Below are 57671 nucleotides of genomic sequence, written 5' to 3' on the forward strand. Positions count from 1 at the left end.
AGTTGGTTTTGGATCCTACACCGCGCATCTCAAACTTGTTCCCTGTAAATGCAAATGGGGAAGTACGGTTACGATCTGTATTGTCCAGAAGGATTTCCGGAATCTTACCAACGACATTCAGTTTAAGCTCCGTTTTTTCCTCTGGCGAGAGCTTTCCCTGTGAAACCCCTTCCAATTCGTCCAGAACACTACTTAATTGCTTCCCGATAAAAATTGAAAAAATAGCTGGTGGAGCCTCATTGGCTCCCAATCGATGGTCATTACTGGCGGAAGCAATCGAGGACCTTAGTACCTCCTCATAGGTATCCACCGCCTTTATGGTATTTACAAAGAAGGTCAAGAACTGTAGGTTTTTCATTGGTGTGGAACCCGGACTCAATAAATTAACACCTGTATCCGTGGCCAAGGACCAATTATTGTGCTTTCCGGAACCGTTTACTCCCGCGAAGGGCTTTTCATGGAACAAAACTTTTAAATGATGTCTGTCCGCAATTTTATCCATAACATCCATCAACAACAAATTATGGTCCACTGCCAAATTGGCTTCCTCAAAAACCGGGGCCAGTTCAAATTGGTTGGGGGCTACTTCGTTGTGTCTAGTCTTCACGGGAATTCCTAGTTTGGTACACTCTTTCTCCAAATCGCTCATGAAACTGAGGACCCTACGGGGAATCACACCAAAATAATGGTCGTCCAACTGTTGTCCCTTGGCGGCCGCAACTCCCAATAATGTTCTTCCGGTAATAATAATATCGGGGCGGGAATACGCCAATGCCTTATCTATCAAAAAGTACTCCTGCTCCCAACCCAAAGTGGCATTTACTTTGGTGACGTTCTTATCAAAATACTTGGCCACGTTGGTGGCGGCCTCATCTACCGCGCTCAACGCCCTTAACAAAGGCGCCTTATTATCCAAGGCCTCCCCAGTATAGGAAACGAAAACGGTTGGAATACACAAGGTTGTTCCGTAAATAAATGCTGGTGAAGTTGGGTCCCAAGCGGTATACCCTCTGGCTTCAAAAGTATTCCTGATACCACCGCTAGGAAAACTGGAAGCATCTGGTTCCTGTTGTACCAGTTGTCCCCCACCGAACTTCTCCAAAGCCCTCCCGTCCAAGGTCAGATCGAAAAAGGCATCGTGCTTTTCCGCAGTACTTCCCGTCAACGGCTGAAACCAATGCGTATAATGAGTGGCTCCCATTGTGATTGCCCAACCTTTGATAGCCTCCGCGACTTGGTCCGCAATTTTACGGTCAATTTTGGATCCTGTAAGAACAGCGCCTTTCAAACTGTCATAAGCATCCTTTGTCAAATATTGCAGCATTTTGGACTCATTGAATACATTGAGCCCAAAAATATCGGAACGTCTTCCTTTTTCCTCTACTGAAATAGCTTCTCTTTTCAGGCTTTGGACAATGGCTTCAAATCTAGGTATGGACATAGCGTAACAAATTATTAATTCGGCAAAATTACGGTGATAAAATATTTATTTGACAAAATACCCAATTAAAATTGGGGGTATGATATAATTTATTGAATTCTTAGAGATTTACCCCCCAAAATATACTGAGATACCTGAAAAAAACATATTTTTGGTCGTCTTTTTAATATGTAATATAACTACCAAAATTATGAGCAAGATTAAATTAGAATACATTTGGTTAGATGGATACTACCCAACCCAAAACATGAGAAGCAAGACCAAAGTGGTTAACAAATTTGGCGGAAAATTGGAAGACTGTCCCATGTGGTCCTTTGATGGTAGTTCCACGAGACAGGCAGAAGGAGGATCTTCAGATTGTTTGTTGAAACCTGTAGCTTTGTTTCCAGACCCTGCAAGAAAAGACGGGTGGTTGGTAATGACGGAGGTATTAAATGCTGATGGCACACCACATGAATCCAACGGTAGGGCCACGATTGATGATGATGACAATGATTTTTGGTTTGGTTTTGAACAGGAATATTTTATAATGGATACCCATACACAATTGCCTTTAGGATTTCCTATTGGGGGTTACCCAGCGCCTCAGGGCCTATATTATTGCTCCGTTGGAGGAAAGAACACACATGGAAGGGATATTGTAGAGGAGCACGCCGATTTATGTATCGCTGCCGGAATTAATTTTGAAGGAATTAACCAAGAGGTAGCATGTGGACAGTGGGAATTTCAGTTGTTCGCCAAAGGTGCAAAAAAGGCGGGTGATGAACTTTGGGTGGCTCGTTATTTATTAGATCGTCTTACAGAATCCTATGGATACTACATTGAGTATCACCCAAAACCATTAGGTAAGGACATGGATTGGAACGGTTCTGGTATGCACGCAAACTTCTCCAACACAACTTTAAGAACTGCCGGTTCAAAAGAAGTTTACGAAAAAATATGTGAAGCCTTTAGACCTGTTGTCAAAGAGCATATTGAAGTGTACGGCGAGTTTAATGATCAGCGTTTGACCGGTAAGCACGAAACCGCTTCCATCAACGATTTCAGTTATGGTATTTCTGACCGTGGCGCTTCTATCCGTATTCCTATTGCAACCGTGGAAAGCGGTTGGAAAGGATGGTTGGAAGATAGAAGACCAGCTTCAAACGGTGATCCATATAAAATTGCCGGAAGAATCGTTAAAACCGTAAAGTCTGCCAAAGTATAATTTGACCTAAATTAATTGTTGAAATAAAAAGGCCTTGGAAAAATCCAAGGCCTTTTTTAATTTTTGAGGTTTGGAAGCGGGGTGTTCATCCAGTAGTCACTAAAATTATCAGGCTTGGAGATTGGCTGCCCAGTAAAAATCGGTTTTCTTTTATCCATAAATAGATTATCCTTGGAAATCCCCGTAGGCTCTAAGAGAAGTTCTTGCACAAAAAATTCCCTGAACTGGCTCCTATTTTCGTATTCAATCTCATTTACAACATTTCCATTCACATCCTTTATCCCCTTTACCTCAAATTGTAAATCTTCAACATTAATTTTTTCCTTTTTTATTAATTCAATCATCTCATTTATTAAATCCCTATTCCCCTTTCTTTCAATATTTGGTTTCAAGGAAACCTCATTATCAACAATTAGGATTGATTCAAATTTTAGTTTTTTGCCTTGAAATCGAATATTATAACGGGATGACATACCTCCTGAATTTACGTCCAAATTATTATTGAACACCAAGACAAATTGTTTTTTATTGGGGTTAAAAATTCCCTCCAAAAATTGAAACCTGGGAGGTTTTAACAGTTTGAATGAATTGTTCATTGAATGATAGTTTAAGTACATCTTACCATTAATTTGTTCGTATTCAATTCTAGTTTCGAATATTAGCCTGTTTCCTCCATCTTTTTCTTTCAATTTTTCAAAAACCAAATAGTCAAACCCCAATATGGCAAAATCATCTTGGGTAATGTACAAGTCTCCTTTTACTACCACCTTTGTATTACTGTATGCTACAGAAATGTGATAGACATATGATTCATCCAAAATGACATCTTCTTCTCTAGAAAAAGTATGATTTCTTGTAAAATCACTTTGCAAATTATTCACAAAATCAAATGAGTTTATTTTATAATTCCTAATAGGGTCGTGAATTCTTAAAATATTCAATTCATTACCTCCATAACTATTCAAAACAGCCTTAGAGATTGTTTTTGTATATCCTTTGTAATCGTATGGCTTTAAAGCTATAGAGTCTATTGGAAAGTCTTTGTTTTGGCGATAGTCAATAATGCTAACTTTAGAAGCCTCATAGTCAATGGTATTGAGGCCTTGGTCAAATATTTGGAGCAGTGCCTCGTTTAAATTGGTATAATCTCCATCCTTAATTTGATAATCCCTATAATAACCAATATAAGTATATGGGTTTTGGGGTAGGTTCAATGGCAGGTTCTCGATTGCCTTATAGACAATCTCCCTCGCCGTTAATTTATAATATCTTTCCTTGGTTCTTCTTTTCTTGCTAACTGTCACCTCCTCTAGCTCCAAGATTGCCGGTTTCATATTTAATACCAGAACGGTTTCGGTATTAAAAACTACTAGGGGCACCTCCAAAGATTCGTATCCCATAGAAGAAATCTCCAGTACCTCACCTTCCAGTTTATATTTTTGGGGAATCTGAAATCCACCATCCGTATTTGTGATAACCCCAAGAGCCTTATCTTTGATACGAACAGTAGCGAATACGACTGGCTGACCTGATTCCAAGTCCAAAACCCTTCCCCTTAGAAAATCATTTTCCTGCGCCCAACAAACATTGGCTACTAGAAGCAAGAAAAGCTGGGCAATACCTTTAGAAGCTCTTTTCATAATTAATGGTATTACAACTTAGCGTAATGTAAAATACACAAAAGTCACGTAAATTCCCACAAGAATTAGACCGTCTCGCCAGCCTAAACGCAGTCCTTTGGGGAAAAATACCAAGGGAAGTATCAAAAAGGAGACTCCCAACATCCAAAAAATATCGTTGCTCAGCAGACCGGTATCAACCACATGAATTGGGGACACTATTGCCGTTATACCCAGTACCGCCAAAAGATTGAAAATATTTGAGCCAATTAGGTTACCCAACGAAATCGCCTTTTCCTTTTTTATTACCGCGATTACGGAAGCCGCCAACTCGGGTACGCTTGTTCCCACTGAAACAACCGTAATACCTATGACCCTGTCACTCACCCCAAAGGAGGAAGCCAAACCAACGGCCCCATTTATTAGCAGCTCAGATCCTCCCCAAAGCGCAACGCCTCCCAATCCCAGAAAAAGCACTGTCTTATAAAGCGGCAATGGTACATCATCTTCGGGCATTTCATCCACAACGGCCGTTTTTTGGAAACGTAGGAGGTATACCAGAAAAAAGAACAGAAAAGAGACCATAATTATTCCTTCTACCCTGCTCAAGTTGCCATCAAAATAGATAAAGCCAAAAAACAATACCGAAGCTAGCATCATTACAGGCCAGTCCGTAGTGTAAAAACTTTTTCGCACGTCAATACTTCCCAAAATAACCGTGATTCCCAGTACCAAACCTAGATTGGCAATATTTGATCCCACTACGTTCCCCAAGGCCAAATCAGGAAAGCCATCCAAGGCAGCCTTTATACTTACAATAAGTTCCGGTGCCGAAGTAGCAAAGGATACCACCGTCATACCTATTACAATTTTTGGTATGGCCAACCTCAACGAAATGGCTACGGCCGACTTCAACAACCAATTCCCTCCGGCGATCAACAATACAAGTCCTATTAAAACAAAAAGTACATTTTGCATATAATGCGTTTACCCACAAATATAAATGAAGCCCCAAGATTTCAAAGCAATAGTTATCAATACCCAATCGCAGATAAAATGGAGGTAATAAAATTACCGTTGGGTGAATTTACCATGAATGGTCGCTTGCGAATGAAAATTACTACGAGCATCGGGCATTTGAAATAAATATGACAAACCGAACTTTTAATGATTCCGATGCGGTTTAACAAACCTTCCCAAAAAAGAGAAGTTTCCTCTCAAGTAAACCATTATTCATTCGGTAAAAAAAATGAAATCAAAGAAAATCGAAGAAATTTTGATGAAATGCCCCTACAACTTTTGGAAACCTCTCATTTTATCGCTACAAAAATTAAAGAATATAGCTAAATAAGCGTATTTAAATTACATTTTATTACACTATTGTAGAAATATTTCCAAATATTAAAACATATATAATTATTTCACTTACATACTTGTATTCAAATGTATCGATTTAACTAAAATTTTTTGGATGGAACCGAAACTCCATTATATATTATTCGAATAATCGATTATAAACAACATTTGTATAACCTAAAACTATTAAGATGATCACTATTATAAAGCTCATATTGTATTTCATTATTAGCATTATTGCACACAACCTTTAAACTTGAAAAACCATGTTAACATATATAGGAATTTTAATTATTGTAATTGGACTTTTAAGCCTTTTGACCAAACCGATTATGGGAACGACCAAGTTCACATCTTGGGCGACACCAAAACGTAGTCTACAGATTGTATTGTTGGGATTGGCGCTTAGCATCCTGACCGGTGCCTTCTTTTATGCCGAACCCGGAACGGCCTATGCCGTGCAATATCCTTGGGGAGGCCAAAAGGCTGTCTTTAGACAGGGCATCCATACCAAAATGTGGGGCCGATTGATACCTATTCAGTTTGAACTTCCCATCAAATATGTAATCCCAAATTCAAATGGGGAACTAGGGGAGCAAAGCGAATATGCCAATGTAGATGATGCCAAATATTGGGCCTTTAGCGATGCCGTTAAAGCCAGAATCGCAACTTCGGTGGTAATTGGTATCAATACCGATGATGAAAATCAGTTTTTATCGGTAGCCGATAGGAACAAAACCGAGCAGAATATGATCCGGTCGCGCATCATTCCTAATATTGACCAGTCCATAAAGAATACCTGCAAGCTCATGGATGCCCAGGATTATATCTCTGGACAGGCATCAGACTTTGACCGATACTTCAAGGACCAACTGGAAAACGGCATGTACGTCCTGGAAGAGTATTCCGAAAACCAAAATAGGGAAATCATTGGGGACAGTAGTACCGTACGCACCGTAATGAACAAGGAATCCAAACAAAAGCGTTTTAGGATTCAGCTAAGGAACGGCGAACCGGTACGTGAAAAGGGAAATTCCCTAAAGGCCTATGGACTTAGCGTTATACAGGCCGTAGTTACGGAAATCGACTGGGAGGAAACTTTTGATAACCGCTTACAGCTACAGAAGGAAGAGGTGGCACAGACCCAACTGGAAAAGCAACAAGCGGAGCGCGAATTCTATCGTGCCCAAAAGGAGAAAGCCCGGGGCGAGGCCGATAAGGCCGTTGAAAGGGCCCGGTTGGAAAAGGAACAGATTCAAAAAACCATTGCAGCGGAAACCGAAGCCAAAGTGGCCGAATTCAACCTAACCAAGGAAAAAAAGCAGTACGAGGTGGAAAAATTCAAGGCCTTGAGCAAAAAGGTTGCGGCGGATGCGGAATCCTACAAAAACGCCAAATTGGTTTCTGCGGGCCTTACCCCCCAGGAACGTGCGGAATGGGAATATAAAACATCCGTTCACGTAGCACGTGAACTTAAAGACCTAAGTCTCCCCGAGATTTTTATTGAAGGGAGTACAAGCAAGACCAATGACGGTAATTTATTGCAGTCCCTCATTGGGGCCGACTTGGCCAAAAAAATGATGGATAGCAAAAAGGAATAACATCCACCAACTTTCAAAGATTGCGGCCTAAAACCGCAATCTTTTTTTATGTATGTTTGTTAAAACCATCATTTTGAAACAAAGCTTCTTTACATTGTTGGCCAAATTGAATAAAGCCCTACTTCCCTCTTATTCAAAAAAACAACTGGATTTGTCCAAAGCCAACAAGTTCCAACTTGCCATCATTGGATGGAGGTACTTTGTGACAACCCGCGCTTTGGATTAATAAGTAATCAAGGATTTCACTTCTAATGGTTTAATTTTTTCCCTTCCGTTGAGAAAAGAGAGTTCAACCAAAAAATTACATTGCACGATGATAGCTCCCAATTTTTCTACCAATTTGGTAGTTGCCAAAGCGGTCCCACCTGTCGCTAAAACATCATCGTGTATTAAAACCCTATCTCCTTTGGATATACCGTCTACATGGATCTCCAAGGTATCTTTAGCGTACTCCAAGTCGTAAGTTTCTCTTAAAGTTTTATAAGGTAATTTTCCGGGTTTCCTAACAGGTACAAATCCGGCTTCCAATCGGTCTGCTAGCATAGGTCCAAAAATGAAACCCCTACTTTCCATACCAACAACTTTATCTATACTCCCCTTTTTAAGGTTTTCAATGAGGGCATCGGCAGCACTTGTTAAGGCCTTATAATCCTGTAATAAAGGAGTTATATCTTTAAACAAGATTCCCTGTTTAGGGAAATCCGGCACATCCCTAATGTAGCTTTTAAAATCCATGTATTATAAAGAGTCTTAATTTTGTGGTAAATGTAAAAAGAAATATATTTGCACCCCGCTTCAGGGAAAAGTGAAATATGGCCTCGTGGCGCAACTGAATAGCGCATCTGATTACGGCTCAGAAGGTTACAGGTTTGAATCCTGTCGAGGTCACGAATAAATCGAAAGCAAGCTAAAACAAATAGCTTGCTTTTTTGTTTTAGTGAGGTTTTGATTTTCAAAGCGGAGCTTTGTCTGGAAAACCGAAGGTAATCCTGTCGAGGTCACTAAACGGGATTTTTCACAAATTGAGTGGAAATTCCCGTTTTTTATTTCCTCCAAATTACCTGAAAACGAAAAGATTGCGTTAAAAATTTCATTGACCCGAAAAGTTTAAACTAGCTCCTTTTTGAAGTCGTGCATTAGATTGAGTTAATGTCTGTTTTGTAAGATTTCTTGGTTTTCAAATCACCTAATTTCCACAAAGACGGCAGGTTACAAAGATAACGAAGAGCCAGTATTACTCATTCTTTAGGGTTTGAGCATATTTGTCGACGTTCTCCAATTTCATTTCCACTTCCCTTTGTTTGGCCTTATATTCTTAGATCAATAACGGGTTTTCGTCTATTACCACTTGAATTTCATCAATTAAGGTGTCACAGGTCATGGGGTTGAAATTCTCATCACCTATTTTAAAACTACCCTGTAGATTTAACATTTTATATGGGTCTTTTTAATTGCCTCTCGTTAAATTGAACAGTTTTAGTCAAAGAAAACGGGCGAACACATGTTCAATTTAAAAAAGGATCTGCCTTCAATATGGCCAAAGCATTCAAAACCTCAGATTGTATTTGCTATAAAACGGTTGGAGTAGGGTATTCCTATCCAAGAAATGTTCGGTAAAATGGGTATCGGTGAGGAAACATTTTTTGATTGGAAGAAAAAACAAGATAGACCTGGTATCTTGGAACTGCCTAAGTTAAATAATACAAAGTCGGAATAAATCTGAACAAGTTAGAACCAGACATCTCTAAGCAAAAAAACCTTTCGACAATACATTTATAGATAGCCCCAAGGTTTCATACGGTGACGAACGAATACCAAATGGAACCTTTAACGTGTAGACGATTAGGAAAATCGAAATATGGAGCGCTTTCCACAACAGCCCCATACTACACATTTCATTGGAAAAAAATTTATGGAATAATCGAAATCAGTCTAAATCCCTAATTAAGACCTGCCTCATTAATGACAGGTCGTAAGGACTTGGCTGAGAGAATAACCATATTAATCGATATATTCACTTAAAATTGAAAACCAAAAAAATAACCCTAAACTGAATCGTTGTTTTAATCTGATTACTTGCGGCCTATATTTATCTTATACCTCAATTTGAAACGCGTTTCAACTTCGACCGAAATATTGAAAAAACATTTTATGACCTTACCGATCTATATAATCTGATATCGCTTTTAATTCGCTGTCCAATGCCACATCCTTCGTTCTGTAGAGAATAATTTCGTTCTTTGAAGAAGTCTTAAGTTCCACATTCTCCAATTTTAAAATCTCAACATCATCAAATATAAAGGCAGGCCTATAGTCCTTATCATCCAAAACCAAATTGATGTCCTTAAAAGAAATTCCTTTGACATGACGTACATAAAAAGCCCAAGAGGGCAACTCCCCAAACATATGGAATTCTGGGTAGTCCTTTTCCTTTTCCGGCACTTGATATAATCTACTCAGGGGTACATAGGCCATACCTTTTGAAGCTCTTCCAGGATAGGTGATTTCAATCCGTTCCAAGCGCACATTTTCAACCTTGTTACTGGTAAGGCCTGTTATGGAAGATGGAAAGGTATTATGAAAAAAGTCTACTTCAGGTCCGCGCATATCATAGTCAATATCCGGTCTGCCAAATGGCACCTGAACTTTCATGTCTGTAATCAAAATGTTTTTAACAGTGCCGGGACGTTCCCCGTCCCTATGTCCCAAACGAATGAATATGGCATTGCCCGTATTCCGGGCTTCTATATTTCGTACGGTTATGTTTTCAATATCACCCCCATCCACAGCCTCCAAGGCAATGGCAGAACGAAAGGTATCATAGATTTTTATATTTTCAATGGTTACGTTCTTAAAGCCACCATACGAAGCTGTACCAAATTTTATGGCACTGGCACTAGAGCGAATAGTACAGTCCGAAATATGGATATTGTCATTGAAATAACCGGGATAGTACGATTTCAAACAAATGCCGTCATCAGCCGAGTTTACATCACAACCAGTGATGCTCACATTCTTGGAATCGGTTATATCTATTCCGTCATTGTTCCAATAGGCCCTGTTCAAGATTTTGAGATTGTTTAGTGCCAAATCATCGCACAATTCAAACGTTAGCCCCCAACAGGCACCGTTCATAATTTCCAAATCTGCTACAAGCACTTCGTTACAACTTGAAAAATTGAACAATTTGGGCCTTACGGTTTCATTGGGCCGCATTCTACGATAATTGTATTTAGGGTCAATTTGTATTTTAGCATGGTGCAAACTATCTATATTGAGGGCCAAGGCTCTACCTTGACCGTCAATTGTTCCTTTCCCCGTTACAGAAATATTGTTCGCTTTAAAAGCCAGAATCAAGGCCAATAAAGAGTTGTCATCAGCCTTTGGGGACAAAGGTTTTCCCGGCGTATCCAATACCTTGTAATCATTAGGGTCTGTACTGCCCAAAAGCACCGCACCTTCTTCCAAATAAAGGTGTACTTTACTTTTTAATTCAAGGCTTCCGGTAAGGTAGGTTCCTTTTGGAACAATAACCTTTCCCCCATTTTTGCCCATATGGGCCGCATCAATAGCACGCTGTATGGCCATGGTATTTAAAGTATTTCCATTGCCCTTGGCCCCATAGTCCTTGATATTATGGATATCCCTGCTCTTGAAATTCTGTGTATAGCCTAGTTGATAAAAACATAGAACATAAAGAAAAATCATTCTTATAACCTGTTGGGGTATGTTTAGATTTTTTATTTGGGACAATCCCCTTTTTAATTCCTTTCCGGTTTCTAAGGTTGTTTTCATAAAGCACTATTTTTTTAATGGCACTTGATCAAATAACATCATGGCCTCTGTGGTCTCCATTTTATATCCCTGTAAATAAAGGTCCTTCCTTGGAAAAATTCGCGATATCCCTTTTTGGGGATAACGTCCCTATTGAACCTTTCCTTGACCTAACTGGCCAATATTCACCCAAAGATGCTTAAAAACGGGGTAACTTAAGGTACCATTAATGCAAACCTTTGCAATACTTTGGAAGCGTAGCGGTATCATTTATGTTACTTTTATGAAATAGGAGGAGGAAATCAACCTATCAGAATATACGGTGAACTTTTTTAAGAATAATATTGGTTCCATACTGTTTGTGCTAGGTGCACTAGGTTCGTCTTGCACGATAAACAGGGAACTGATTAATAAAGAAACACAAATAGCCGTTATTGCCGATGCACATCTACAAAACGTCTATGGCGAACTGGAGGATAATGAGTACAGTGGGGTGGCAAATCCTAAAAATGGCAAATACACCTTTATTAGGACCATGCAGTCTCAATTACAATCTACTAGGATTTTCAATGAGAATTATTTCGCTTTTCTGGCCGCGTTGGACGACATCGTAGCTCGAAATATTAAATACGTCTTACTTCCGGGTGATTTTTCCGATGATGGCCAGCCCTTGCATATAAGGGGATTTAAAAAAATTTTGGACAAATATACCCAGGAATATGGCCTTACCTTTTTACTGATTACAGGGAATCATGATGTTGTCTATCCTTATGACCATGAAGACGGAAAAAGAGACTTTCTGGGTCAGGGTGGAAAACCACAAACCATTGCCTCTACCGCTGGTTTTATGGAAAACGGTGCGCCTGGGGAACTGCCCATAGTCATCTCCAAAGACCTCCAAAATTTGGGCTATGGGAAAATAACTCGTCTTTTAAAGGATCATGGCTTTTTTCCAAAAAAGGAATACCACTACTGGGCCACCCCATTTTCTAAGTATTCTTATGAAGATTACACCTTCAATGCCGCAAAAGCAGAGGCCACACTTGAACAAAGAAGCTATAGAATCCCCCACAACAGCACAGCCTTGCCTGATGTTAGTTATGTAGTGGAGCCCGTAGAAGGTATTTGGCTACTTGCGCTGGATGCCAATACCTACCTCCAAAAAGAAATGCCTAATACCGATAGTGTTGATCAAATCGAATATAAAAATAACGGCCAAGGTCTGGACAATCTCCTTACACACAAAAAATATCTTGTGGAATGGATTGAAAAGTTGACTATCTCAGCCAAAAAATATAATAAAACCTTAATTGCCTTTAGCCATTACCCTATGTCCGACTTTAATAATGGTGCTACCCAACATATTAACAACCTATTGGTTGGCAGTAAGATGCAAATTAAAAGAATTCCTAACCCTAAACTGGCCACCACTCTTGCAGATGCAGGGCTGCGACTACATTTGGGAGGGCACATGCACCTAAATGATACAGGTATTAGTACCTCCAAAAAAGGCAATATCCTCGTTAACATACAAACCCCATCCTTGGCTGCTTATATGCCCGCTTACAAAATACTTACAATGGTTAACCCGGATAAAATACAGGTAAAAACAGTGGTGATTGATTCCGTACCCCGATACAATGAATTTTTTGATCTTTATAAGAAAGAATACCAACGATTGATGACCACGGGGGACAGTACCATCTGGAACAAGGACGTTTTAGAATCCACAAGCTATAAAGACCTAATGAACTGGCACTTGAAGGAACTTGTAAGGTTGCGTTTCCTACCTTCGGAATGGCATTCCGACTTTGCCAAATTTATTATGGACCTTTCCGGCAAGGAATTGTTGTTTCTTTCTCAATCAAAAAGTCAAAACGCACTGGATGAACAATTGAATAACCTTAGAGATGGCAAGCTAAGTTTTGAGTCGCTTTATTTAGATGAATCTATAAGCCATAAGATAGGACCAGAAGTACTTGAGCTTTACAACGCCTGGTCTGGAGGGGATTTGATTTTTGACCTATATCGCCTCAGGAGTGCAGATCAGCTTGCCTTTAAAGATATAGGTGAAGCAAGGTTGAAGCAATATGATTTTCTCATTCAATCCTTTCTATCCAACAACAGTGGCCAAAAGAACAATGACCTTTTAAAAAAGAGGATATTGGACCTTATGAGAGTTTTACAAAATTTCATGACAGGTGAACCATCTGTTGATTTTGAGCTACATATGAAAACCGGAAAAATAAAGCCCTTGAATGAAAAAGGCATACCACTACATTAAAGCTACGAAGAAGAATACACTAAAGGGCTACCTCTTCTTACTTCACTCTTGACACCTATGGCATAACTATTTTTTATCTAGACAAAACTCCATACGAAGTTATTATTTAATTACCATGCACCTAGATTGGAGTAGCTCTTATTGTTAATCAGTGGCCTCTCCACTATTTGGAAAAAAACCATTTCAAGATGTATTTGGGAGCAAGAGAGGTTGTGTTTGGCCCCAAACAAAAAAAGTAATATGCTAATTATGGGCCATGAAAAGTAAAAAAAATGATACTATAGCTGTAATTGGGCAAAGACCGGACAGTGGTCGGATAAGTACAAATTGTTTAGCATTTCCGCAAAAACCGCATAGCGGTGGATTTCGGCTATATTTTTAACAAAAATATAGTCAATAACTTCCCTATCTTCAAAAGGTCTATCGTCAAAACCACAGCTCGTCCAATCCGGTCCATAAGCAAGTGTAGCCAGTGTCCTTGTGTTGCGCAAAGTATTTTTCCCATCTTCTTTAAGTAACGTCTGAATACCCTGGGAGTTTGGAGTCAGGTTAAAATCGCCAGTTAAGATTAGAGGAAGGTCGCCACCCAACTCCATAGCCTTTTGTTTCAACAGCTTTGCGCTCTCTATCCTGGCAAGATTACCCCTATGGTCAAAATGGGTATTCATGAATATAAATTTCTTTCGGGTCTTCTTATCCAAAAAAATGGCCCAAGTAGCAATTCGTTCCAAATCGGCATCCCACCCCTTACTTACTTTATTGGGTGTCTCACTTAGCCAGAAGGTACCACTTTGCAAGGTCTTAAGCCTATTTTTTCGATAGAAGATGGGAGCGTATTCGCCCTTAGTGGCCCCGTCTTCACGACCCACGCCAATAGTTTCATATTCTGAAAGGTTTTGTTTAAGGAAATTCAGTTGGCCTACCAATACTTCCTGCATGCCAATGATGTCCAAATCATAAAAATTGATCATTCGCACAATATTGTCCTTCCTGTAGTGCCAATTTTGTGGCCCATCTTCCGGATTGTCATATCGTATATTAAATGACATGGCATTGATTACCTTTTTACTTTGAGCAAAAGACGTACTACTGGAAAAGGCTATCAACACGGACAACCATGTCCAAACCAGGTTTTTAGGCATCATTTTAAGGTTATCTTATTAAGGTTGTTTTTAGACCATAGGGGCGGATTGTTCTACCTCGGAGATTTTTACGGGCCTGTTATGTTTTAAAGATTGCAATGCGGCCAAACCTATTTTTAATGATTGGAGACCATCATTGCCGTCTACGGGCATCGGGGTTCCAATTTCCAGGCCTTTTATAAAATCTTGCATCTCGGTCTTATATGCCTCTTGATAACGTTCCAAGAAAAAATGTAGGGGCAGTGCAGCATGTATGCCCTCCTTGTTATAGAGTTTGTGTGAATCGTGAAAATTATTGTTGGATTGTACCATACCCTTTGAACCGAAAACTTCCACTCGTTGGTCATAACCATAAGAGGCCTCCCTGCTATTATCTATGACGGCCATGGTGCCATCAGTATAGGTTAGGGTAACTACGGCCGTATCAATATCACCTACTTCACCTATGGCCGGATCTACCAAAACGGCCCCTTTGGCGTACACCTCGGCAACCTCCTTTTCCACAACGTACCGCGCCATATCAAAATCATGTATGGTCATATCCAAAAACAATCCGCCTGACTTTTTTATATAACCCACAGGCGGAGCCCCAGGGTCTCGACTGGTAATTTTTACTAAATGCGGATTGCCAACAGCTCCATTTTTTACGAGCTCGTGCACTTTTCTAAATTCTTTATCAAACCTTCTATTGAAGCCCAACATCAGCTTTACCTTATGTTTTTGGACGACATCCAGGACGTCCTTTATACGGTTCAGGGAAAGATCCAGAGGTTTTTCACAGAAGATGTGCTTTCCTGCCTTGGCGCAAAACGCTACATAATCCGCATGGGTGTCCGTAGGGGAACAAATCACCACAGCGTCTAAAGGAACCATATTTACCATGGCCTCAAAATCTGTATTGGTATAGGCTATTCCCTTATCAACGGCATATTGCAGGCTAGCACTGTCTGGGTCGGTAGCACCCACTACCTCAACATTTGGAATTTGTAAGAGATTGTCCAAATGGATTTTACCAATTCTTCCTAAGCCGGCAATACCTAATCTAATTTTTGTCATTTTCGTTATAGTTTTACAATCCCAACTTATTTATATATCTGCGGTTTGCTTGGGCACTTTTCTTAGGGGCCCCCATACCCGGAAGGATATCTTGTTCCACCACGATCCAATCATCGTAACCAATGGCCTTAAGACGCTCCACAATGCCCTTAAAGTTAACATTACCTTTGCCTAGCTCACTGAACACGCCTTTACTTAATGCGTCAAAATAGTCCCCACCAACTTCTTGTGAACGCTTTGCCGCATTTGGATCAAAATCTTTAAAATGCACATGCCATATTCGTTGTGCATACTTGTCCAATGCCTTTAAAGGGTCTCCTCCACCAAATGCATAATGCCCCATATCCAAACAGAGCCCAAGTAGTTCAGGATTGGTTAAGGACAGTAAGGTGTCTATTTCCTCTGGCGTTTCCACATAACCAGCACAATGATGATGGAACACGGTTCTGAGTCCATAGTTATCTTTCACAGCCTTGGCTAGCTTTTCAGCCCCTTCCGCAAATATTTTCCATTGTGCTTGGGATAGGCCCATTTCAGGGGTGATTCTCCCGGCATTTTCTGTACGCTGTCGATTGGATGCATTATCATCTGCCAAAACGATAAAAGCGGTATTGTACCCAGCACTATGCATAAGTTCAGCAACCTTTAAGGCTGTCTTGATGCCTTCTTCGTGGGCAGCCCTATCGGCCAAAGCCACGGGCACAAAGGCCCCTAACAACTCCAAGTTGCGTTTTTGAATTTCTTCCCTGAGCATTTTTGGGTCTGTAGGCATGAATCCCCAGTCACCAAGTTCAGTACCCGTATACCCTGTTTCCTTTATTTCATCCAGAACCTGGGCAAAACCGATGGCTTCAGATTTTTTCTCCAAATCAAATTCCAGGGCACCCCATGAACAAGGTGCATTTGCTATTTTAATCATACTTCTTTTTTTAAAACTTCCTGGACCAAATGTTCGGCCACCTTTCAATAATTACTTTCGTCTGAGTAAAAAATTCTATAGCATGTTTACCTTGCCCGTGTAGGTCTCCAAAGAAACTGTCCTTCCATCCGCTAAAAGGAAATTGTGCCATTGGTGCCGCAACACCAATATTGATACCTATATTTCCTGCATCTGCCTCGTTTCTGAACTTTCTTGCAGACGCCCCGCTGCTTGTGAACAAACAAGCCATGTTCCCATAATTTCCACTATTTACAAAGGCAAGGGCCTCATCAATGTCCTTCATGGAAATTAAGCTCATTACGGGTCCAAATATCTCTGTTTGAATCAATTCTTTGTCCAAAGCCACATTTTCTAAAATTGTGGGCGCTATAAAATTTCCTTTTTCGTAGCCAGATACTTTTGTATTTCTACCATCCAACAAGACCTTTGCCCCCTCATTTATCCCCTTCTGGATCAAGCCCTCAATTCTGCTTTTACTTTCTGGTGTGATAACGGGTCCCATGTTAACATCCTCTTGCCAACCATAACCCGTTGTTCTTGATTTGACGGTTTCAAAAAGAGCATCCTTTATCTCCCTTTTTTCATCATTTACGGTGATGATGGTAGAGGCTGCCAAACAACGCTGGCCTGCACATCCATAGACAGAATCTGCGATAATAGTACTTGACATCTCAATATCGGCATCCGGTAAAACGATTACAGGATTTTTAGCCCCACCCTGCGCTTGCACTCGTTTACCATTGGCGGTCCCTTTGGAGTAAATATATCTTGCAACGGGCGTACTACCTACAAAACTAATGGCTTTTATCTGGGGATGTTCAAGAAGGGCGTCTACACTATCCTTTCCTCCATGTACCAAACTTATCAATCCTTTGGGAACATCCAATTGATCCAAGAATTCAAAGATTTTCATCATGGTCATGGGTACCTTTTCCGAAGGTTTAACTATAAAGGCGTTGCCCGTTGCAATGGCATAGGGCAAAAACCAGAATACAATCATACTTGGAAAATTAAAAGGAGTAATACAGCCTACGACCCCCAAAGGTTGCCGAACCATCATCTCGTCTATTCCCGTAGCTATGTCTTCAATCACATCGCCTGCCATAAGCATAGGTGTACCACAAGCCACCTCAACATTTTCAATGGCCCTTTGTATCTCGCCAAAAGATTCACCTTTAGTCTTGCCGCTCTCATCCGTAATGATTTTCGCCAAAGTTTCCTTATTGTCTTCCAATAGGGATTTCAATTTATATAACACTTGTACACGCTTCATCACAGGTACATTGCGCCACTCAAAATAGGCACTTTGTGCCGCACTAACAGCTTGGGAAACATCAATTTTAGTATCGGTACCATAAGGTACTTTTGCCATGACTTCTTGATTGGCAGGATTTACCACGTCTACTGTTTCCTTTGATGCACTACCTTGCCAACTTCCGTTGATATAATTTTTTAAAACGTTCATTCCGTTAAATGATTTTTGATTAACTTTTTTTATCCACTATTTCCCAGCAACACGTATATCAACACCGTTACCACGCACAGGGCTATGGACATGGGTTTGGTGTATTTCCATGTTGTTAAATTCACAGCGCCAACATCCGTAACCTCGTATAAATTTTTCTTAGGGAAAAAATAGGAAACACTATACATTATTGCCACATTTAGCACAAATTCAATACCCCAAAGGTGCACAAAATGAATACCGTGATCCGTATATCCCCACGTCATGAACACATAAAAAAAGAGTCCAAAGATAAGGGCCACCTTGGCGCCCATTGCCGATACTTTTTTCATAAAAAATCCGGCCAGCAAAATAGATGCTATGGGTATAAAAAAGATACCGTTCAACTCTTGGAGTAATTGATACAGACCATCGGATGCATTCGCTACCATTGGCGCGGTAAATATTGCTACTAACGCCAAAATAGCTGAGGTAGCCTTTCCTATTTTTACCAATTTGGCGTCCGCTATATTCTTATTGAAGTGCTTTTTTACGATATCCACACTGAACAAGGTAGCTACAGAATTCAATACCGAATTGAAGGTACTCAATACCGCTCCCATAATTACCGCTGCAAAGAAGCCAATCAACCATACGGGAAGTACCTTCTTTACCAATTGCGGATATACGGAATCCTGTTGGTCATAAAAGGTATCCTGGAAATAGAAATAACAAATAACCCCCGGCAATACAATAATCAAGGGAATCAATATCTTAAAAAGTCCGGTCAACAGTAATCCTTTTTGTGCTTCCTTTAAGTTCTTAGCACCAAGTGCCCTTTGAATAATCGTCTGGTTCATGCCCCAGAAATAAAGCTGATTGATTATAAGTCCCGTAAAAAGTACCTCGAAGGGTAACACCGAATCTGGTGCGCCTACTACATTAAACTTCTCTGGAGCAAACTCGTATACCTTCCTCATTCCATCAAAAATATTGTTATCACCAATGGCCATAAGGGCAAGCACGGGGATTAACAATCCTCCCAGCAAAAGACCAAATCCATTTATGGTATCTGAAAAGGCAACCGCCTTTAAACCCCCAAAAATGGCATAAATGGAACCTATTGCACCAATGACCACAACCGTTACCCAAAGACCCTCTGTTTTACTTATCCCAAAAATTTCAGAGATTCCAAAAAGACTTTCGAGTCCAATGGCCCCAGAATACAGAACAATGGGCAAAAGGGTTACCACAAAGGAAACAATCAATATTGCCGATACCAACGTCCTTGTTTGGGCATCAAATCGATTTTCTAAAAATTGAGGAATCGTGGTCAGTCCCATTTTTAGATATTTAGGAACGAAAAAAATGGCGGCAATAACCAACGCAATGGAGGATGTAACCTCCCAAGCAATTACGATAAAACCGTTTACATAAGAGTTGCCATTCATACCTATAAGGTGTTCCGAGGAAATGTTGGTCAATAACATGGATCCCGCAATAACACCTCCGGTAAGACTTCTACCACCCAAAAAATAACCTTCAGAGGAACCCAAATTGGTTTTGCGCAAGCTATACCAAGTAAATGCCGCAACACCTCCGGTAAAGAGAATGAACGAAGCAAGAATAATCATTAGATCGGTATCCATTTTAAGTTCTCTTTAGAGATAATACTTTTGTGACTTCTTGTTCGCCATATAGGTCTCGTAAGATTCCTGTACGGCCGTCTTTTCAGAAACTTCGGCTACGGCTACATCCCACCAAGCAAATCCGGGCACTCCTTTTTTTCGATCTACTTCAATATATATTAGCGTAGTATGCTCTATGGTTTTGGCTTTTTCAAGAGCAGCTTTCAACTCTTCCACGTTATTGGCCTTTATAACATAGGCGCCCATGCTAGATGCATTGGCAGCATAATCAATGGGCAAAAGACTACCATCCAGTTGATTGGTCTCCTCATTGCGATAGCGGTAATAGGTTCCGAAGCCCTCACTGCCCAAAGAGGCGGAAAGTCCACCTATACTGGAATACCCATCATTATTCAGTAGAATAATGGTCAATTTTTGTCTTTCTTGAATGGAAGTAACGATTTCTTGGGACATCATGAGATAACTGCCATCACCTACCAATACATACACTTCACTATCCGGCCTGGCCATTTTTGCTCCCAAACCGCCGGCAATTTCATAGCCCATGGTAGAATAGCCGTACTCTAAATGGAATCCTTTAGGATTTCTGGTACGCCAAAGTTTATGCAAGTCACCAGGCAGGCTTCCTGCGGCACATACCATAATATCCTCGGCATTTGAAAAGGAATTTACCGCACCTATAACCTCCCCTTGGAAAGCGGGTACTTCATTTCTTTCAGTATATACCTCTGAAACAAAACCATCCCAGTTTGAGTTCAACTCTACTACCCTTTTTTGATACTCTGCATCTACCTTAAAATTACCTAGTTTATCATCTATTTGCTCGAGTATTGCCTTTGCATCTCCTACAAGGGGCAAGGCACCATGTTTAAAAGAATCAAATTCGGTAACGTTTATATTGATGAACTTTACCTCTGGATTTTGAAAGGCCGATTTGGAAATGGTTGTAAAATCACTATATCTCGTTCCCAAGCCAATCACCACATCAGCTTCCTGTGCAATTTCGATAGCACCCGGTGTTCCAGTAACACCCATGGCCCCCAAATTTTGGGGTTCGTCATAGTTAAGGGAGCCTTTCCCCGCAAAAGTTTCGGCAACAGGGATACCCGTTCTGTTGACCAATTTTTTAAGTACTTGGCTTGCGCCACTATAAATTGTGCCTCCACCAGCTACGATTAAAGGTTTTTTACTATTTTGAATAAGCGCAATCGCCTTCTCTAATAACGTTTGATCTGGCAAGGTCCTACCTACATGCCATACTTTTTTCTGAAACAAATGTTCGGGGAAATCAAACGCCTCGGATTGCACGTCCTGTGGAATACTTAAGGTAACCGCTCCCGTTTCGGCCTGTGAGGTGAGCACACGCATCACTTCAGGTAAAGCGGTTATTAATTGTTCAGGACGGTTGATGCGGTCCCAATATTTTGAAACCGGCTTGAAACAATCGTTTACCGATATATCCTGTGTTGCATTGGACTCCAATTGTTGCAACACTGGGGCAACGTGCCTTGTCGCAAAAATATCCCCAGGTATGAGCAATACCGGTATTCTATTGATAGTGGCTACAGCGGCACCCGTTACCATATTTGTTGCCCCAGGCCCTATGGATGAGGTACAGACAAACGCCTGCATCCTATTTTTCACTTTGGCATATGCCGTTGCTGAATGTACCATAGACTGTTCATTACGTGCTACATACAGAGGAAAATCTGGATTTTGATGTAGTGCCTGACCTATGCCAGCGACGTTACCGTGACCCAAAATTCCAAAACAACCGGCAAAAAATCGTTGCTCAAGCCCATCCCGCTCCACATATTGGTTTTTCAAATACGAAATTGTAGCCTGTGCTACTGTTTTTCTAATCGTCTTCATAAAAAAATCAATTTATAATCCTCCATTCCGTTCAATAATATCCTGGACTTGATCCAATGAGGGCATGAAATTGGCACACCCTCTTTGAGTAACCACGTGCGCCCCACTGGCATTACCCATTCTACATGACTTGTATAAATCCCATTTTTGTAGCAATCCGTAAAGGAAGCCACTTGCAAAGGCATCTCCCGCGCCCAAAACATTAAGGACCTCTACCGGAAATCCCGGGACGTCCTGTCTAGACCCTTGCTGTTGATAAATACTGGCACCCTCTTTCCCTCTTTTAACGATCAAGGTCTCGATGCCTGTGGACATGAGCCTTTCTATGGATGCATCGACATCCCCCTTGATTTCAGGGGCCGAAATCTGTTGGTCTTTAATGGTAACTTGTGTGGTATGTTGCATTGTGGCCGCCAAAATCTCCTCTTCCGTACCTATGGCAATCTTAACTTTGGGCAATATGGCCCGCATCGTTACTCCAAAAGCCCTGTAGTCATGCCATTGATCGGCCCTAAAGTCTAAATCAAGGACTACGTCTAGCCCATTTTTAATAGCAACTTCTACCGCATAAAAGGTAGCGCTTCTAGAAGGCTCTATGTTCATAGCCGTGCCATTGATCAGCAAAACTTTGTAGTCCGGTATCTTCGCCCGGTCCACATCATCTATATCCACTTGACTATCGGCAGCATTGTCCCTGTAATAAACCAATGGGAATTTGTCAGGAGGCTCAATTCCCAAAACCACCGCACTGCTCCTAGTGCCATTTTTAACGGGAATACATTGGGTATTCACCCCTTCTGTTTTTAAAAAATTCAAAATAAACTCCCCAACCTTATCGTTCCCTACGGCCGTTAAAAGGCTTGTCTTTACCCCTAATCTAGCACAACCCACAGCTATGTTTAGGGGTGATCCACCCACAAAAGCGTCAAAGCCTTTTATATCATTGAATGAGGATCCAATATTTTGGGAATATAAATCTATGGAAGACCTCCCAAAGGTAATGACATCATATTTTTTAGTCATTGAGCATATTTTTTAGTATTGGTTCATTTTTGCAGTCACCAAGGGCAGTCTTTTATCCTTTGCCGACCATGAGTCATAAATCCATTCATGGTCCGGATCGGTTGTGTTGGCGAGGCACTGGTCAGTACCGGCCAAGAAATTGAGATAATAGCAGTGAAATCCATGTTCCGCAACTACAGGATGAAAGCCTTTTGGAATCATGACCACATCATTGTGGCGAGGTCTTACAATTTCATCCAAGGAACGGTCTTTAGTATATACCTGCTGTATGGCATATCCGGCAGGTTTCTGAAATTTATAAAAATAGGTTTCTTCTTGTATAGGCTCTAAAACAGTTCCGTCCGCAGACAAGATACGTTCATCATGTTTATGGGCCGGAAACGAGCTCCAATTACCAGAGGGTGTATACACTTCCCGTACGACCAAACTATTACAACCAAAACCAGGAGGTACCAAATCATTGAACTGACGGGTAGCATTATCTCCCCCAAAAATTACTATAGGAGTATCTTCTGGCGTTACGAATTTTGGTTCAAAGTCTTTCTCCGCTTGGCACCAACCATATGCAATATCAAGTTGACCTCCCATTGCAGTTAATGTAAAAGCGGTATGCCTTGGCAAATACAAAGTGTGTGCCACACCACTAAAGACATCCGTTCGTCCATTTACGGTTTCCCAACTTCCCTTATCACATTCTACTTTAAAATTTCCGCTCAACAGGACAATAACCATTTCATTATCCTTAGTATGATTTTCCCAAATATCGTTTTGGTTCATTTTTCGAGCTTCAAAAGAAAGGTATTTCCAATTTGCGGATTGTGGTGTAATACTGTGGTAAACCTTGGAATCCTTTTTTGGTTTTACCAAAAGTGGCGATTCTTTGCTCATTTTCTTATGATTTTATAAACTCACTGGCTTTATTGGTTGCGCCAAACAATTCAAACTTCTGGACCATAAAATCCGAGTAGGCCCTTATGTACTCCTTTCCTGGAATAACCGGGTCAAAAAGAGGGGTATGATCCCTAAAAAATTCCCGATGAACCCTTGTCCATAACAGCCGTGTATCCGTAGCAATATTAATTTTACAGACTCCGTATTTTATGGCTCTTGCAATTTCTTGGGGAGGCACGCCTGTTGCATTCTTCAATAATTGCCCTCCTGCCCTATTTATTCTTTGTACTTCCTCTTCATTGACTGCTGAACCCCCATGAAGGACTATAGGGAATTCTGGTAGTCTCCGTTGTATCTCTTCCAATATATCGAATTGAATACCTTGGACTCCAGAAAACTTATACGCTCCATGACTTGTACCAACGGCTACGGCCAAGCTATCACATTTTGTTAACTGGACAAAGCGTTCTACCTCGCTTGGGTTTGTATATTTTGCATGCTTTTCATCTATGGAAAGATCATCCTCAACACCACTGAGAACACCAAGTTCTGCTTCCACAAAAATTTCGTGTTCGTGTGCCCTTTCGACTATACGCTTTGTGATTTTTACATTATCCTCAAAAGCTTCGTGGGAAGCATCTATCATTATGGATTGATAGCCCCCAGAAGTTATGGCATCTTTGGCATGTTCCTCGTTTCCATGATCTAAATGAACCGCATAAACCGCTTTTGGATATATCTTGGATGCCGCATGGACCATTGCCTCTAACATGATTGAATGTGCATAGTCCCTAGCCGCAGGGGTAATTTGCACCAAAAAAGGCGCATTTGCCGTTTCACCCGCATGGAAAAGACCATGAACCTGTTCCATTGTGAAAACATTAACGGCTGCAATGGCATATCTACCATAACATTTTTTAAATAACTCTTTTGGTAAAACAGGCATTCTTTATCTCTTCCATTGTTATTCCGATAACCGATACTCATAAAAAAACAACAAAAAAATGATGCTGAAAAGTATTGGAATATAAAAGATCATGCAAAGGTTTGCATATTTTGAACTCTTGATACCTTAATTATACAAAGCCAATTTATCGAGACGAACCCCGTATCACAAGTTCAGGCTTGAAAACTTCTTCACGAAATGGCCTTTGTACATCATCTTCTTTTAATCGCTGCAAAACAATTCTTGCAGATAGCATTCCTAAACTATATACTGGCTGCCATACCGTTGAAAGTGATGGTCTAAAAAAGGAAGAATGTGGTTCATCGTCGAATCCTACAATGGATATGTCCTCTGGTATGTTATAGCCTAATTTTCGTGCTACATGCATTGCTGAAATAGCAATATTGTCATTCATGGCAAAAATGGCATCCGGTGGATTTGATGAGCTCAATAGAGTCATGGCGGGTTCAAGGCCGTCTTCGTGCGAAAAACCTTGGACATAGGCTATATGCTCCTCACAAATTGACATATTCCCGCTTTTAAGGGCATCCAAAAAACCCTGAAGTCTATGTTTGGTTGTACTAAGGTTGGGGGGGCCGCCCAAATGGGCTATTTTTTTACATCCAGATTTTATGAGATATTCCACCGCCTGAAAGGCTCCTGCATAATCGTCTACCAAGACTTTATCAGCTTCCAAACCCGGACAATCCCTATCAAAGACCACAACAGGAATACCATTTTTTTGAAGGGCTCTAAAATGATCAAATTCCTTAGTCCCAGATGCAGGGGATACCAAAACACCATCAACCTGCATTTTCAATAGTTTTTTAATGACCACTACTTCTTCTTCAAACGATTCGTTCGTAAGACAGATCATTATATTATATTCAGAATTGGCAATAACATCTTGAATTCCCGTAATTATAGCGGAAAAAAAATGACTTGTAATTTCTGGCACAACTACACCTATGGTGTTGGATTTTTTACGAAGTAAGCTTAAGGCCAGAAAATTTGGTTGGTAATCCAATTGCTGTGCCAACTCCTTAACAGCCTCCTTAGTTTCCTTTTTTATGGCTGGATGATTGTTTAAAGCCCTTGAAACGGTAGAAGGTGCTATGTTCAATTCACGGGCAATATCGGTAATGGTAACCCTACCCTTTTTCATTTTGAAGAATTTTTATTCCTTTATGTTACTCCTTATCCCTTATAAACATCTACTCAATTTTTACTAAGGGATGTACCTTAAGAGAATGTTCCAAGTACTTTGAAAAATACAAAATTTAACCACCATTTCATAGTATATAAAAAGATGGGACCCTTGGCCCAAAAATACACTGAATTTAAATCTGTAGATATATACACCTTATAAAAATATTTGTTAACAAATTATTGATTATCAATACTTTATTATAAACGCCTAACTTACTTAGACCTATTTAAATTAAAAAAACTAATGTTACTTAAATTTGAAGGTCAACCTACCCCCTTTGACAATACTGGAATGTTCAATTGCCATAGTGTCCAATATTTTTCCGTTAAAAGCTACTTGCTCCAACTGCTTGTGGTCTATACCGTTATTAATGGTTTCAATCACAAATTTATCACCAGGAAAATAGTCAGGATGAAGGGTTATTGAAATCTTGTCAAATAGTGGGCTTCCAAGGTCATAAACAGGGTCTGAATCAGTTCCACCGTTCATTTGAAACAGACCCATTTTTAGCAACACGGACAATGCCCCCATCAGTCCTTGGTCCTCATCGCCATTATATCCAGTGCTTGGGTCTAGTCCGCTAAAGACCTTATCAATGATTTCCCGAGACCAATATTGTGTAAGATCGGGCCTGCCGAGATGATTAAAAACAAAAGCTGTGTTTATAGAGGGTTGGTTCCCATAATTTATAGGAATACGACTATATTCAGGATGCATTTCTACCTCGTGGGAGGTTCCGGAAGTAAAACCTTGTTTTTCCGAGGCCTTAAACTGTCCATTCAACTTCTCAACGGCCTTTTCCTTCCCTCCCATTAACTGCGCCAGACCAAGAATATCATGGGGGACAAACCAAGTGGCTTGAGAACCATTACTCTCATTGAAACCATTTTCATAAAGATAGGGATCAAAATCACTTTTCCATTGGCCATCAACATTTTTGGGCCGCATCCAGCTCGATTCTGCGTCAAATACATTTTTATAGTTTTGGGAACGATTCATAAAAATTTTGTAATCCTCTTCCCTTTGCAGCTTTTTGGCAAATTGAGCAAGGGTCCAGTCTTGATAAGCATATTCCAAGGTAAGGCTAGCTCCATCTTGATGCCCTCCAAATTTTCCTTCTGGAATGGGATACGGCACATATCCTTTCTCCAAATAATATCCAAGCCCGCCTCCAAGGGAGGTATTATGCTCATAGCCAGCCTTTTCCATAATACCTCCGGGCATATGGTTCTTCCTGAGCGCTTCATAAATGGAATCCAAATTATTCTTTACAATGTTCTTTTGCACCGCACTTACTATAAAAGGGGTTGTTGATGCACCAGTCATCACATAGGTGTAATTGCCACCGGAGGGTCCGCGCGGAATCAAACCTCCATCTTTATAGTATTGCATCAATGAGTTTACGAACTCCTCCGTGATATCTGGATATGCCAGGCCCCATAGGGTGTTCAAAGTCCATTGTGCGCCCCAGAATGAGTCTGAGTTATAATGATTGAACATGGGCATACCCTTAGCATCCAGTGGCAATTGTGCTACCCTAAAAGTGTCTCCTGTACTATCCGGGTAGGCCCCATTGACATCACTGATGACTCTTCTGCCCTGTAAGGCATGCCACAAGTCCGTATAAAACCGTTTTTGCTGCTTTTCCGTGCCACCTTCAACCTTGATTCTCCCCAACATATTGTTCCATTCATTCTTGGATTCCTCTACTACCCTATTAAAATCCCAATGATCCAATTCTGCAATCATATTGTTTTTGGCATTTTCAATAGAGGTATACGAAAGGCCCACCTTCATCAATACATTTTTTTGTTCGTCGTCCGTGAATACCACATAATTTCCTGTAATCGTATCTTTCTGAATCGATTCTATTTTGGTGCTCAAACTAATATGGTAAAATAACTTAAATGGTTTTGGTCTGCGGTGGGTAGGTGCCATTTCCAATTGCCCCGTCAAAGTATGATCATTAATTTGGTTTAGTTCACCATTTCTGTTTTCACAGGGACCTAACGGAGTGTTTAAGTTAAACAAAACGGCCGGTCTTGATTCCTTTGGAAAGGTGTAGTTATGCAAACCTACCCTTTTCGTACTTGTCAGTTCCGCGTGAATCCCATAACGTTCCAAATGCACCTTGTGAAATCCCGGGGAGACTTTTTCATTTTCATGTGAAAAGGGGGAATAAAAATCCTTGAATATTTCATTTCCTCTTTCTTCTTTTAAGTTAATGGGCATCACGGACAAACCAGACAACTGCCACCCATGAATATGACTAAAACCTTTTATGGTATCCGTTTTATAGCGGTATCCACTTCCCCATGCACCATCAATTTGTGTATCTGGACTAAGATTGACCATACCAAAGGGACGGCAGGCTGAAGAAAACAAAAACCACCGACTATTTTCTGTATCTAACTGAGGAAAAACTAAGTCTATTGGATTTTTAGTCGGGGTATTGGAATCACTAAGCTGTTTATTTTCTTTACAAGCGGAAAACAAGACCATTGTGGCAACACATGTAATGGCAAAAAATGTATTTGAAAAAAGTTCTTTCATTGAAAATTATGTAAGGAATCTATTTAAAAAAAGTCTTCATTGGACCATGGCCACAGGCTTTACCATGTTTTTGAAATGAATAAAGACAGGCATTATTTACCTGTCTTTATTAGGAACTAACTCAAACTTACAATTAATCTAATATCCTTGGTTCTGTTCTAAGAAACCATCTATTCCAGACGCTGCATCTACAGCGCTTTGCGGAATGGGGAACAGTCTTTTGTTTGGATCAGAATCCGTTTTTTCGACCCAAGTACTCTCATAGGTACCAAAACGAATTTGATCAGTTCTTCTAAAGCCTTCCCAATAGAGTTCAAACCCACGTTCCCTGAACATGATATCCAAATCTATGGACGCTAGTGGTGGTGGTGTTTGTTCCGGTCTTGCCGTTCTTCCGGCCCTTACAAAGTTAACATCGGCCAGGGCACCAGCGTTGTCGCCATTGCGCAGTTTAGCCTCAGCCCGCATAAGGTAAATTTCGGCCAAGCGCATCAAGACCATATCAACACTGCTGAAATTATTGGCATTGGGTGAAGTACGGCTAAATTGGTATTTGGCGCAGCGGTAACCTGTATTGTGAAAAGATCCTTCGTTGGTGAAGTCAATTTCCAAGGTATGGTCTACATAGGCCACATCCCTATCAGGTCCATTGCCCTTACGTTGTTGCACGGGATAAATCCGTACGCCTCCGGTTTCACAGGTCAAAAATTGCCCATCGTCTCCCTTTCTAGGTCCCCATGGTATGCCGCGGATAATGCCCCTGTCCATTTCGAATTCCAAAGGTTCAACACAGAAATAACTATTTTCGGTTTCTGTAGCAAGCACTTTTTCCCGCCCTTCAAAATCCAACAATTGAGCTTCCGGAATAATCGTATTCATTTGGTAGAACCGTGCATCTACCTCTGCTGGATCTGCATCGTAAGCATCTATCCACGTCTGTATAAAATCCGAGGCAAAGGCAGGACCATCCGTACCATCCGCACTAGGAAACTCCGGTCTTCCAAACATTGAACCTGCAATGGACCAATAGGCCCACCTATTATGCTCCAACCGAAGCACCCCTCTTTGATCAATGTTAAAAATAGCTTCTGGATTCGTGTTATTGTCGTCATTGAAGAGGTCAAAATATTCTGGGGAAAGGCTAAAATTCCCAGAGTTGATGATATTATCCGTGTATTGTATCACAGCATTCATGTCCTCTTGGGTAAAATTGGGCGAGCCATAGGGATCTCTATACACGGCAGCATTTAAGTGCAACCTTGCCAAAAAGCCCCATACAGCGGACTGGGTTATACGCCCAGGGCCCCTGTTTGTGTTGATTACCTCTACCACAGAGAGCAATTCACTTTGGATATAGTCAACAGCATCTTGCCCACGTAATACTTCAGAAAGTTCATCTGAGGATTCCTTTTTTAGAACAAGGCCCCAACCATCCAACATTAACATGTTCCAATAAGCCCGTAACGCAACCATTTCGTGCAATGCCTCCATTGCCTCCGTGTTGCCTTCCTCCGCCAAGGGCCTTAGCACCTCAATGGCGGACAAGGTTCTTGAGATTGCGGTGGTCAGCTGGTTCCATCCATCCCGTATCAAATCGTTACTGGGGGTAAAGTTGTGGGAATGGGTAGCCAAATATTTGCCGCCATCGAACCAATCCGTTCCTCCCCTAAAGGGCAGAATCGCCTCATCTGAAGAAACCAACAAAAGACCATATAAATTGGTGTGGCGCCATACCCACGACATGTAGCCATAAGCGGGTGCAATAGAGCCGCTAATGACATCGGCTTGTTCGCCAAATTCGGCCTCGTCAATCCTTTCCTCGACCAAATCGGTACAGCTCCATACCAATAAGGCCATCATAAGCACTGTAATTGTTAGAAATCTATTTTTCATGTGTTTATATTTATTGTTTTTCAATGGTCACAAGGAACACCCTAAATTACTATTGTTCTGTGTGTGAATGTTATTTTAACGGGTGTTTCATCTGTTAATATTCAATGTTTTATGATTGGTAAGCTGTAATTACGGCCGTTTACATCCATTGGTTCCAATGGGTTGGATAACGCGCAATCCATACTCACATATATTTTTTTTAAAACGACACATTTAATCCGATCAAAAGTGTTCTTGGCGCAGGATAAGTATACCTATCGATACCAAATGTCTGTATACCATCTATGGTATTTCCGGTATTGATCTCAGGGTCAAACCCTGAATAATCCGTGATCACGAATAAATTCTGACCGGTTACGGTGAACCTTAAGGTATTCACCAAATCGCCCAAACCAATTTCCGAAGGACGCAAGGTATAACCCAAAGTAGCATTGTTGAGCCTGAGGAAACTACCATTTTCAAGATACCTTGTAGAGACCTCATTGGAATTGCTAAGGCTCTCCGAAGGGAACTCGGCCGCAAAAGGGGTCGTGTTCAAATTTCTACTAAGCTGTCCTTTGTTGAACAAAGACATGGCGGTGTGATTGTAAATCTTGTTGCCAGATACCCCATTAAAATTAAGCCCTAAATCAAAGTTCTTATAGTTCATTTTAAGGTAAAAGGCATAGATAAGGTCTGGAAGCGCACTGCCCGCCACAATCCTGTCGTTATCCAAGGATTGTCCATCTGGCACTACATCCCTAAATTGGTTGAGGCCATCATCACCGATACCGATAAATTCCTTCATATAAAAGGCACCTATGGGTTCATCGTTGATATAACCATTAATGGTGGCACCCGTTTGGCCTGCACCTTGGGCAGCACCCGAAGTCAAAACGGCAAAAGGTGAGTTTACGACCTTATTGTCCGTGTAGCTAATGTTACCTCCAATGTTATAGGTAAAATCAGAGCTAAAGTCACCTCTATAATCCAAGGCCAGCTCCAACCCATTGTTCTGTATTTCCAATTCCTCGATATTGGTCCATATTTTTTCCGTAGGCTGAATGGGGTCCACCCTATTGGCAAAAAGAACCACATCACTGGCCACTTTTGAAAAGTAATCCAAAGATCCCGTTATCCTATTTTGGAAAAGGGCAAAATCAAGACCCACATTGGTCTGGGTGGTCACCTCCCATTTTAAGCCGGGGAACGCCGTCCTTACGGGCACGGTACCAAAAGGGTAGTCATCCAAGGTGGTTTCCGTACCATTGATAGGATAGGTGTCATTGTCTGCCTTTGAGTCTATAAAACTGGCCAAACTCACTTTACTTGGTATGCCATCTTGATTCCCAGTACGTCCCCAACTGGCCCTCAATTTTAAGGTATTGAACACCGTACTGTTCTCCATAAAACTCTCATTGGCAATATTCCAGCCCAAAGCGAAGGAAGGGAAGTAACCGTATTTATTGTCCGCACCAAAGCGTGAGGAACCGTCAGCCCTCATGGTGGCCGTCAATAAGTACTTATCCGCATACGTATAATTTACCCTACCAAAGAAAGACTGAATTTCATCTTTATATGCAGTGCCCGTTTGACTGGTAGGGAAAATTTCCGTACTAATTTGGTCCTGATACCTTGGCTCAATGCCATTATTTGCAAAACCTTCCATCTCAAAACGTTTTTGCTCATATAGAAATTCTTGGTATGAGTGCCCTGCCAATAGGGTAAGGCCATGATTCCCGGTATTCAACACATAAGTTAATGTGTTTTCTACCAAGGTATTGCTATTGACCGTTGTCCTGGTATCCAAGGTACCATTTTCAAAACCCTCCAACAATTGGTAAGGAAGAAATTGCACGTCCCTATTGGTGGAGATATAATCTATTCCCAAGTTCGTTTTGTAGGTAAGCCCCTTAACAATTTCAAAAGAAGGCATAATATTCGCCAAAATCCTGTTACTATTGGCCTCATCCAAATAGATACGGTTACGCTCCAAAGGATTCAATCTTTCAATAAAGAAAGTGGGTTCCCCATTGGTAAACGGTGGCAAGGTGGGATTCAACTGCAACATATCCACTATATTACCTTCGGTATCCGGTCTTTCGTTCAAGGTACGGGAGGCCGTTAAATTGAAGTCTACGTTAAACTTTCCGTCCAAGGCCTTTTGGGTGAGGTTTACCCTACCTGAGTAACGTTTAAGGGAACTGTTATTGAGCGTGCCCTGCTGGTCATCCAAACCTGTGGAGACAAAATAGGAAAACTTATCTGCCGTGCCACCGCTCATGGAAAGGTTTATATTCTTGGAAATGCCCGTACGTGTAAGTTCATCTTGCCAGTCCGTATTGGCTCCTCCATCAAATAGCGTGCCTCCCACCGCGGGCACTTGATTCCTAAATTCACTAGCGGAAAACACGTTCATAGGATTGGCAATGGTTGCAAAGGCCGTAGAAACGTTCAGGTTCATTTCCGTTTTACCTGCCTTACCCTTTTTGGTTGTAATCACAATTACCCCATTGGCCGCCCTGGCTCCATAAATAGCCGTGGCCGATGCATCCTTTAGGACATCGATGGACTCAATGTCCTGTGGATTAATGAAGTTCAATGGATTATTGGCCACCCCTGTATCTGAATTGTTGATGACAAAACCATCTATCACGAACAGTGGTGTTGTGCCAGATCTCAAACTTCCAACACCCCTAATAATAATGTTTTGATTGGCTCCGGGCTCCCCACTTACATTGGTTACATTTACACCGGCCAATTTACCTTGAAGCAATTGTCCCGGATTTGCAACAACCCCTTGATTGAAATTTTCGCTCTTAACGGAAGCAATGGATCCAGTAATATCCGATTTCTTTTGAACCCCATAACCAACGACCACTACGTCCTCTAGTTGGGTGGCATCCTCTGTTAACTGAACGGATATACTAGTTTGTCCGTTCAAAGATACCTCAGTGGATCTATAACCAATATAGGAAATCTCCAATACTGCATCCAAGTCTTGAACGGTAATGGTAAAGTTACCATCAAAATCTGTTGTAGTGCCATTGGAAGTACCCATTTCCACGACATTAGCACCTGGAAGAGGTATGTTTTGCTCATCAGTTACTTTACCCGTAACTGAACGCTGCGACCACGAAATCATGGTAACACCCAGCATCATCATTAATAAAAAATATTTCATTTTCATCATATTTGGCTATTTAGGTTTATGAATTTGACAACCAAATAACAATAAAAATGCATTGTCCTGAAAATTTTAAATGCAAAATTGAATGCAAAGGTTTGCATTGATTTACCTGTACGTAAGACTTTAATAACCTTCTTTTTATCCATTTGTTAAAACCTTTTCCAGACAGCAATTAATTTACTTTTATTGCAGTACTCGTTCCAATTTTTAATCAAGTTTATTCAATTTTAAATGGTACTTGATTTAGAAAATACAAGGGAAATTTATCAAAAGTTTGAGGGACTTAAACAAAAGCCTTGGAATGCAAACCTTTGCATTTTACAAGAATGAAAAATCCAACGGGCTAATCCTATATTTGTAGGTAGCGCAACGCATTTTGCATTCCTAAATTTGGCTGCATAAAATTCTAAACCAGACTAAATCGGTCAATAACCATGAAAAGCATTATTCTTTTATTCGTTTTCGTTCTTTCCGTTCAAAACATACTCGCACAATCCTTTAAAATACACTCACACAATGATTATGCGCATCCTGTTCCATTCTGGGAGGCCTATGCCAGCGAGCTTAATTCGATAGAGGTCGATGTTTTTTTAAAAAACGATACCTTATATGTAACCCATGATGAAAAAGACATTGTTCCAAGTCGCACCCTTCAAAATCTTTACCTAAACCCATTAACGCAGGCAATGGCCCTTAATTTGGGGAAACAGAAAAAACTCCAACTCCTCATCGATATAAAATCAGGATATAAAAATACCCTACGGCAGCTGATGTTGGTGTTAGAGCAATATCCCATGATGACGGACCCAGATAAAATTACCATTATCATATCGGGCAATAGACCACCAATTAAAGAATACACGAAATATCCAGACTTTATCCAGTTTGATTACCAAAGTCTAGAAGATATAGAAAGCAAAAAAATATGGGACAAAATTGCACTGATCAGTCTCAGCTTTAAAAATTTCTCCAATTGGAACGGCAAAGGACGTTTGACAAAGGATGATTTGGAAAAAATCAAAGAAGTAGTGCAAAAGGCACATTCATACAAAAAGCCTTTCCGATTCTGGGCCACACCAGATTCCAAAACCGCCTGGAAGGCATTTGTAGATCTTGGAGTGGATTTTATAAATACCGATATGCCCAAGGAATCCTCCCTATATTTAAAAACCTTGGAGCATCGGAATTATTATAATAAAACAGTTTCCGAGGTGTATAAGCCTACCTTTAAATCTGACAAGAAAAAATCACGCGTAAAAAACATTATCCTTATGATCGGTGATGGAAACGGTCTTGCACAAATATCGGCCGCGACACTGGCCAACGGAGGAAGTCTTACCCTTACTCAACTTAAAAGTATTGGTCTTTTAAAAACACAATCGGCAGATGATTTTACCACGGATTCCGCCGCCGGAGCCACTGCCCTGGCTACTGGTACAAAAACCAACAATAGAGCCATTGGGGTAGGCCCCCAAGATGAGGAGTTAACTTCCATTAGCGAAATTCTGCATGAAAATGGCCGTATTACGGGATGTATTACTACCGACCATATTACAGGAGCGACGCCTTCCTCTTTTTATGCACATAGAAAAGATCGTTCCGATGTAGATGGAATTGTTTCTGATTTGTTGCAAAGCAAGCTTTCACTGGTCATTGGTGGGGGTAGCCCAACTATTGAAGAAGAAATCTCAAAATTGGGCTTTCAAATTATGGACAATACAGATGCCATTGCAGAAAGCGAAGCTGAACGTTCAGCTCATTTTTTTTCCAACGGGGATGTAAAGAGCATCCGAGAAGGGAGGGGCAACATACTGGCGAAGTCTACAAGGGACGCCCTCACATTTTTAAGTGCCAAAAACACCCCATTTCTACTCATGGTAGAAGCTGCAAAAATAGATTCCTATGGTCATCTAAATGACGTGGGGGGAATTATTACTGAAGGCATAGATTTTGACAGGGCCATCACAGAGGCAATAAAATTCGCAGACAGCAATGAGGATACCTTGGTAATTATTACCGCCGATCATGAGACTTCGGGATTTAGCATTCCACAAGGAAATATGAAGGAAAGATCAATAGAAGGAGATTTTACAACGGATGACCATACAGGCATTATGGTCCCCATTTTCGCCTATGGTCCACGTTCAGACGAATTCCAAGGGGTCTATCAAAATACCGAGGTATTTGGAAAGATGTTAGAGGCCATGGAGCTAAAAAAACGAGATTGATACCACCTAGCAATCCAATTGGAACCATTTATAACAATACCTAAACCTTATGAAATATAAGTGTATCATTTTTGATTGTGATGGGGTACTGGTCGATAGCGAATTGATTTCCGCGAAAGTTTTAGTGACCATGGCCAATGAGATGGGTTTACCCATGGATGTAGCTTTCGTGCTCAAAAATTTTATGGGAAAATCCTTTTACGACATCATGGATTACCTAGAAAAAAAGCTCAACAGCCCGCTACCGGTAACATTTGAATCAGAATTCAGGTCAATGACCTTTAAGGCCTTTCAATCTGATCTTAAACCGATAGAGGGCATACCCAACCTGTTGAAGCAATTAAAAATTCCATTTTGTGTGGCTTCTAGTGGCCCATTGGAGAAAATACGTCATAATTTGACTGCTACCGGGCTCATTGATAAATTTCAAAATAGAATGTTCAGCTGTTATGAAATACAAAGCTGGAAACCAAGTCCGGATATTTATTTACATGCAGCAAGTTGCATGGGATTCAGTCCTAAAGACTGTGCAGTGATAGAAGATAGCGATAGCGGCATACAGGCGGCCATTTCTGGTGGATTTGATGTTTTTATATATGATTCAAATCAAAACCACAGGAGCCGTCAATTAAAAAACGGGGTGATCTTTAACCATATGAACGAACTATTATCCCTAGTATCATAAAGGTGTTCCCCCATTTTCCATAGCAAACAATAGATAGTACTTCTCTTAATGGTTTTTCTATTTAGAAAACGGATAAACAGCCAACATCTGCTAAAACCACGAATTTTGAACAAAAAGGTTCATTTAAACCGCTTTATTAAATACATCCTTTGAGATATTATAAAGTAAGGAATCTTTTCTTCTATGCAGTTGTACTATTCAACGCAATTTGCATCAGGGATTCCATATGAAGGAATTTGAAAACCATTAGAAACTAAATCAAATTTCTCTTAGTAAGTCAAGGTATTGTAACCAAGCGCCTGCAATTGAAGCATCCGTACCGAGGCAGTTGGAGTAATGTCCAAACCGTCAAAAAGGGATTTTGCCTCTACGCCCAGTTTTTCCATGGCAACACTACAGACACTGACCTTCACCTTTCCTTTATACTTTTCAAAAAAGGTCTCCAACTCAGACCCCTTTGTCAGTTCCTTGACCACCATGCCTTTTACCACAATCTCATATGCCTCAATTTCCAATCCGTTTTCAATCAAAAGGTCATACATGCCCAGCACCCCTTTGAAGTGCCTTTCCGTTGTAAGTATAAAACCGTATTTGGGAGTTGTTTGTAAGTCTTCAATGGTTCCCTTGTCCAGTTTTTTCTGACCATATGCGTCCGGAATAGCAAGAAAAAGCGCTGCTGTAACCAAAAAAAGGGATAATATACGTTTCATGATTTTAGGTTTTAATTTCATCCTGTACCCTAAAAGTACTAAGAATAAAAGTTTAAACTTATGAATATTATAATACCAAAAATCTATAGAAAAAAAAGCCAGGCTCTTGAACCTGACTTTATACCATTATTCCTGCATGAATCGATTACCTTAGTTATGGGCTACTTTCCGTTAAAAAATACCATTACGCCAATCACCACTGCCAAGACCAAAATAGAGATAACGATATCCTTCCAATTGTAACTATTTTTATTTTTAACCTTCTCCTCTTCGCTTATGGTTCCAAAGGTCAAGTTCGCCACCTGCTCGGCAGACGGTGCCGGAGAAAAAAGGCTAACTACCACAGCAAAAAGTACGCAGGCCAAAAAGAACCAGGCCCCAAAGGTCAAAAAGTTCATCGCGCCCATTTTGTACAAAAATCCATCCGGATTCAAATCGTCTTTTATCAATTCCAAAACTATTCTAATGGCAGCAACAATGATACCCATGATCAATGTGGCAAAAGCTCCCAGACCATTGATTCGCTTATGGAAAATACCCAAAAGGAACACGGCAGTTATTGGTGGGGCGATATAAGATTGAACACTTTGTAAATATTCATAAAGTACCCCGGAAATATTAGCCATAATGGGTATCCAAATAATACCGATAATAACCACTACCACAGTAGCCAACTGTCCTGTACGCACCAATTTCTTTTCTGGGGTATTGGGCCTTAATTTTTTATAAATATCCACGGTAAACAAGGTAGATACCGAGTTAAACACCGAGGCCAAGGAGCTCATCAAGGCCGCCAATAATCCGGCAGCTACCAGACCACGTAAACCGGAAGGCAACACATTACTCATCAATACGGGGAAAGCTTCATCTGGGGAGTCCCAATGTAATTCACCTTTCATTTTTAAGGCTAGGGCAATGACCCCTGGAATTAGGAATAGAAATACGGGCATCAGTTTCATAACGGCCCCAAAAATGGTTCCCCTTCTTCCTTCTTTTATATTTTTGGCAGTCAATGCCCTTTGCACGATGTACTGGTCGGTACACCAATACCAGATACCTACAATGGTACTGGATATTACCAAGGAAGGCCAAGGAAAATCCGGGTCACTGGGTGGTCGCCACATATTCAAATATTCCGGCTTTACGATTTCTACCAAACTGCCCCATCCCCCTACTTTTTCAAGACCTAAGTAGGTAAGGACCGCAGCACCCAGCACTAAAAGAACGGCCTGTAAGGTTTCCGTATACACTACGGCTCGCATTCCACCCAAAACGGTGTAGATTCCGGTTAGGATTACCGTGGCGATAGCTCCTGTCCAAAAGTCGATTCCCAACAAAGCAGAAACTACGACACCACCAGCATAAATAGTAACGGATATTTTCGTCAGTACATAGGCCACAATAGAAAAGATGGACAATACCCAGCGAGAGCGCGCATCGAACCGTTTTTCCAAAAACTCGGGCATGGTAAACACCCCGCTACGGGCGTAAAAAGGTAAAAACACCCAGCCCAAAATCAAAACGATCCAGGCGTGGATTTCATATATCAACATGGGGAGCTTATCGCTGGCCCCGGCCCCTGCAAGACCTACCACATGTTCCGAACCAATGTTGGAAGCAAAAATGGAAGCACCTACTACGAACCAACCTACATTACGGCCGGCCAAAAAATAATCTTCAGTATTGTCCTCTTTCTTTCTAATTACCCAAACGGCTATGCCTAGGAGTATCAAAAAGTAAAAGACAATGGCTACCCAGTCAAAAGTATCTAGTGTCTGCATAATTTATTGGTTTAGTTGTGCCACTATTTGGTTGTTAATGTAAATGTTGTTTTGGTGGTATACTTCTCACCCGAATTTAATACTACGGATGGAAATTTTTCTTGATTGGGAGAATCCGGATAATGCTGGGTTTCCAAACAAAGTCCGCTCCTCTTAGCATAAGTACCATTATTTGGAGCTGGAAGCGTACCGTCCAAGAAATTTCCGGTATAGAACTGAATACCCGGCTCGTCCGTAGACACCTCCAAATACCTCCCTGTTGCAGGGTGATAGGCACTAGCCACTTTTCTAAAGCCAGCCTGTTGGTCATTTAACAACCAACAATGATCGTAACCGCCGCCTAATTGCAGTTGTTCGTTATCTTCGGAAATATCCTGACCTACTGGTTTCGGTTCCCTAAAGTCGAAAGGTGTACCTTCAACTGGCCTCAACTCCCCTGTTGGGATTAGACCACCATCTACAGGCAAGAAAGTGTCCGCATCAATTTCAACGACGTGGTCCAAAATTGTATTTGAAAAATCTCCCGATAGATTAAAATAGGCGTGCTGGGTAAGGTTTACAACGGTAGCTTTATCCGTTGTAGCCTCATACAATACATCCAGGGAATTGTCGTCATTCAGGGTATAGGTAACCGTGGTAGTTAGATTTCCGGGAAAGCCCTCTTCCTTGTCCTTGCTCAAATAGGTAAGAATGAGTGAAGCTGAATTGTTACCTACAGCTGTCTTGGCTTCCCAAACCTGTTTGTCAAATCCCTTGATACCGCCATGCAGGCTATTTTCCCCATTGTTTTGTGCCAAGGTATATGCTTCTTCTCCAATACGGAACTTTCCTTTGGCGATACGGTTGCCATATCTCCCGATCAGCGCCCCAAAGTAGGGATTGTCCTTTTCATATTGGGCCAAATCTTCAAAACCCAAAACTACATTTTCCATATTTCCATCTTTGTCCGGGGTTCTTAAAGCCGTGATACGGCCACCGTAGGTAATAATATCAACCTCGATACCACCTTCATTTTTTAAGAAAAATTGGGTTACTTTTTTACCGTCCTGGGTCGTTCCATACGCACTTTCCGTAATACTGACCTTGGATATATTCTCTTTGGGCGTTTCTTCTTTCATTTCTTTGTTCTTTTTATCCTTGCAGTTTACATTGACCACAAGCAAAAGTAGCAATGTATATGCATAATAAATCTTGGTTGATTTTTTCATGTTTAAGTTATTTACAAGTTATTTTTAAACAATTGAAAATAGACCTCGTTGGCATTCAATTGGTTTTTTAAATCCCTAATGGTCGTATTTCTATCTATAACAACCAACTCAATACCGGCCATTTCCGCAAAATCCTCTATAAATTCGGTGGTCAATGCTTGTGTATAGACCGTATGATGGGCACCTCCTGCCAGAATCCAACCGGTAGCGGCCACCTCCAAATTAGGATGTGCATCCCATAGTACCCTAGCTACAGGTAAATTAGGTAATTTACCTTCTGGTTCCATGGCCTCTACCTCGTTGACTATCAACCGGAACCTATTCCCCAAATCCACTAAAGAGACATTGATTGCCGGTCCTGCGGGAGAATTGAAGACCAAACGTACTGGATCATCCTTGCCCCCAATTCCCAACGGGTGTATTTCACAAGAAGGTTTACCCTCGGCTATTGACGGACATATCTCCAGCATGTGGGACCCTAGGACGTAGGATTTTTGAGGGGTAAAGTGATAGGTGTAATCTTCCATAAAAGAAGTTCCACCTTCAAGTCCCTGTGCCATTACTTTCATTGCCCTGAGCAATGCGGAAGTTTTCCAATCTCCTTCCGCTCCAAAGCCATAACCATCGTCCATCAATCTTTGTGTAGCGATTCCCGGTAGTTGTTTTAATTCACCAAGATTCTCAAAAGTATCCGTGAAGGCCTTAAATCCGCCTTCATCTAAAAATTTCCGAAGTCCCAACTCTATCTTTGCCGCCTCGATTAAGGAACTTCGCTGCTTTCCTCCTTCTTTCAAAGAATCACTCAATTCATATGCCTGCTCATAGTTTTCAACCAATGCATCGACCTCCTTTTGGTCCAACCCTTTAATGTACTTTACCACATCGGATGAATCATATCCGTTTACGGAAAATCCAAAACGGAACTGGGCCTCCACTTTATCACCATCTGTCACCGAAACCTCTCGCATATTATCCCCTAAACGGGCGACCTTTAAATTTTGAAATTCATTCCATCCAAGGGCGACCCGACTCCAATTCCCTATTTTTTTCTGTACCCTTTCGGTTTCCCAATGTCCAACCACAATCTTTCTATTTTTTCGCATACGGGTCATCATATGTCCGAACTCCCGATCGCCGTGAGCCGATTGGTTCAGGTTCATAAAATCCATATCTATGGATTCCCAGGGTATTTCCGCATTGAATTGGGTATGCAGATGGCAAAGGGGCTTGTTCAAAACACTTAAACCCTTGATCCACATCTTTGCCGGGGAAAACGTATGCATCCAAGTAATGATTCCTATACAGGACTGATTGGAACTTGCCTCCAGGCAAATATCCGTTATTTCCTGGGGGGTTTTTACTGTGGGTTTGTACACAATTTTTAGAGGGATGTGTGCCGATTTGTTCAGACCCTTTACTATTTCCTTTGAATTTTTTGCAACCTGATCCAATGTCTCAGGACCATATAAATGTTGGCTTCCCGTTACAAACCAAATTTCCTTCTCTGCCATATATTTAATTATAAATCTGTTGTTAGTTATTATTGTCCGTAGTACGCATTTTTTCCATGCTTACGTTCGTAGTGCTTTTTTACAAGGGAATCCTTAAGTCTAGGAGCTTCGGGATTTATTTGCAACGTTAGATAGGCCATTTGGGCCACCGTTTCCAAAACCTTACTGTTATACACGGCCTTGGCCGCCGTTTTGCCCCATGCAAAAGGTCCATGGTTTCCCAACAGGACCATTTCCACTTCTTCAGGGGAAAGATTTCGATCCTTGAAACAATCCAAAATTTGAATTCCGGTATTATGCTCGTAGTTGCCTTCAATAAGTTCGTCGCTCATCGGTTCCGCACAAGGAATATCCTGCGTCAAGTGGTCCGCATGCGTTGTACCAAAAATAGGTATATCCCTTTGGGCCTGTGCCCAAGCAACGGAATACGTTGCATGTGTATGCGCAATACCCCCAATGTGTTCCCAATTCTTGTATAAATAGGCGTGGGTTTTGGTATCCGATGAAGGTCTCATACTTCCTTCGATTATAGTATTGTCATAATCTAAAATTACTATATCCTCAGGTTTCAGTTTCTCATAGGGCACTCCACTTGGCTTAATGGCAAAAACGCCATTTTGCCTGTCCACAGCGCTCACGTTACCAAAAGTGTAAATGACCAGACCTAGGTTGTTCAATGCTATATTTGCTTCAAAACATTCCTGCTTCAGTGCTTCGTATTTTGAACTCATTTCTTATTTTGATTTTATGGATGTTTCGATGAATTTTCCGAGTTCATTATAGGATTCCATCAATTGCCGATATGTTTCAACGGAAGCCTTTTCTGGATGATATTCCGCTTCAAACTCGCTTCCCATATGTGTACTGGCCTCAACAACATTTGAGTAGATTCCCGATGCCACGGCTGCATATATCGCTGCGCCCAAAGCAGGAGCCTGATCTGAAGCCGCCACCTTTATGGGCATGTCCATAACATTGGCCAAGGTCTGCATGATAAAAGGTGATTTTCTGGCCACTCCACCGATTCCTATTACCGAGTTTATTTCGACCCCTTCCTCCTGAAAACGGTCCGCAATCTTTTTAGAACCAAAACAAATGGCATTGACCAAGGCCTTGAAAATATGGGGTGCCTTACTCCCCAAAGAAAGGTTGGAAATGGCACTTTTCAAGTTTTGGTCGGCATCCGGTGTACGCCGCCCATTGATCCAGTCCAACGCGGTGGGAATACTTTCCTCCAAAGGAATGGCCTCAGCGGCATCCGATAATTTTTTTATAAAATCGTTTTCTATTTCCTTCTTTAAATCGAGTTTTTGTTGTTCCGATAAAATGTCCGAAGTCAAAACCAAATTTTCCACTGGCCATGAAAGTACATCCTTAAACCAGGCCAGTAAGTCTCCAAAAGCGGACTGACCGGCTTCCAATCCCACAAAGCCGGGAATGACCGAACCGTCTACTTGTCCGCAGATACCCTTTATCGTTTTACCGTCTATTTCGGTATCAGTGGCCACCATAATGTCACATGTAGAGGTTCCCATAACACGTACCAGGGCATGCTCATCAATTTTTGCACCCACAGCCCCGGAATGGGCATCAAAAGTGCCTACTGCAACAACGGTATCTGTGGTGAGTCCCAAGCGATTTGCCCATTCTTGACTTAAAGTACCGGCTACCTCATCGGATGTATAGGTCTCTTCATAAAGACGGTCTCTAAGATCGGCCAGATAAGGATGTATTTTACTCAAAAATTCCTTTGGAGGCAATCCGCCCCAGCTTTCATGCCACATCGCCTTATGACCCGCGGCACATCTACTTCGTTTAAAGGTTTCCAAATTTTGGTCTTCAATCAACAGAAAGGTCATTATATCACAATGCTCCATCCAGGTGTAGGCATTGTTCTTAACCTCTTCGTCTTCCTTGATTACATGGGCAATTTTGGCCCAAAACCATTCCGATGAATAAATACCCCCTACATACTTGGTAAAGTTTTCCCCTCCCCAGGAAGCTCCTAATTCATTTATGAGTTCCGCTTCCTTTATGGCCGTATGGTCCTTCCAAAGTACCATCATGGCATTTGGATTCTCCGTAAACCCATCTACCATGGCCAATGGTGTGCCATCTTTAGCCAGTGGAACTGGCGATGAACCCGTGGTATCTATACAGATTCCTTTGATCTCAGCGGGATGCACATTACTTTTGGACATAACCGCCTTAACCGTTTTTTCCAAACCCTCTATGTGATCAAGTGGGTGCTGTCTAAATTGATTCATGGACGGATTACAATATTTATTTTCCTTCCATCTCTTGTACCAGCAAACTTCGGACGCTATCTCTTCTCCATTTTGGGTATTGATAAGTACGGCCCGGACGGAATCCGAACCATAGTCCAACCCTATAACATATGATTTCTTCAAATCTTAATTCGTTTGTTTTGTATTCTCCTCTGGCAACCAGACCTTCATTTTTCCTATCCCCCTATTGGACCAAGCATAATATGGGATAGCCTTAAAATTTTCCGCGCTTATGGTGTTTACCCCTTCCAAGACATCCTCCTCCTTTTTTACCAAAAAATCCGCATTACTTGAAATTGAAATAGTATCAAAACCGTTTTTGTTATCGACTTCTTCAATAGCGTAAACAATAGGGCCATATTCCAATGCCAACTTACCTTGGTTTTCAGTTACTTTTCCAGAGGTTTCCGCCAAACGAACTTCCATAGGAAACGCTAGCTCGATGGATTTGCCAACCACCTCGGAACCATTTAACACAAGATACCCATCGTTTATTTCCACCTTCCTATTTTCCCCATTTATCTTGAGAGTTATAGGAGTTGAAATTTCGTTTCTATAATGATAGAGTTTGCTTGGCAAAACCTCGTTGCGTACCCACCCTGGCACCCTTAGCTTCAGTTTAAAATCAGCAGTTTCACTTTCCTGTAGAGTGATGCTCACCTTGCCGTCCCATGGGTAATTAGTTTCCATATTCAACTTTATGGATTGAGCTGGCAAATCTATAGTCGCCTCGTTTGAAGCGTACAGGTTTACAAACACGGTATCATCACTTTTGGAATATATAAGCCCGGGAATGGCCGGCACGAACCTGACCATATTGGTGGGACAGCAGGAACAATCGAACCACGATTTTCGGGTAGCGGCACCTTGGTTAAATTCATATTTCCCGTCCGATTCCAAGGCATTGGGATAAAAGAAATGGGTACCGTCCAAGGATATTCCCGAAATAAGACCGTTGTACAAGGTGCGCTCTATGACGTCAAAATATTTTACATCCCCGGTCATATTATGCAATCGATGGTTCCAATACACATCGCCAATAGAGGCACAGGTTTCATTATAGGCCGTCAAATTGGGCAGTTCATAATTTTCGCCAAAGGACTCCTGGTCGTGCCTGGCACCAATGCCTCCTGTGATATACATTTTATTGCTCACCATATTATCCCACAATTTATCCACAGCGTTGAGATAGGCCAAATCATTTTTCATGGCGGCAATATCCGTCATGGCCGCATACATATAAACGGCTCTAACCGCATGCCCCACGACCTCCTCCTGATGTACCACGGGAACGTGGTCTTGAGAATAGGCACCAAAGAGCTCATGATTATCAGGGTTGCCCCTATTGTCCAAGAAATACTTCGCCAAATCAAGGTAGTCTTCTTTCCCAGTAACCTCGTACAATTTTATCAATCCGGTTTCTATAATCTGGTGTCCTGGAACGGCCGCAATTTTGCCCTCGCTATCGCCAAAGATTTCCACCATGAGATCCGCATTTTTTATGGCGATGTCCAAGAAATTTCGTTTTCCTGTAGCCTTGTAATGCACAACAGCGGCCTCATACATATGGCCGGCATTGTAAAGTTCATGGCTTGTATCCAGTGATTCCCATCTTTTTCCCTCCTTCACCTCGACCCACGCAGCGGGTGGTTTAGCGGGATTTATGGTACGCCAAGTGGTCAAATATCCATCGGGTTCTTGACCAATTTTTATGATTCCTACCAAGGAATCCAACAAAGTTTCCAATTTTGGATTTGGGGAACTGATCAACGAATTGGAAGCACCTTCTATAATCTTATATACGTCTGAATCATCAAATGGCATGACCCCGCGTACGGAACCATCCATTTTTCCGCCAGCGATCAAAAAATTATCGAACCTACCCTCTTCCTCACATTTTTCAATGGCGTACTCAATAGTCCTTTCTTGAACTTTTTGAATCCATGGAAGCCAAAATTCATCGGTCAATTGAACGTGCTGAATATTAACCGGAGTTATAGGATATCCAGACGCCTCTTCTTTCTCAACAGCAGCGACCTCCTCCTTTGTTTCATTTTGACAGGAAATTATAAAAAGACAAAAAATAAGACTACCAAAAATATACTTCCTCTTTTTCATATTTTTTGTATTATTTGCTTCCTTCCAATACGATTACGGAAAAGGCCGGCAATTCTATTTCCAAAACCCCTTTCTTAAAGGTAAAATCCTTATACTCTTTGGGTTCAATTTTATTGGGATTATCAAAAGTGTTATGGTCCTGTAGTTTATCGGACATCAAAATTCTACCAGTGATTTTCTTAATTCCCAAGGTGTTTAAATCAATGGTCACTATGTTCTCTTTATGAGCATCAATGTTGACAATGGATAAATGCATTCTCCCGGCATCATCCATGGATGCGGATGCATTGACTGCCGGCAGGCTTTCCCCGTTAAAGGTATACTCTGGGGATTCAAAGGAAAGTGGAATCAGCTTAGCATCCTGATGCACTTTGAACATATTCATCACATGATATGTGGGGGTCAAAATCATTTTTTCCTTATCGGTCAAAATTACCGCCTGCAGCACATTCACAGTCTGCGCCAAATTTGCCATTTTTACCCTGTCCGCGTGATTATTGAAAATATTGAGGTTCATACCTGCTATCATAGCATCCCGCATCGTGTTTTGCTGATAAAGAAAACCTGGATTGGTACCTTCGGCAACCTCGTACCAGCCGCCCCACTCGTCCACGATAAGGTCTACCTTCTTTTCCTTATCATACTTGTCCATGATGGCCGTGTGCTTAACGATTAATTCTTCCATCAACCAAGATTCTTTCATGGTCTTGAAATATAGGTCCTCCGTGAAATCCACATCAGAACCCTTAGCACTCCAATCAATAACGGAATAGTGGTGCAAGGCAACTCCTTGCAGCATGTTCTTGGGTATATTTTTCATAAGTACTTCCGTCCAGTTATAATCGTCATTGCTGGCACCAGAAGCAATTTTGTAAAGTCCTCCCTCAACATCGGCATCGGACATGAAAGTGACATATTTTTTATAGATATCCGCATAATATTCCGGACGCATATTTCCACCGCAACCCCAGGCTTCATTACCAATTCCCCAATATTTGACGGTCCATGGCTCATCCCTACCATTCTCCCTTCGTAAATCGGACATGGGGCTTTTGCCTTTAAAGTTTGTGTACTGTACCCAATCCGCCAATTCCTGCACCGTTCCACTACCCACGTTTCCGGAAAGATAAGGCTCTGTTTCGAGCACTTCGCAAAGATTCAAAAAGTTATGGGTTCCAAAACTGTTGTCCTCAGTAACCCCTCCCCACCAAGTATTTACGATAGTTGGTCTATTCTCTTGGGGACCTATACCATCCTTCCAATGATAGGTATCGGCAAAGCAACCACCTGGCCAACGTAAGTTGGGTATCTGAAGCTCCTTCAGCGCATCTATGATATCATTTCTTACTCCCTCTGTATTGGGTATCATACTATTATCGCCAACATAGAACCCTTCATAGATACAACGGCCCAAATGTTCGGCAAAATGTCCGTAAATATGCTTACTTATGGTAGGGGCGTCTTCAATATTTCCAATTTGAATGGTACTCCTAGAAGATTGGGCCAATGAAATACCAAAACTAGAAAAAAGCATCAACGCAGTTAAACTATAGAACCTAAGTGTTTTCATATCGTATTTTTATTTGTTTTTCGTTTACTCCCGCATTTAAAATGCTATACATAAAGCTTCTGTACCAACTTTGTATTCATAATTTCGATCCTTTCAGCTTCATTAAATTCTTTTATTCCTACTAAAAAGCACTTTGGAATACTGTACATCTAGATTCCCTTTTACCGACCCAGCCCTCGACTGGAACTCGAAATTGCATCAGAGAATAAAACTCGTACCAATTTTTTAAAGTGTATTTATAACACCTGTAAATAAACAGCAGATATTTCAATTTTCCAAGCTGATTTAGGCAATAAACGCAATTAAAATTCTGATTTTTTATAAATTAGAAATCATAACCGTTCGTTATTTGTATAAAATAGTCTGATTTTAACTAAATTTCGCTCTTAAATTTACTAACAACCCCACAGCATTGCATACTACTGATCAAAAAGAAATTCTATCACTTGCTTATTACGACCATGAAGACAAAGTCTTACTTGCCGTGGACTGCATCATTTTTGGATTCGACCAAGAAGAACTAAAAATACTTTTGGTAAAAAGAGGTTTTGAACCCGAAAAGGGAAAATGGTCACTTATAGGTGGGTTTCTAAAGAAAGAGGAAGATTTGGACATTGCAGCCATTAGGGTCTTGCATCATTTAACGGGCCTCCATGACATATATATGGAGCAATTGTACACATACAGCAAAGTAGATAGGGATCCTGCGGACCGAACTTTATCTGTTTCCTACTATGCCTTAATAGACATTAGAAAACATGATAAAGAGCTCATTAAAAAAAATTCAGCCCAATGGTTTTCTTTGAAAGATGCCCCAAATTTAATATTCGACCACAACGCTATGGTAGAAAGGGCTATGACCAGATTACGAAGAAGGGCCTTGAGCAAGCCTATAGGTTTTGAACTCCTACCAGAGAAATTTACCATGCGCCAACTTCAAAAACTTTATGAGGCCATTATGGGAAAAAAATTGGACAAACGTAATTTCATAAGCAAATTCAACTCTTTCGATATACTTATCAAGTTGGATGAAAAAGATATGAGTTCCTCTAAAAAAGGGGCCTATCTCTATAAATTCAACGAGGAGAAATACAATAGTAAGGTTGAAGAGGGTTTCAATTTTAAGATTTGAACTTTTATATTAAAATTCTTCCATTAGTTAAATTCTTCATAAATACATCAATCTAATTGTATCATAATTACTTACTATTGCCCAAGAATTGCTTAATTTGATTATTATGCTAACTTTGAAAAAAAACGTACATGGATTTACTTGAAAAAGCTCAGGAATTTGAAAACAGGAAAATGAGCAATATGTCCACCAGCGACAGGGTGGAGGCGTCCAGGGAGGCTAAGACCTTAATATTAAGTATCAACGAAGTTTATAAGGAAACCAAAGACCCCAATCTTATGGAGGTCATGAAAAGGTTGACGGAGAAAAAGAAGAAAATAGAGAAACGTTTAAACGGTGTCCCACTTGTTTAAAAGTTCATCGACATTTCATAATTAAACCCCATTTATTGGGGTTTTTTATTGGCTTAATTTCGAGGTAATCAACGAGTTATCCAATAATAAGATACTTTAATCAAAAATCTTATTTTTAATGGAATCTTATATTCTTCTTTGCCTGCCAATTTAATAAACTGATGAGAAATAAGCACCTGCCTTTTAAAAAGGATTCCAACAGATTTAATAATAAAGTAGATAAAACAATCAAATATCTTCTACCCATCATAATGATTGTCTGCTTTCTTATGGGTATTGCCATTCTATTCAAAAAGGTACTATAGCATTACCAAGAAAAAATTCCTAGGCAAGCTACACTATTTCTGCACTGAGTCCGGCATTTAGAAGTCCAGAACATTGGGGTTCCAAATCACAATATTCCCCGGTCTTGACAGTACATTTTCCTTTATAATGAACAATTAGTGAACACTGCTCGGCTTGTTCCGGGGTATGGTTACATACCGCAATCAGCGTTTCAATTACATGGTCAAACGTGTTTACATCATCGTTGAATAGAACGATTTCATTTTGCTTGACGGTCTCTTCCTCTAAAAGGAGCTCTTCGGAAATTTTTTCTTTAGTGCTCATTGTATTCGATTTAACTACAATCTAAAATACATATTTTGCTGCAACCCAATTGTTCTTTTCCAGTTTTTTTTCAAACCGAAGGTCAACTTCCAAGCACTTTTTGGTAATCAACGGCAAATCCTCCAGATAAAATCCACTTACTAAAAGCACACCATCCTCTATCAAACAGTCGGAATATTTTGGGATATCTTCCAAGAGAATATTTCTATTGATATTTGCTATGATGACATCATAGGAACGTTCATGCAAAAGCCCTGCATCCCCTTCCAATACATCAATATTTTCGATTCCATTGCGCTCCACGTTTTCAAGGGAATTCAAGTAGCACCAATTATCTATATCAATGGCATCCAACTGTTTCGCCCCGTGTTTGGATGCCAAAATTGCCAGTACACCCGTACCACATCCCATATCCAAAACAGTCTTGTTCTTTAGGTCCAACTGTAGGATGTGCTGCAACATCATGTGGGTGGTTTCATGATGACCGGTTCCAAAACTCATTTTGGGTTCAATGATAATGTCATAATCCACGCTGAGAGGTTCATGGAAAGGGGCCCTTACCATGCACCTGCCATCTACCATTATAGGTTGGAAATTCCGCTCCCAAGTAGCATTCCAATTTTCCTGGGCGATTTCCTTGAATGTATAGGAAATATAAAAACCCTTATTTTCCAAAATGTACAATCCATCCAGGATATTGACATGCCAATCATCCTTTTGAATATATGCCAAGATACCGGTTTCCTCCTCCACAAAACTTTCAAAACCGACTTCCCCCAACTCGGCGATAAGAATGTCTGAAGCGGGCTGCAAAGGTTCCACCAAGAATTTATATTCCATATATATCATTGTGTTCATGTCCTGGCATTTAAAAAGGGTATCCTGGATACCCCTTTACTAATTAAATTATTTTTCGAATTTTTAAATGGCTTTTATGATGTCCACAAAATCATCGGAAACCAAGGAAGCACCACCTATAAGGCCACCGTCCACATCAGGTTTTGAAAAAATCTCCTCAGCATTGCCCGGCTTTACACTACCACCATACAATATGGAAACATTGTTTGCCACGGAACTGTCAAAGGCTTCGGCGATTACCTTTCTAATGAAGGCATGCATTTCCTGCGCTTGTTCCGGAGATGCCGTTTCTCCCGTTCCTATGGCCCAAACGGGTTCATAGGCCAAAATGATCTTGCTCCAATCGGATTTTTCCAAAGAGAAAAGTGCATTTTTCAGTTGGCTTTCCACGACCTTAAAATGATTGCCGGACTTTCGGTCTTGCAATTCCTCCCCAAAACAAAACATAACCCTAATTCCTTTTTGCAAAGCCGTTTTCACCTTTTTGGCCAATATCTCATCGGTTTCACCAAAATAGGCCCTTCTTTCAGAATGCCCTATGATACAGGTATCCACACCTATGTTCAACAGCATATCAGCAGAAATTTCCCCAGTGTATGCGCCACTTTCGGCAAAATGCATGTTCTGCGCTATGACCTCTATCCGGGAAGTTTCCAGATTGCGAACCGCGGCCGCCAAGTTTACAAAAGTAGGTGCCACCATCACCTCCGCTTCCGTATCTGGAAGTTTGGCGGCCAATTCCACCAATAAGGCTTCTGTTTCCGCTAGGTTTTTGTTCATTTTCCAATTTCCTGCCACTATCTTACTTCTCATTGCTCTAAAGTTTTTTCTTATTCAAATTATGTTGTCAATTTTATCATTCAAATGTAAGGGTATCCAAATCGTTATAATGTACTTTTTGTTTTATAGTACCTTTTTCCAAGACCAATATCCCCGGATTTGACCTAACAATGGTTTTCAAAGTCGTTTGATCTGTAAAGTAGAATTCAAACCCTAGATCATATTTTTCAATCAAAACCTTTGTTTGTTCCGGACCGGAGGCCGACATACCTATAACCTTATAACCCTTTTCCTTGGCGGTCTCCGTTACTTTTTTAACTTCTGAAAAGACTTCTAGATTTGCCTTTCTTAAGTCATAGGCAATGACCATGACCAACATGGGCTCCTGCAACAAACTACCTGCAAAGTCCTCCCCTTCCTGTTCAATTGTAAAATCATGTACCGGAGGCTCATACCCCTTTTGAATTTCTTCGGTTTCTACGCCTATGAATTCCCCATCTATAGTTGGATAATCCCCATTTGTTACAATGACCTGTTCTTCCCCGTTCACACTAAACTTCCAAGCGTATTCATATATGGGTTTGGGCGCATCTTGCGGAATACTCATGCCTTCCTCTATATTTTTGCCTATTTCATAGGGCCTAAAATCGATTACAGGCAAATGATTTAGTACATAATAGGCATAAACGAAACAAAAAACTATGGAAATCGCTACCAAAACTTTTGTGATGAATGGCCTAAATAGTGGTGTGATGTACTCTTTACCATAAAACAACAGGAGTATCAGCACCAATAGTAGGACATCCTTGGTAAAAGACTCCCATGGTGTCAACTTAATGGCGTCACCAAAACAACCACAATCCGTAACCTTGTTGAAGTATGCCGAATAGAAAGTCAAAAATGTAAAGAATACAATCATCAACAATAGGCTCCATAAGGTAAATTTTCGCAGTATGCCAAGTATGAGCAATACTCCCAATAGCACTTCAAAAATGACCACTATCAGTGAAATGGTTAGGGCATGGGGTTCAAAAACCGGCATGTTAAGAACACTTGGGCTAAAATACTCCTCCAGTTTAAAGGAAAAACCAACGGGGTCGTTCAGTTTTATGAATCCACTTATAATAAAAAGCACCCCTACGAATATTCGAACAACACCAATTAAATACTTCATAACCCTACCTATTTTCAGTCAAACCTAAATGAATTAATGCAAAAACCGCATAGTTGATCATATCTTGATAATTGGCATCGATACCTTCGCTTACCAACGTTTTTCCTTTATTATTCTCTATGGATTTGACCCTGAGCAATTTCTGTAGTATTAAGTCCGTAAGGGAACTAACGCGCATATCGCGCCAAGCCTCTCCGTAATCGTGGTTTTTATTGAGCATGAGTTCCTTTGTGGACTCCGTATGCTTTTTGTAGAGGGCTAAGGCCTTTTCAGGGTCTAGGTCCGGCTGCTCCGCCACGCCCAACTCAAGCTGGATCAAGGCCATAACAGCGTAATTGATGATGCCAATAAATTCAGGAATTTCGCCCTCATCCACTTTGCGCACATCATTTTCCTGTAGTCCACGTATTCGCTGGGCCTTAATAAAAATTTGGTCCGTTAGGGACGGTAAACGAAGTATTCGCCAAGCACATCCATAATCAAGCATTTTTTTTTCGTATAGATTTTGACAAACCTCGATTACGGCATTATACTGTGCTTCCGTTTTTTGCATGCGCTTGTTGTAATTTGTGTAAATTTCGCTTAAAATTTTTTAACCATCAAGACTGTTTGTTTAAACTTAAACTTGTACCTAAAGAGGGACCAAAGTTATGACTATAAACTGTAAAGGAAAACTCTTGGATTTTACCGTTCCCAAGGTAATGGGCATTTTAAACCTTACTCCAGACTCTTTCTACGATGGGGGTAAGTACAAAAATGAAAAGAACATTTTGGAACAGGTAGATAAAATAACCGCATTGGGAGCCACATTTATCGACCTTGGTGCGCAAAGCACCAGGCCAGGGGCCAATGAGGTTAATACCGATGAGGAACTCAACCGATTGCTACCCGTTCTCGAACTCGTCCAGCGGAATTTTCCGGAAACATTGATTTCCATAGATACTTTTAAAGCAGTGGTTGCCAAGGAAGCCCTTGACCGAGGTGCCGCCATGATAAATGACATCTCAGCGGGACTTCTGGACGAGGCCATGTTGGATGTCATTGCAGAATACCATGTTCCCTACATCATGATGCATATGCGAGGAAACCCCAAAACCATGCAGCAACAGACAATATATGACGATTTGCTACAGGAAATAATCCATTATTTTTCAGAGCGATTGTCCGTGGCCTACTCAAAAGGAATCATGGATGTCATTATCGACCCTGGTTTCGGCTTTTCCAAAACCATGGAACAGAACTATAAACTTTTGAACCATCTAGATTTGTTTAATGTTACCGATAGGCCCCTATTGGCAGGTGTTAGCCGAAAATCAATGATCTACAAATTGTTGGGTACAGATGCGCATAATGCGTTGAACGGAACCACTGCCTTAAATATGTTGGCCCTGCAAAAAGGGGCTTCCATATTACGGGTGCACGATGTTGGGGAAGCCATGGAGTGCGTCAAGATTTACGAGCAATTGAAGGCTTAATATTTGGAGGTTCTTGTTCATCTATTTTTGTTAATTTTACAGAAACGGCACTAGTTGGATTTTTTAAATTTTATCGATTTTAAGATTACGGATATCCTGGATATCGTATTGGTCGCCGTACTTCTATATTACATCTATAAATTGGTGCGCGGCTCTGCGGCCATCAATATTTTCATTGGTATCGTTATCGTTTGGGCTTTCTGGAAACTTACGGAGCTTTTGGGAATGCAAATGATCAGCAGCATTGTAGGGGCCTTTATGCAGGTGGGGCTTATTGCATTGATCATTGTATTTCAACAGGAAATACGAAAGTTCCTTCTTATGATAGGTTCCACCAATTTTGCCAACAAGCGCAACTTCGTAAAGCATTTTAAATTTCTAAAGCAGGAGGGCGATACTACGAGTATTGATGTGGAGGCCATCGTGAAGGCGTGTGAAAAGATGTCGTCCTCCAAAACCGGTGCCATTTTGGTCATAGAAAGGGGAAATTCACTCGATTTTATTAAAAGTACAGGGGACCGCATGAACATTGAGGTTACCCAGCCTATTATAGAAAGTATATTCTACAAAAACAGTCCGCTACACGATGGAGCTGCCGTAATCGTGGACAATTATATTGTGGCTACCCGGGTAATCTTACCTGTAACCAATGAACGCAGCATTCCATTACGATATGGCCTAAGGCATAGGGCGGCCATTGGCATAACCGAAAAAACGGATGCCCTTTGTTTGGTAGTAAGTGAAGAAACAGGACAAATATCCTATATTAAAAATGGAGAATTCATCTTGTTCGAATCCAATGCCCAATTGATAACTCTTTTAAAGAAAGACTTGGTGTAATGCAATGCAAGAATTGTGATAATACCTTGAGAACGGACTATTGTTATTGTCCGGATTGCGGAGCCAAAGTGATACGGAATAGGCTTACAGTTAAGAACCTTTGGTACGATGCAATAGAAAGGTACTTTAATGTGGACAACACCTTTTTAAGGACATTTATACATCTTTTTACAAAACCCGAGGCCGTTATTGTAGGATATGTAGAAGGAATAAGAAAAAAGTATCTAAACCCCATTAGTTATTTGGGGATTGCCATCACACTTTCTGGACTTCTTGTTTTTTTTATGCGGAAGAACAGTGGGCAGTTCGATATGGATATTTTAGGAACAGGCCAGTCCCAAGCTTGGCAAGGAAAGTTCTGGGACGTAATTCTGGACTACCAAGCAATTTTATTTGTGCTATATATACCGATGATGGCAATTGCCGGATGGCTGAATTTTCAGGCGAAAAAGTATAACTTCTCAGAAAGGATAGTCATATTCATGTATACCCTAGCACAATATTCCCTAGGAATTTTTATACCATCCTTTTTAATTTTGGTTTTCCTTCCTAGTTTCTACATGAAATTTAGTTTCATCGCAATTCTCTTTATGTATTTGTATTCGGCCTATGTTATTAAAAGGATTGCACGTGAAAAGGGAATTGAGTTATGGTCGAAAGTACTGATATTTTGGATGATCTTTACCTTCTTTTATTTGAGTCTTTCTATCTTGATCCCAATTGTTCTTTTATTAACGGGAACCATTCAGCTAGAAGATTTTAGGCCAGGTTCTTAACTTTTTTTGTTAAGCCACCTCCTCGGCCAAGAACTGAGCTTCGTAGAGGTTACGGTAATATCCGCCCTTTTTCAACAGTTCCTTATGAGTCCCCATTTCCACTATATTTCCGGCGTCCATCACAATGATTTTGTCCGCTTTTTTAATGGTCGCCAATCGATGTGCAATGACTATCGAAGTCCTGCCCTGGGTTATTTTTTCAGTTGCCTGTTGTATCAAACGTTCAGAATAGGTGTCTATGGAAGAAGTGGCCTCGTCCAACACCAATATACTTGGTTTGCTAACGTAGGCCCTTAGGAAGGCTATAAGCTGACGTTGTCCACTGGACAGCATGCTGCCGCGTTCTTTTACATTATATTCGTATCCGTTGGGCAGGCTGGCGATAAATTCGTCTACGCCAATGGCCTTGGCCGCGTCTTCAATGTCCTGTACAGATATTTGAGGGTTCTTAAGGGAAATATTGTTGGCTATGGTATCCGCGAATAAAAATACATCCTGAAGCACAATGGCAATATGCGATCTTAAAGAGGACAATTTATAATCTTTTATATCGATTCCATCCACCAAAATGGTACCACTATTGATTTCATAAAACCGATTCAATAAATTGATAATGGTAGATTTGCCAGCTCCCGTGGCCCCAACAATGGCGATGGTCTCACCAGCCATTACCTCAAAGGAAATCCCATGAAGGACCTCTTCATCGTCCAAATAGCCAAAACGAACGTTCTTAAATTCAATCGTGCCCTTTACCTCAGCCTTTTCAATCTTTCCATTGTCCTCAATGGAGCTATCGGTGTCCAAAATCTTGAATACCCTGTTGGCGGCCACCATGCCCATCTGTAAGGTATTAAACTTGTCCGCTATCTGCCTAAGGGGCCTGAACAACATATCTATAAGCATGATGAACGCAAAAACGGTACCTGCAACATCATTTGTGATATTGGCCACGTTCTGTAATGCTCCATACCAGACTACCAAACCAACCGCGATAGACGAAACAATTTCTGCGATTGGAAAAAATATGGAGTTATACCAGACCGTCTTTAACCAAGCATTCTGATGTTTTTCATTGATGTCCTTAAATTTCCTGTTCTCAATGGCCTCCCTAGTGAACAATTGAACGATTTTCATTCCCGTGATTCGCTCCTGTACAAAGGAATTTAAGTTGGAAACCTCTGCCCTGACTTCTGTAAATGCCACTTTCATGGCCTTCTGAAAAAGTCGTGTAGCATACAGAATCAAGGGAAGCAGGGAAAATACCAATACGGCCAACTTCCAATTGATGTATATCATGACCCCCGCAGCTACGAACATTTTCAGCAAATCGGCCACAATTACAAAAAAGCCCTGACTGAAAATTTCCCCTATCCTTTGCATATCCGCCACGGCCCTGGTAACCAAAACCCCCAAAGATGAGTTATCGAAATATTTCATCTTGAAGCCTAACATTTTTTGGAACAGATTGATTCGTATGTCCCTGATTACGGATTCACCCAACCAATTGGCGTAATAATTGAATAGAAGTTGGAAAATAACCTGACCCAATAAAACAACGAGCATTGCCATTGTGAGGTTAAACAATTTATCCGCATCACTGCCCTTAATGGCATCATCAATGATTTGCTTTAACAATATAGGGGTAAGAACGGCAAACACAGATAAGAGAATAGCCGAAAGGGCTACGCCAAAAAAGGTAATGTGGTATGGCCTAGTATACCTCATCAAGCGTTTAAAAAGATGTGTATCAAAGGCGTTACCGGTATTATCGCTCATTCTTAAAAATAGTATTGGGATAACTAATCGATTTCAAATATAGTCCTTTTGCCGGTACCGAAACACCGGCCTCTGACCGATCTCTACTTTTTAAGATAGCCTTAACATGGCTTGGTGGATATTTGCCCAACCCTACATCCAAAAGGGTTCCAACGATGGCCCTGACCATGTTTCGAAGGAAACGATCGGCCGTAATTTTAAAAATCAGTTTTCCTTCATCTGATACCCAGAGGGCGTTTCGAACTTCACAAAAATATGTTTTTACATCCGTCTTTGATTTGGAGAAACATTCAAAATCCTGCTTACCCAACAAAAATTTAGCTGCATGGTTCATCAAATCAATATCCAAAGGGAGCTTTACCAAATGGGCCGTGTCCTTAAAAAATGGATTCTTCTCCCTACAGACCCAGTATTCATATGATCTTTCAAGAGCATCGAACCTTGCATGGGCATCATTTTTTACGGGAAAAATATTTTGAACCGCAATATCATCCGGCAGAAAGGCATTGATCCTGTAAACGAGATTTTTGATGTCGCCAATTTTTTCATAGTCAAAATGACCGAACATTTCCGCGGCATGAACACCCGCATCCGTTCTTCCGGCTCCCACAATTTCAATATTTCTCCTCAGAAGTTTTGACACTACCCCTTCCAAAACTTCTTGCACGGTAATGGCGTTAGGTTGGTTTTGCCATCCATGGTACATCTTTCCAAAGTAGGAGAACTGAA

The 57671-nt window shown here is 40.9% G+C and carries 44 protein-coding genes and 1 tRNA gene (2 of these 45 cut by a window edge); 12 read left to right on the plus strand and 33 right to left on the minus strand.

The window, feature by feature from the left end:
- Positions 1–1441, minus strand: the 5' portion of a protein-coding gene (locus tag DZC72_RS00475; RefSeq protein ID WP_125220983.1) for a glutamine synthetase III family protein. It extends 746 nt beyond the left edge of the window; the window shows 1441 of its 2187 coding nt (coding positions 1–1441); its start codon is at positions 1439–1441; its stop codon lies beyond the left edge, outside the window.
- A gap of 190 nt (positions 1442–1631) precedes the next feature.
- Between DZC72_RS00475 and DZC72_RS00480 the strand changes: the two genes are divergently transcribed.
- Positions 1632–2648, plus strand: a complete 1017-nt coding sequence (locus DZC72_RS00480; protein WP_099545290.1) for a glutamine synthetase beta-grasp domain-containing protein — start codon at positions 1632–1634, stop codon at positions 2646–2648.
- 56 nt (positions 2649–2704) lie between these two features.
- Here DZC72_RS00480 and DZC72_RS00485 read toward each other — a convergent pair whose 3' ends face one another.
- Together DZC72_RS00485 and DZC72_RS00490 are read right to left on the minus strand one after the other, a co-directional pair.
- Positions 2705–4288, minus strand: coding sequence for a carboxypeptidase-like regulatory domain-containing protein (locus tag DZC72_RS00485; RefSeq protein WP_125220984.1), 1584 nt, complete (start codon positions 4286–4288; stop codon positions 2705–2707).
- An 18-nt stretch (positions 4289–4306) separates the two neighbouring features.
- Positions 4307–5245 carry a calcium/sodium antiporter gene (locus DZC72_RS00490; RefSeq protein WP_125220985.1) on the minus strand — a complete coding sequence of 313 codons (939 nt, stop codon included), beginning with the start codon at positions 5243–5245 and terminating at the stop codon, positions 4307–4309.
- Positions 5246–5889: 644 nt separating this feature from the next.
- Here DZC72_RS00490 and DZC72_RS00495 point away from each other — a divergent pair.
- Together DZC72_RS00495 and DZC72_RS17900 are read left to right on the plus strand one after the other, a co-directional pair.
- Positions 5890–7224 carry a flotillin family protein gene (locus DZC72_RS00495; RefSeq protein ID WP_125220986.1) on the plus strand — a complete coding sequence of 445 codons (1335 nt, stop codon included), beginning with the start codon at positions 5890–5892 and terminating at the stop codon, positions 7222–7224.
- A 52-nt stretch (positions 7225–7276) separates the two neighbouring features.
- Positions 7277–7450, plus strand: a complete 174-nt coding sequence (locus DZC72_RS17900; protein ID WP_243641607.1) for an SsrA-binding protein — start codon at positions 7277–7279, stop codon at positions 7448–7450.
- Here DZC72_RS17900 and DZC72_RS00505 read toward each other — a convergent pair.
- Positions 7447–7959: an adenine phosphoribosyltransferase gene (locus tag DZC72_RS00505; RefSeq protein ID WP_125220988.1), complete on the minus strand. Its 513-nt coding sequence runs from the start codon at positions 7957–7959 to the stop codon at positions 7447–7449. The two genes, DZC72_RS17900 and DZC72_RS00505, sit on opposite strands and share 4 nt — an antisense overlap.
- A gap of 79 nt (positions 7960–8038) precedes the next feature.
- Between DZC72_RS00505 and DZC72_RS00510 the strand changes: the two genes are divergently transcribed.
- A tRNA-Arg gene (locus DZC72_RS00510) sits at positions 8039–8112 on the plus strand.
- A 1269-nt stretch (positions 8113–9381) separates the two neighbouring features.
- Here DZC72_RS00510 and DZC72_RS00515 read toward each other — a convergent pair.
- Positions 9382–11019, minus strand: a complete 1638-nt coding sequence (locus DZC72_RS00515) for a glycoside hydrolase family 28 protein (RefSeq protein ID WP_243641608.1) — start codon at positions 11017–11019, stop codon at positions 9382–9384.
- A gap of 301 nt (positions 11020–11320) precedes the next feature.
- Here DZC72_RS00515 and DZC72_RS00520 point away from each other — a divergent pair, with 301 nt between their 5' ends.
- A complete protein-coding gene (locus tag DZC72_RS00520) occupies positions 11321–13282 on the plus strand; it encodes a metallophosphoesterase family protein (RefSeq protein WP_165869242.1) in 1962 nt (653 codons plus the stop codon).
- 278 nt (positions 13283–13560) lie between these two features.
- On the opposite strand, the gene DZC72_RS00525 is transcribed toward DZC72_RS00520, so the two are convergent.
- The 13 genes from DZC72_RS00525 to DZC72_RS00585 all read right to left on the minus strand — a co-directional run bounded on the left by DZC72_RS00525 (position 13561) and on the right by DZC72_RS00585 (position 33064).
- Positions 13561–14427 (minus strand): endonuclease/exonuclease/phosphatase family protein, encoded by an 867-nt coding sequence (locus tag DZC72_RS00525; RefSeq protein WP_125220990.1) that lies wholly within the window; start codon positions 14425–14427, stop codon positions 13561–13563.
- Positions 14428–14454: 27 nt separating this feature from the next.
- Positions 14455–15480: an inositol 2-dehydrogenase gene (iolG, locus tag DZC72_RS00530; RefSeq protein WP_125220991.1), complete on the minus strand. Its 1026-nt coding sequence runs from the start codon at positions 15478–15480 to the stop codon at positions 14455–14457.
- A 13-nt stretch (positions 15481–15493) separates the two neighbouring features.
- Positions 15494–16399 carry a sugar phosphate isomerase/epimerase family protein gene (locus DZC72_RS00535; protein ID WP_125220992.1) on the minus strand — a complete coding sequence of 302 codons (906 nt, stop codon included), beginning with the start codon at positions 16397–16399 and terminating at the stop codon, positions 15494–15496.
- A 10-nt stretch (positions 16400–16409) separates the two neighbouring features.
- Entirely contained in the window at positions 16410–17885 is a 1476-nt protein-coding gene (locus DZC72_RS00540) for a CoA-acylating methylmalonate-semialdehyde dehydrogenase (RefSeq protein ID WP_125220993.1), read from the minus strand.
- A gap of 29 nt (positions 17886–17914) precedes the next feature.
- Positions 17915–19513: a solute:sodium symporter family transporter gene (locus DZC72_RS00545; protein WP_243641609.1), complete on the minus strand. Its 1599-nt coding sequence runs from the start codon at positions 19511–19513 to the stop codon at positions 17915–17917.
- 12 nt (positions 19514–19525) lie between these two features.
- Positions 19526–21385, minus strand: coding sequence for a 3D-(3,5/4)-trihydroxycyclohexane-1,2-dione acylhydrolase (decyclizing) (gene iolD / locus DZC72_RS00550; RefSeq protein WP_125220994.1), 1860 nt, complete (start codon positions 21383–21385; stop codon positions 19526–19528).
- Between the two features lie 12 nt (positions 21386–21397).
- Positions 21398–22408 carry a 5-dehydro-2-deoxygluconokinase gene (gene iolC / locus DZC72_RS00555; RefSeq protein WP_125220995.1) on the minus strand — a complete coding sequence of 337 codons (1011 nt, stop codon included), beginning with the start codon at positions 22406–22408 and terminating at the stop codon, positions 21398–21400.
- Positions 22409–22420: 12 nt separating this feature from the next.
- Positions 22421–23296: a 5-deoxy-glucuronate isomerase gene (gene iolB / locus DZC72_RS00560; RefSeq protein WP_125220996.1), complete on the minus strand. Its 876-nt coding sequence runs from the start codon at positions 23294–23296 to the stop codon at positions 22421–22423.
- A 4-nt stretch (positions 23297–23300) separates the two neighbouring features.
- Positions 23301–24245, minus strand: a complete 945-nt coding sequence (locus tag DZC72_RS00565) for a class II fructose-bisphosphate aldolase (RefSeq protein WP_125220997.1) — start codon at positions 24243–24245, stop codon at positions 23301–23303.
- A gap of 145 nt (positions 24246–24390) precedes the next feature.
- Entirely contained in the window at positions 24391–25410 is a 1020-nt protein-coding gene (locus DZC72_RS00570) for a LacI family DNA-binding transcriptional regulator (protein ID WP_125220998.1), read from the minus strand.
- A gap of 291 nt (positions 25411–25701) precedes the next feature.
- Entirely contained in the window at positions 25702–28008 is a 2307-nt protein-coding gene (locus DZC72_RS00575) for a GH92 family glycosyl hydrolase (protein WP_243641611.1), read from the minus strand.
- Between the two features lie 138 nt (positions 28009–28146).
- Complete coding sequence (locus DZC72_RS00580) at positions 28147–29901, minus strand: RagB/SusD family nutrient uptake outer membrane protein (protein ID WP_125220999.1); 1755 nt, start codon at positions 29899–29901, stop codon at positions 28147–28149.
- A 199-nt stretch (positions 29902–30100) separates the two neighbouring features.
- Positions 30101–33064, minus strand: a complete 2964-nt coding sequence (locus DZC72_RS00585) for a SusC/RagA family TonB-linked outer membrane protein (protein WP_243641612.1) — start codon at positions 33062–33064, stop codon at positions 30101–30103.
- A 440-nt stretch (positions 33065–33504) separates the two neighbouring features.
- Here DZC72_RS00585 and DZC72_RS00590 point away from each other — a divergent pair, with 440 nt between their 5' ends.
- Positions 33505–35298: an alkaline phosphatase gene (locus DZC72_RS00590; protein ID WP_125221001.1), complete on the plus strand. Its 1794-nt coding sequence runs from the start codon at positions 33505–33507 to the stop codon at positions 35296–35298.
- A gap of 49 nt (positions 35299–35347) precedes the next feature.
- Positions 35348–35983: an HAD family hydrolase gene (locus DZC72_RS00595; protein WP_125221002.1), complete on the plus strand. Its 636-nt coding sequence runs from the start codon at positions 35348–35350 to the stop codon at positions 35981–35983.
- A gap of 269 nt (positions 35984–36252) precedes the next feature.
- Here DZC72_RS00595 and DZC72_RS00600 read toward each other — a convergent pair whose 3' ends face one another.
- The 8 genes from DZC72_RS00600 to DZC72_RS00635 form a co-directional block, all read right to left on the minus strand.
- Positions 36253–36693 carry a DsrE family protein gene (locus DZC72_RS00600; RefSeq protein ID WP_125221003.1) on the minus strand — a complete coding sequence of 147 codons (441 nt, stop codon included), beginning with the start codon at positions 36691–36693 and terminating at the stop codon, positions 36253–36255.
- A 161-nt stretch (positions 36694–36854) separates the two neighbouring features.
- Complete coding sequence (locus DZC72_RS00605) at positions 36855–38474, minus strand: sodium:solute symporter (RefSeq protein WP_125221004.1); 1620 nt, start codon at positions 38472–38474, stop codon at positions 36855–36857.
- Between the two features lie 23 nt (positions 38475–38497).
- Positions 38498–39682 (minus strand): aldose epimerase family protein, encoded by a 1185-nt coding sequence (locus tag DZC72_RS00610; RefSeq protein WP_125221005.1) that lies wholly within the window; start codon positions 39680–39682, stop codon positions 38498–38500.
- 11 nt (positions 39683–39693) lie between these two features.
- The gene (gene araA / locus DZC72_RS00615; RefSeq protein ID WP_394340613.1) at positions 39694–41193 is read right to left on the minus strand and encodes an L-arabinose isomerase; all 1500 of its coding nucleotides are present in this window, start codon (positions 41191–41193) and stop codon (positions 39694–39696) included.
- A gap of 29 nt (positions 41194–41222) precedes the next feature.
- Positions 41223–41924, minus strand: a complete 702-nt coding sequence (locus DZC72_RS00620) for an L-ribulose-5-phosphate 4-epimerase (RefSeq protein WP_125221007.1) — start codon at positions 41922–41924, stop codon at positions 41223–41225.
- A 3-nt stretch (positions 41925–41927) separates the two neighbouring features.
- Positions 41928–43604 (minus strand): ribulokinase, encoded by a 1677-nt coding sequence (locus tag DZC72_RS00625; RefSeq protein WP_125221008.1) that lies wholly within the window; start codon positions 43602–43604, stop codon positions 41928–41930.
- Between the two features lie 3 nt (positions 43605–43607).
- Positions 43608–45599, minus strand: coding sequence for a glycoside hydrolase family 127 protein (locus tag DZC72_RS00630; protein ID WP_125221009.1), 1992 nt, complete (start codon positions 45597–45599; stop codon positions 43608–43610).
- Positions 45600–45609: 10 nt separating this feature from the next.
- On the minus strand, positions 45610–47169 hold the full coding sequence (locus DZC72_RS00635) for an alpha-N-arabinofuranosidase (RefSeq protein ID WP_125221010.1): 1560 nt from the start codon (positions 47167–47169) through the stop codon (positions 45610–45612).
- 412 nt (positions 47170–47581) lie between these two features.
- Here DZC72_RS00635 and DZC72_RS00640 point away from each other — a divergent pair, with 412 nt between their 5' ends.
- A complete protein-coding gene (locus DZC72_RS00640; RefSeq protein ID WP_125221011.1) occupies positions 47582–48301 on the plus strand; it encodes an NUDIX hydrolase in 720 nt (239 codons plus the stop codon).
- Between the two features lie 131 nt (positions 48302–48432).
- Entirely contained in the window at positions 48433–48654 is a 222-nt protein-coding gene (locus tag DZC72_RS00645; RefSeq protein ID WP_099545548.1) for a hypothetical protein, read from the plus strand.
- Between the two features lie 333 nt (positions 48655–48987).
- Here the strand turns inward: DZC72_RS00645 and DZC72_RS00650 are convergent, their stop codons facing one another.
- From DZC72_RS00650 to DZC72_RS00670, 5 genes are all read right to left on the minus strand, one after another.
- Complete coding sequence (locus tag DZC72_RS00650) at positions 48988–49263, minus strand: ATP-dependent Clp protease adaptor ClpS (protein ID WP_125221012.1); 276 nt, start codon at positions 49261–49263, stop codon at positions 48988–48990.
- A gap of 21 nt (positions 49264–49284) precedes the next feature.
- Entirely contained in the window at positions 49285–50121 is an 837-nt protein-coding gene (prmA, locus tag DZC72_RS00655) for a 50S ribosomal protein L11 methyltransferase (RefSeq protein WP_125221013.1), read from the minus strand.
- A gap of 63 nt (positions 50122–50184) precedes the next feature.
- A complete protein-coding gene (tpiA, locus tag DZC72_RS00660; protein ID WP_125221014.1) occupies positions 50185–50934 on the minus strand; it encodes a triose-phosphate isomerase in 750 nt (249 codons plus the stop codon).
- Positions 50935–50977: 43 nt separating this feature from the next.
- On the minus strand, positions 50978–52075 hold the full coding sequence (locus DZC72_RS00665; protein WP_125221015.1) for a BT_3928 family protein: 1098 nt from the start codon (positions 52073–52075) through the stop codon (positions 50978–50980).
- A gap of 4 nt (positions 52076–52079) precedes the next feature.
- On the minus strand, positions 52080–52628 hold the full coding sequence (locus DZC72_RS00670; RefSeq protein WP_125221016.1) for a DUF1599 domain-containing protein: 549 nt from the start codon (positions 52626–52628) through the stop codon (positions 52080–52082).
- Between the two features lie 97 nt (positions 52629–52725).
- On the opposite strand from DZC72_RS00670, the gene folP reads away from it, so the two are divergent.
- From folP to DZC72_RS00685, 3 genes are read left to right on the plus strand one after another with little or no spacing between them, the layout of a single operon-like run.
- The gene (gene folP, locus DZC72_RS00675) at positions 52726–53550 is read left to right on the plus strand and encodes a dihydropteroate synthase (RefSeq protein WP_125221017.1); all 825 of its coding nucleotides are present in this window, start codon (positions 52726–52728) and stop codon (positions 53548–53550) included.
- Between the two features lie 54 nt (positions 53551–53604).
- A complete protein-coding gene (gene cdaA, locus DZC72_RS00680; protein WP_125221018.1) occupies positions 53605–54390 on the plus strand; it encodes a diadenylate cyclase CdaA in 786 nt (261 codons plus the stop codon).
- Positions 54390–55166 (plus strand): DUF3667 domain-containing protein, encoded by a 777-nt coding sequence (locus DZC72_RS00685; protein ID WP_125221019.1) that lies wholly within the window; start codon positions 54390–54392, stop codon positions 55164–55166. The genes cdaA and DZC72_RS00685 overlap by 1 nt, the downstream gene beginning before the upstream one ends.
- 9 nt (positions 55167–55175) lie before the next feature.
- On the opposite strand, the gene DZC72_RS00690 is transcribed toward DZC72_RS00685, so the two are convergent.
- Complete coding sequence (locus DZC72_RS00690; RefSeq protein WP_125221020.1) at positions 55176–56942, minus strand: ABC transporter ATP-binding protein; 1767 nt, start codon at positions 56940–56942, stop codon at positions 55176–55178.
- On the minus strand, positions 56932–57671 hold the 3' portion of the coding sequence (truA, locus tag DZC72_RS00695; RefSeq protein WP_125221021.1) for a tRNA pseudouridine(38-40) synthase TruA. Its footprint extends 13 nt past the window's final position; the window shows 740 of its 753 coding nt (coding positions 14–753); the start codon falls outside the window, past its right edge; the stop codon is at positions 56932–56934. Before truA ends, DZC72_RS00690 begins: the two co-directional genes overlap by 11 nt.

Source organism: Maribacter algicola (assembly GCF_003933245.1).
Classification (GTDB): Bacteria; Bacteroidota; Bacteroidia; order Flavobacteriales; family Flavobacteriaceae; genus Maribacter; species Maribacter algicola.

What these genes read in the sequence shown, in the direction of transcription:
- DZC72_RS00480 (WP_099545290.1), top strand. Translation starts at nt 1,632, where the DNA reads ATGAGCAAGATTAAATTAGAATACATTTGGTTAGATGGATACTACCCA.
- DZC72_RS00485 (WP_125220984.1), bottom strand. Translation starts at nt 4,288, where the DNA reads ATGAAAAGAGCTTCTAAAGGTATTGCCCAGCTTTTCTTGCTTCTAGTA.
- DZC72_RS00490 (WP_125220985.1), bottom strand. Translation starts at nt 5,245, where the DNA reads ATGCAAAATGTACTTTTTGTTTTAATAGGACTTGTATTGTTGATCGCC.
- DZC72_RS00495 (WP_125220986.1), top strand. Translation starts at nt 5,890, where the DNA reads ATGTTAACATATATAGGAATTTTAATTATTGTAATTGGACTTTTAAGC.
- DZC72_RS17900 (WP_243641607.1), top strand. Translation starts at nt 7,277, where the DNA reads ATGTTTGTTAAAACCATCATTTTGAAACAAAGCTTCTTTACATTGTTG.
- DZC72_RS00505 (WP_125220988.1), bottom strand. Translation starts at nt 7,959, where the DNA reads ATGGATTTTAAAAGCTACATTAGGGATGTGCCGGATTTCCCTAAACAG.
- DZC72_RS00515 (WP_243641608.1), bottom strand. Translation starts at nt 11,019, where the DNA reads ATGAAAACAACCTTAGAAACCGGAAAGGAATTAAAAAGGGGATTGTCC.
- DZC72_RS00525 (WP_125220990.1), bottom strand. Translation starts at nt 14,427, where the DNA reads ATGATGCCTAAAAACCTGGTTTGGACATGGTTGTCCGTGTTGATAGCC.
- iolG (WP_125220991.1), bottom strand. Translation starts at nt 15,480, where the DNA reads ATGACAAAAATTAGATTAGGTATTGCCGGCTTAGGAAGAATTGGTAAA.
- DZC72_RS00535 (WP_125220992.1), bottom strand. Translation starts at nt 16,399, where the DNA reads ATGATTAAAATAGCAAATGCACCTTGTTCATGGGGTGCCCTGGAATTT.
- DZC72_RS00540 (WP_125220993.1), bottom strand. Translation starts at nt 17,885, where the DNA reads ATGAACGTTTTAAAAAATTATATCAACGGAAGTTGGCAAGGTAGTGCA.
- DZC72_RS00545 (WP_243641609.1), bottom strand. Translation starts at nt 19,513, where the DNA reads ATGGATACCGATCTAATGATTATTCTTGCTTCGTTCATTCTCTTTACC.
- iolD (WP_125220994.1), bottom strand. Translation starts at nt 21,385, where the DNA reads ATGAAGACGATTAGAAAAACAGTAGCACAGGCTACAATTTCGTATTTG.
- iolC (WP_125220995.1), bottom strand. Translation starts at nt 22,408, where the DNA reads ATGACTAAAAAATATGATGTCATTACCTTTGGGAGGTCTTCCATAGAT.
- iolB (WP_125220996.1), bottom strand. Translation starts at nt 23,296, where the DNA reads ATGAGCAAAGAATCGCCACTTTTGGTAAAACCAAAAAAGGATTCCAAG.
- DZC72_RS00565 (WP_125220997.1), bottom strand. Translation starts at nt 24,245, where the DNA reads ATGCCTGTTTTACCAAAAGAGTTATTTAAAAAATGTTATGGTAGATAT.
- DZC72_RS00570 (WP_125220998.1), bottom strand. Translation starts at nt 25,410, where the DNA reads ATGAAAAAGGGTAGGGTTACCATTACCGATATTGCCCGTGAATTGAAC.
- DZC72_RS00575 (WP_243641611.1), bottom strand. Translation starts at nt 28,008, where the DNA reads ATGAAAGAACTTTTTTCAAATACATTTTTTGCCATTACATGTGTTGCC.
- DZC72_RS00580 (WP_125220999.1), bottom strand. Translation starts at nt 29,901, where the DNA reads ATGAAAAATAGATTTCTAACAATTACAGTGCTTATGATGGCCTTATTG.
- DZC72_RS00585 (WP_243641612.1), bottom strand. Translation starts at nt 33,064, where the DNA reads ATGAAATATTTTTTATTAATGATGATGCTGGGTGTTACCATGATTTCG.
- DZC72_RS00590 (WP_125221001.1), top strand. Translation starts at nt 33,505, where the DNA reads ATGAAAAGCATTATTCTTTTATTCGTTTTCGTTCTTTCCGTTCAAAAC.
- DZC72_RS00595 (WP_125221002.1), top strand. Translation starts at nt 35,348, where the DNA reads ATGAAATATAAGTGTATCATTTTTGATTGTGATGGGGTACTGGTCGAT.
- DZC72_RS00600 (WP_125221003.1), bottom strand. Translation starts at nt 36,693, where the DNA reads ATGAAACGTATATTATCCCTTTTTTTGGTTACAGCAGCGCTTTTTCTT.
- DZC72_RS00605 (WP_125221004.1), bottom strand. Translation starts at nt 38,474, where the DNA reads ATGCAGACACTAGATACTTTTGACTGGGTAGCCATTGTCTTTTACTTT.
- DZC72_RS00610 (WP_125221005.1), bottom strand. Translation starts at nt 39,682, where the DNA reads ATGAAAAAATCAACCAAGATTTATTATGCATATACATTGCTACTTTTG.
- araA (WP_394340613.1), bottom strand. Translation starts at nt 41,193, where the DNA reads ATGGCAGAGAAGGAAATTTGGTTTGTAACGGGAAGCCAACATTTATAT.
- DZC72_RS00620 (WP_125221007.1), bottom strand. Translation starts at nt 41,924, where the DNA reads ATGAGTTCAAAATACGAAGCACTGAAGCAGGAATGTTTTGAAGCAAAT.
- DZC72_RS00630 (WP_125221009.1), bottom strand. Translation starts at nt 45,599, where the DNA reads ATGAAAAAGAGGAAGTATATTTTTGGTAGTCTTATTTTTTGTCTTTTT.
- DZC72_RS00635 (WP_125221010.1), bottom strand. Translation starts at nt 47,169, where the DNA reads ATGAAAACACTTAGGTTCTATAGTTTAACTGCGTTGATGCTTTTTTCT.
- DZC72_RS00645 (WP_099545548.1), top strand. Translation starts at nt 48,433, where the DNA reads ATGGATTTACTTGAAAAAGCTCAGGAATTTGAAAACAGGAAAATGAGC.
- DZC72_RS00650 (WP_125221012.1), bottom strand. Translation starts at nt 49,263, where the DNA reads ATGAGCACTAAAGAAAAAATTTCCGAAGAGCTCCTTTTAGAGGAAGAG.
- prmA (WP_125221013.1), bottom strand. Translation starts at nt 50,121, where the DNA reads ATGAACACAATGATATATATGGAATATAAATTCTTGGTGGAACCTTTG.
- tpiA (WP_125221014.1), bottom strand. Translation starts at nt 50,934, where the DNA reads ATGAGAAGTAAGATAGTGGCAGGAAATTGGAAAATGAACAAAAACCTA.
- DZC72_RS00665 (WP_125221015.1), bottom strand. Translation starts at nt 52,075, where the DNA reads ATGAAGTATTTAATTGGTGTTGTTCGAATATTCGTAGGGGTGCTTTTT.
- DZC72_RS00670 (WP_125221016.1), bottom strand. Translation starts at nt 52,628, where the DNA reads ATGCAAAAAACGGAAGCACAGTATAATGCCGTAATCGAGGTTTGTCAA.
- folP (WP_125221017.1), top strand. Translation starts at nt 52,726, where the DNA reads ATGACTATAAACTGTAAAGGAAAACTCTTGGATTTTACCGTTCCCAAG.
- DZC72_RS00685 (WP_125221019.1), top strand. Translation starts at nt 54,390, where the DNA reads ATGCAATGCAAGAATTGTGATAATACCTTGAGAACGGACTATTGTTAT.
- DZC72_RS00690 (WP_125221020.1), bottom strand. Translation starts at nt 56,942, where the DNA reads ATGAGCGATAATACCGGTAACGCCTTTGATACACATCTTTTTAAACGC.